The 56,118-nt window shown below is 68.2% G+C and carries 58 protein-coding genes and 1 pseudogene (3 of these 59 only partly in view); 23 read left to right on the top strand and 36 right to left on the bottom strand.

The features are described 5' to 3' along the window. A protein-coding gene (locus AC069I_RS07600; protein ID WP_478224186.1) for a flavin-containing monooxygenase crosses the window boundary here: on the top strand, position 1 shows a 1-nt sliver of it. 1,469 nt of this gene lie to the left of the window's left edge; a 1-nt sliver of its 1,470-nt coding sequence is all that appears in the window; its start codon lies beyond the left edge, outside the window; only part of the stop codon is in view: it crosses the left edge, with 1 base visible at position 1. Next, positions 1-864: the 3' portion of a metal-dependent hydrolase gene (locus tag AC069I_RS07595; RefSeq protein WP_465371132.1), read on the top strand. Its footprint begins 3 nt before the window's first position; only the last 864 of its 867 coding nucleotides appear in the window; the start codon falls outside the window, past its left edge; the stop codon is at positions 862-864. Before AC069I_RS07600 ends, AC069I_RS07595 begins: the two co-directional genes overlap by 4 nt. Continuing rightward, positions 861-1,856 (top strand): PDR/VanB family oxidoreductase, encoded by a 996-nt coding sequence (locus AC069I_RS07590; RefSeq protein WP_478265028.1) that lies wholly within the window; start codon positions 861-863, stop codon positions 1,854-1,856. The genes AC069I_RS07595 and AC069I_RS07590 overlap by 4 nt, the downstream gene beginning before the upstream one ends. A 4-nt stretch (positions 1,857-1,860) precedes the next feature. Here the strand turns inward: AC069I_RS07590 and AC069I_RS07585 are convergent, their stop codons facing one another. Next, positions 1,861-2,136 carry a YciI family protein gene (locus AC069I_RS07585; RefSeq protein WP_340686204.1) on the bottom strand — a complete coding sequence of 92 codons (276 nt, stop codon included), beginning with the start codon at positions 2,134-2,136 and terminating at the stop codon, positions 1,861-1,863. Positions 2,137-2,276: 140 nt separating this feature from the next. On the opposite strand from AC069I_RS07585, the gene AC069I_RS07580 reads away from it, so the two are divergent. From AC069I_RS07580 to AC069I_RS07565, 4 genes are all read left to right on the top strand, one after another. After that, complete coding sequence (locus tag AC069I_RS07580; protein ID WP_007032484.1) at positions 2,277-2,852, top strand: SigE family RNA polymerase sigma factor; 576 nt, start codon at positions 2,277-2,279, stop codon at positions 2,850-2,852. A gap of 91 nt (positions 2,853-2,943) precedes the next feature. Then, the gene (gene nagA / locus AC069I_RS07575; RefSeq protein ID WP_478265170.1) at positions 2,944-4,146 is read left to right on the top strand and encodes an N-acetylglucosamine-6-phosphate deacetylase; all 1,203 of its coding nucleotides are present in this window, start codon (positions 2,944-2,946) and stop codon (positions 4,144-4,146) included. Between the two features lie 18 nt (positions 4,147-4,164). Continuing rightward, positions 4,165-4,545 carry a hypothetical protein gene (locus AC069I_RS07570; protein WP_478265027.1) on the top strand — a complete coding sequence of 127 codons (381 nt, stop codon included), beginning with the start codon at positions 4,165-4,167 and terminating at the stop codon, positions 4,543-4,545. A 54-nt stretch (positions 4,546-4,599) separates the two neighbouring features. Beyond that, positions 4,600-5,322, top strand: a complete 723-nt coding sequence (locus tag AC069I_RS07565) for a DedA family protein (protein WP_478224183.1) — start codon at positions 4,600-4,602, stop codon at positions 5,320-5,322. Positions 5,323-5,565: 243 nt separating this feature from the next. Here AC069I_RS07565 and AC069I_RS07560 read toward each other — a convergent pair whose 3' ends face one another. Both AC069I_RS07560 and AC069I_RS07555 read right to left on the bottom strand, forming a co-directional pair. Further along, a complete protein-coding gene (locus tag AC069I_RS07560; protein ID WP_478265026.1) occupies positions 5,566-6,954 on the bottom strand; it encodes an FAD-binding oxidoreductase in 1,389 nt (462 codons plus the stop codon). Between the two features lie 19 nt (positions 6,955-6,973). Further along, positions 6,974-8,458, bottom strand: a complete 1,485-nt coding sequence (locus AC069I_RS07555; RefSeq protein WP_478265025.1) for an MFS transporter — start codon at positions 8,456-8,458, stop codon at positions 6,974-6,976. A gap of 88 nt (positions 8,459-8,546) precedes the next feature. Here AC069I_RS07555 and AC069I_RS07550 point away from each other — a divergent pair, with 88 nt between their 5' ends. Beyond that, positions 8,547-9,074 carry a TetR/AcrR family transcriptional regulator gene (locus AC069I_RS07550; protein WP_478224180.1) on the top strand — a complete coding sequence of 176 codons (528 nt, stop codon included), beginning with the start codon at positions 8,547-8,549 and terminating at the stop codon, positions 9,072-9,074. A 70-nt stretch (positions 9,075-9,144) separates the two neighbouring features. Here the strand turns inward: AC069I_RS07550 and AC069I_RS07545 are convergent, their stop codons facing one another. After that, complete coding sequence (locus tag AC069I_RS07545) at positions 9,145-9,567, bottom strand: PPOX class F420-dependent oxidoreductase (protein ID WP_478224179.1); 423 nt, start codon at positions 9,565-9,567, stop codon at positions 9,145-9,147. A gap of 192 nt (positions 9,568-9,759) precedes the next feature. Between AC069I_RS07545 and AC069I_RS07540 the strand changes: the two genes are divergently transcribed. The 3 genes from AC069I_RS07540 to AC069I_RS07530 all read left to right on the top strand — a co-directional run bounded on the left by AC069I_RS07540 (position 9,760) and on the right by AC069I_RS07530 (position 13,363). Continuing rightward, positions 9,760-10,278, top strand: a complete 519-nt coding sequence (locus AC069I_RS07540; protein ID WP_125784806.1) for a MarR family winged helix-turn-helix transcriptional regulator — start codon at positions 9,760-9,762, stop codon at positions 10,276-10,278. A 4-nt stretch (positions 10,279-10,282) separates the two neighbouring features. Then, positions 10,283-12,544, top strand: coding sequence for an MFS transporter (locus AC069I_RS07535; RefSeq protein WP_478224177.1), 2,262 nt, complete (start codon positions 10,283-10,285; stop codon positions 12,542-12,544). 150 nt (positions 12,545-12,694) lie between these two features. Beyond that, entirely contained in the window at positions 12,695-13,363 is a 669-nt protein-coding gene (locus AC069I_RS07530; RefSeq protein ID WP_125679558.1) for a DedA family protein, read from the top strand. A 51-nt stretch (positions 13,364-13,414) separates the two neighbouring features. Here AC069I_RS07530 and AC069I_RS07525 read toward each other — a convergent pair whose 3' ends face one another. The 7 genes from AC069I_RS07525 to AC069I_RS07495 form a co-directional block, all read right to left on the bottom strand. Next, a complete protein-coding gene (locus tag AC069I_RS07525; protein WP_478224175.1) occupies positions 13,415-13,828 on the bottom strand; it encodes a VOC family protein in 414 nt (137 codons plus the stop codon). A 184-nt stretch (positions 13,829-14,012) separates the two neighbouring features. Then, a complete protein-coding gene (locus tag AC069I_RS07520) occupies positions 14,013-14,759 on the bottom strand; it encodes an SDR family oxidoreductase (protein ID WP_478265024.1) in 747 nt (248 codons plus the stop codon). After that, complete coding sequence (locus AC069I_RS07515; protein ID WP_125679555.1) at positions 14,756-15,403, bottom strand: nucleoside/nucleotide kinase family protein; 648 nt, start codon at positions 15,401-15,403, stop codon at positions 14,756-14,758. The genes AC069I_RS07520 and AC069I_RS07515 overlap by 4 nt, the downstream gene beginning before the upstream one ends. Beyond that, positions 15,400-16,269, bottom strand: coding sequence for a PfkB family carbohydrate kinase (locus tag AC069I_RS07510; protein WP_478265169.1), 870 nt, complete (start codon positions 16,267-16,269; stop codon positions 15,400-15,402). The genes AC069I_RS07515 and AC069I_RS07510 overlap by 4 nt, the downstream gene beginning before the upstream one ends. A gap of 5 nt (positions 16,270-16,274) precedes the next feature. Beyond that, the gene (locus tag AC069I_RS07505; RefSeq protein ID WP_478224171.1) at positions 16,275-17,081 is read right to left on the bottom strand and encodes an ATP-binding cassette domain-containing protein; all 807 of its coding nucleotides are present in this window, start codon (positions 17,079-17,081) and stop codon (positions 16,275-16,277) included. After that, the gene (locus tag AC069I_RS07500) at positions 17,078-18,067 is read right to left on the bottom strand and encodes an ABC transporter permease (protein ID WP_034312398.1); all 990 of its coding nucleotides are present in this window, start codon (positions 18,065-18,067) and stop codon (positions 17,078-17,080) included. Before AC069I_RS07500 ends, AC069I_RS07505 begins: the two co-directional genes overlap by 4 nt. Beyond that, the gene (locus tag AC069I_RS07495; protein WP_378444919.1) at positions 18,064-19,080 is read right to left on the bottom strand and encodes a substrate-binding domain-containing protein; all 1,017 of its coding nucleotides are present in this window, start codon (positions 19,078-19,080) and stop codon (positions 18,064-18,066) included. Before AC069I_RS07495 ends, AC069I_RS07500 begins: the two co-directional genes overlap by 4 nt. A 113-nt stretch (positions 19,081-19,193) precedes the next feature. Between AC069I_RS07495 and AC069I_RS07490 the strand changes: the two genes are divergently transcribed. From AC069I_RS07490 to AC069I_RS07480, 3 genes are all read left to right on the top strand, one after another. Continuing rightward, the gene (locus AC069I_RS07490) at positions 19,194-20,228 is read left to right on the top strand and encodes a LacI family DNA-binding transcriptional regulator (RefSeq protein ID WP_126736104.1); all 1,035 of its coding nucleotides are present in this window, start codon (positions 19,194-19,196) and stop codon (positions 20,226-20,228) included. A gap of 88 nt (positions 20,229-20,316) precedes the next feature. Then, positions 20,317-21,186 carry a LacI family DNA-binding transcriptional regulator gene (locus AC069I_RS07485; protein WP_034312391.1) on the top strand — a complete coding sequence of 290 codons (870 nt, stop codon included), beginning with the start codon at positions 20,317-20,319 and terminating at the stop codon, positions 21,184-21,186. 47 nt (positions 21,187-21,233) lie between these two features. Further along, entirely contained in the window at positions 21,234-21,767 is a 534-nt protein-coding gene (locus AC069I_RS07480; protein WP_478265023.1) for a GNAT family N-acetyltransferase, read from the top strand. 17 nt (positions 21,768-21,784) lie between these two features. Here AC069I_RS07480 and AC069I_RS07475 read toward each other — a convergent pair whose 3' ends face one another. Then, positions 21,785-22,801: a glycoside hydrolase family 76 protein gene (locus tag AC069I_RS07475; RefSeq protein WP_478230952.1), complete on the bottom strand. Its 1,017-nt coding sequence runs from the start codon at positions 22,799-22,801 to the stop codon at positions 21,785-21,787. Positions 22,802-22,874: 73 nt separating this feature from the next. Here AC069I_RS07475 and AC069I_RS07470 point away from each other — a divergent pair, with 73 nt between their 5' ends. Then, on the top strand, positions 22,875-25,010 hold the full coding sequence (locus AC069I_RS07470) for a molybdopterin-dependent oxidoreductase (RefSeq protein WP_478265022.1): 2,136 nt from the start codon (positions 22,875-22,877) through the stop codon (positions 25,008-25,010). A gap of 28 nt (positions 25,011-25,038) precedes the next feature. On the opposite strand, the gene AC069I_RS07465 is transcribed toward AC069I_RS07470, so the two are convergent. From AC069I_RS07465 to AC069I_RS07440, 6 genes are all read right to left on the bottom strand, one after another. Continuing rightward, positions 25,039-25,692, bottom strand: a complete 654-nt coding sequence (locus tag AC069I_RS07465; protein ID WP_478224159.1) for a TrmH family RNA methyltransferase — start codon at positions 25,690-25,692, stop codon at positions 25,039-25,041. A 14-nt stretch (positions 25,693-25,706) separates the two neighbouring features. After that, on the bottom strand, positions 25,707-26,099 hold the full coding sequence (locus tag AC069I_RS07460; protein ID WP_478224157.1) for a DUF2784 domain-containing protein: 393 nt from the start codon (positions 26,097-26,099) through the stop codon (positions 25,707-25,709). Positions 26,100-26,217: 118 nt separating this feature from the next. After that, positions 26,218-26,781: an orotate phosphoribosyltransferase gene (gene pyrE, locus AC069I_RS07455; RefSeq protein ID WP_016338130.1), complete on the bottom strand. Its 564-nt coding sequence runs from the start codon at positions 26,779-26,781 to the stop codon at positions 26,218-26,220. 46 nt (positions 26,782-26,827) lie between these two features. Next, the gene (locus AC069I_RS07450) at positions 26,828-29,362 is read right to left on the bottom strand and encodes an FtsX-like permease family protein (RefSeq protein WP_478265021.1); all 2,535 of its coding nucleotides are present in this window, start codon (positions 29,360-29,362) and stop codon (positions 26,828-26,830) included. Beyond that, positions 29,362-30,120 (bottom strand): ABC transporter ATP-binding protein, encoded by a 759-nt coding sequence (locus AC069I_RS07445; RefSeq protein ID WP_478265020.1) that lies wholly within the window; start codon positions 30,118-30,120, stop codon positions 29,362-29,364. The genes AC069I_RS07450 and AC069I_RS07445 overlap by 1 nt, the downstream gene beginning before the upstream one ends. Before the next feature lie 70 nt (positions 30,121-30,190). Then, on the bottom strand, positions 30,191-30,673 hold the full coding sequence (locus AC069I_RS07440) for a PepSY domain-containing protein (RefSeq protein ID WP_478265019.1): 483 nt from the start codon (positions 30,671-30,673) through the stop codon (positions 30,191-30,193). A 60-nt stretch (positions 30,674-30,733) separates the two neighbouring features. On the opposite strand from AC069I_RS07440, the gene AC069I_RS07435 reads away from it, so the two are divergent. Continuing rightward, on the top strand, positions 30,734-31,414 hold the full coding sequence (locus AC069I_RS07435) for an MgtC/SapB family protein (RefSeq protein ID WP_478265018.1): 681 nt from the start codon (positions 30,734-30,736) through the stop codon (positions 31,412-31,414). On the opposite strand, the gene AC069I_RS07430 is transcribed toward AC069I_RS07435, so the two are convergent. Further along, positions 31,411-32,178, bottom strand: coding sequence for an SDR family NAD(P)-dependent oxidoreductase (locus AC069I_RS07430; protein WP_478224150.1), 768 nt, complete (start codon positions 32,176-32,178; stop codon positions 31,411-31,413). The genes AC069I_RS07435 and AC069I_RS07430 overlap by 4 nt on opposite strands. A 120-nt stretch (positions 32,179-32,298) precedes the next feature. Between AC069I_RS07430 and AC069I_RS07425 the strand changes: the two genes are divergently transcribed. Beyond that, the gene (locus AC069I_RS07425; protein WP_478224148.1) at positions 32,299-33,432 is read left to right on the top strand and encodes a hypothetical protein; all 1,134 of its coding nucleotides are present in this window, start codon (positions 32,299-32,301) and stop codon (positions 33,430-33,432) included. Here AC069I_RS07425 and AC069I_RS07420 read toward each other — a convergent pair whose 3' ends face one another. The 4 genes from AC069I_RS07420 to AC069I_RS07405 all read right to left on the bottom strand — a co-directional run bounded on the left by AC069I_RS07420 (position 33,433) and on the right by AC069I_RS07405 (position 38,765). After that, the gene (locus AC069I_RS07420) at positions 33,433-34,143 is read right to left on the bottom strand and encodes a hypothetical protein (RefSeq protein ID WP_478224146.1); all 711 of its coding nucleotides are present in this window, start codon (positions 34,141-34,143) and stop codon (positions 33,433-33,435) included. A gap of 210 nt (positions 34,144-34,353) precedes the next feature. Next, complete coding sequence (clpB, locus tag AC069I_RS07415; RefSeq protein ID WP_478224144.1) at positions 34,354-36,951, bottom strand: ATP-dependent chaperone ClpB; 2,598 nt, start codon at positions 36,949-36,951, stop codon at positions 34,354-34,356. A gap of 89 nt (positions 36,952-37,040) precedes the next feature. Beyond that, a complete protein-coding gene (locus AC069I_RS07410) occupies positions 37,041-38,225 on the bottom strand; it encodes an MFS transporter (RefSeq protein ID WP_478265017.1) in 1,185 nt (394 codons plus the stop codon). Positions 38,226-38,300: 75 nt separating this feature from the next. Further along, a complete protein-coding gene (locus AC069I_RS07405; protein WP_478224140.1) occupies positions 38,301-38,765 on the bottom strand; it encodes a MarR family winged helix-turn-helix transcriptional regulator in 465 nt (154 codons plus the stop codon). A 270-nt stretch (positions 38,766-39,035) separates the two neighbouring features. Here AC069I_RS07405 and AC069I_RS07400 point away from each other — a divergent pair, with 270 nt between their 5' ends. From AC069I_RS07400 to AC069I_RS07385, 4 genes are all read left to right on the top strand, one after another. Further along, positions 39,036-40,241 carry a globin domain-containing protein gene (locus AC069I_RS07400; RefSeq protein WP_340686177.1) on the top strand — a complete coding sequence of 402 codons (1,206 nt, stop codon included), beginning with the start codon at positions 39,036-39,038 and terminating at the stop codon, positions 40,239-40,241. A 457-nt stretch (positions 40,242-40,698) separates the two neighbouring features. Further along, positions 40,699-41,799 (top strand): globin domain-containing protein, encoded by a 1,101-nt coding sequence (locus AC069I_RS07395; protein WP_478224457.1) that lies wholly within the window; start codon positions 40,699-40,701, stop codon positions 41,797-41,799. A gap of 160 nt (positions 41,800-41,959) precedes the next feature. Next, positions 41,960-42,712 (top strand): lytic polysaccharide monooxygenase, encoded by a 753-nt coding sequence (locus AC069I_RS07390; RefSeq protein ID WP_478224138.1) that lies wholly within the window; start codon positions 41,960-41,962, stop codon positions 42,710-42,712. Beyond that, positions 42,697-43,305 carry a DUF305 domain-containing protein gene (locus AC069I_RS07385; protein ID WP_478265016.1) on the top strand — a complete coding sequence of 203 codons (609 nt, stop codon included), beginning with the start codon at positions 42,697-42,699 and terminating at the stop codon, positions 43,303-43,305. Before AC069I_RS07390 ends, AC069I_RS07385 begins: the two co-directional genes overlap by 16 nt. A gap of 213 nt (positions 43,306-43,518) precedes the next feature. On the opposite strand, the gene AC069I_RS07380 is transcribed toward AC069I_RS07385, so the two are convergent. From AC069I_RS07380 to AC069I_RS07350, 7 genes are all read right to left on the bottom strand, one after another. Further along, positions 43,519-43,947 carry a heat shock protein transcriptional repressor HspR gene (locus AC069I_RS07380; protein ID WP_340688519.1) on the bottom strand — a complete coding sequence of 143 codons (429 nt, stop codon included), beginning with the start codon at positions 43,945-43,947 and terminating at the stop codon, positions 43,519-43,521. Positions 43,948-43,952: 5 nt separating this feature from the next. Continuing rightward, entirely contained in the window at positions 43,953-45,128 is a 1,176-nt protein-coding gene (gene dnaJ, locus AC069I_RS07375; RefSeq protein WP_478224135.1) for a molecular chaperone DnaJ, read from the bottom strand. A gap of 33 nt (positions 45,129-45,161) precedes the next feature. Next, a complete protein-coding gene (gene grpE / locus AC069I_RS07370) occupies positions 45,162-45,932 on the bottom strand; it encodes a nucleotide exchange factor GrpE (RefSeq protein ID WP_478265015.1) in 771 nt (256 codons plus the stop codon). Next, positions 45,929-47,800, bottom strand: a complete 1,872-nt coding sequence (dnaK, locus tag AC069I_RS07365) for a molecular chaperone DnaK (protein WP_478224133.1) — start codon at positions 47,798-47,800, stop codon at positions 45,929-45,931. The genes grpE and dnaK overlap by 4 nt, the downstream gene beginning before the upstream one ends. 355 nt (positions 47,801-48,155) lie before the next feature. After that, positions 48,156-49,334: an alpha/beta fold hydrolase gene (locus AC069I_RS07360; RefSeq protein ID WP_478265014.1), complete on the bottom strand. Its 1,179-nt coding sequence runs from the start codon at positions 49,332-49,334 to the stop codon at positions 48,156-48,158. Continuing rightward, complete coding sequence (locus tag AC069I_RS07355; RefSeq protein ID WP_478224130.1) at positions 49,331-50,002, bottom strand: DUF4097 family beta strand repeat-containing protein; 672 nt, start codon at positions 50,000-50,002, stop codon at positions 49,331-49,333. Before AC069I_RS07355 ends, AC069I_RS07360 begins: the two co-directional genes overlap by 4 nt. A gap of 27 nt (positions 50,003-50,029) precedes the next feature. Further along, positions 50,030-50,797, bottom strand: coding sequence for a DUF4097 family beta strand repeat-containing protein (locus AC069I_RS07350; RefSeq protein ID WP_478265013.1), 768 nt, complete (start codon positions 50,795-50,797; stop codon positions 50,030-50,032). Between the two features lie 161 nt (positions 50,798-50,958). Here AC069I_RS07350 and AC069I_RS07345 point away from each other — a divergent pair, with 161 nt between their 5' ends. After that, the gene (locus AC069I_RS07345) at positions 50,959-51,498 is read left to right on the top strand and encodes a YbhB/YbcL family Raf kinase inhibitor-like protein (RefSeq protein WP_478224127.1); all 540 of its coding nucleotides are present in this window, start codon (positions 50,959-50,961) and stop codon (positions 51,496-51,498) included. Positions 51,499-51,574: 76 nt separating this feature from the next. Here the strand turns inward: AC069I_RS07345 and AC069I_RS07340 are convergent, their stop codons facing one another. From AC069I_RS07340 to AC069I_RS07315, 6 genes and pseudogenes are all read right to left on the bottom strand, one after another. Continuing rightward, positions 51,575-52,009, bottom strand: coding sequence for a GNAT family N-acetyltransferase (locus AC069I_RS07340; RefSeq protein WP_478224125.1), 435 nt, complete (start codon positions 52,007-52,009; stop codon positions 51,575-51,577). 22 nt (positions 52,010-52,031) lie between these two features. After that, positions 52,032-52,409: pseudogene (locus AC069I_RS07335) on the bottom strand (TetR/AcrR family transcriptional regulator); the annotation flags it as partial. Positions 52,410-52,619: 210 nt separating this feature from the next. After that, entirely contained in the window at positions 52,620-53,633 is a 1,014-nt protein-coding gene (locus AC069I_RS07330) for a bacteriocin fulvocin C-related protein (protein WP_478265012.1), read from the bottom strand. A 96-nt stretch (positions 53,634-53,729) separates the two neighbouring features. Further along, positions 53,730-54,233, bottom strand: a complete 504-nt coding sequence (locus tag AC069I_RS07325) for a GtrA family protein (protein WP_478265011.1) — start codon at positions 54,231-54,233, stop codon at positions 53,730-53,732. 100 nt (positions 54,234-54,333) lie between these two features. Then, positions 54,334-54,894, bottom strand: a complete 561-nt coding sequence (locus tag AC069I_RS07320) for a TetR/AcrR family transcriptional regulator (RefSeq protein ID WP_126736128.1) — start codon at positions 54,892-54,894, stop codon at positions 54,334-54,336. After that, a complete protein-coding gene (locus AC069I_RS07315; RefSeq protein WP_125679527.1) occupies positions 54,895-55,221 on the bottom strand; it encodes a DMT family transporter in 327 nt (108 codons plus the stop codon). A 152-nt stretch (positions 55,222-55,373) separates the two neighbouring features. Here AC069I_RS07315 and AC069I_RS07310 point away from each other — a divergent pair, with 152 nt between their 5' ends. Continuing rightward, on the top strand, positions 55,374-56,118 hold the 5' portion of the coding sequence (locus AC069I_RS07310; RefSeq protein WP_478265010.1) for a (Fe-S)-binding protein. It continues 1,550 nt past the right edge of the window; the window shows 745 of its 2,295 coding nt (coding positions 1-745); it begins with the start codon at positions 55,374-55,376; its stop codon lies off the right edge, out of view.

Below are 56,118 nucleotides of genomic sequence, written 5' to 3'. Positions count from 1 at the left end.
ACGGACCACGAGCAGATCGTCCTGCACGCTCGCGACGTCGAATTCGACTGGGCGTCGCTGCCGATGCACTGGATTCCCGGCGAACCGCAGGCGACGCACACCATCAACGTGCTGCATCTGGCGCTGCCGGAGGGCGAACGCTGGTTCGTCGAGGTGTTCAAGCAGGCCGTGCCGCTGATCCGCGACGAGCGCCTCAAAGAAGACGTCCTCGGCTTCATCGGCCAGGAAGCCATGCACGCCGAGGCGCACGACGGCGCCGCCGAACACCTCGAAGCGGCGGGCGTCCACGTCCGGCCGTACATCGCGCAGATGGAGTGGATGTTCCGCCGCCTGCTCGGCGACCGCGAGCTTTCCGCCAAGCGGCGCGAGGAATGGCTGATCGAACGGCTCGCCGTCATCGCCGCGATCGAGCACTACACCGCTTTCCTCGGCCAGTGGATCCTCGACGCCGAAGCGCTCGACAAAGCGGGCGCCGACCCGACGATGCTGGACCTCCTGCGCTGGCACGGTGCCGAAGAGGTCGAGCACCGCTCGGTCGCCTTCGATCTGTTCATGCACCTCGACGGCCGCTACACCCGCCGCGTGCGCAGCATGCTCGTGGTAACGCCGGTGCTCGCCTGGGTTTTCCTGCGGGGCACCAGGTTCCTCATGAAGAACGACCCGACGCGGCCGGGCAAGACGAGTTTCCGGACCTATCTGCGCGTGGCGAAGCTCGGGCTCCTGCCGTCGGGCAAGCAGTTGCGGCGCGAGATCCGGCCGTACTTCCGGAAGTCCTATCACCCGACGGAAACGGGCAATACCGATCAGGCCGTCGCGTACCTCGCGAGTTCGCCGGCCGCGCTGGCCGCCGACGAACCACGATGACCCGGCCGCTGCGGCTCGACGGCAGCGGGCGGACCGACCGCGCGATGGCGGCCCTGACCGGTGTCGTCGCGCTGTACCGCAGGCTCAGCGGGGTGAGCGGCCGCCGTCGTCCGCCGGTGGTCGCCGTCGACCGTGATCTCCCGCTGGTCGTCGACGAGGTCCGTACCGAAGCCGACGGCGTCGCCGGCCTGCGGCTGGTGCACGAACACGGCGAACCGCTGCCGCGATGGCGGCCCGGCGCGCACATCGACCTTTCGCCACGGCCGGGGCTGGTCCGTCAGTACTCCCTGTGCGGCGATCCGGACGACCGCTCGGCCTACCGCGTCGGTGTCCGCCTGCTCGGCGAGGGATCGACGGCGGTGCACGCGTTGAAGAAGGGCGCCCGGATCACGGCGCGCGGCCCGCGCAACGCGTTCCCGTTCGTCGCGAGCCCGGCGTACCTGTTCATCGCGGGCGGTATCGGGATCACGCCGATCCTGCCGATGGTGCGGCAAGCCGCCGCGGCGGGCGCGGACTGGCGATTGGTCTACACCGGGCGCGACGAAGCCTCGATGCCATTCCTGGAGGAATTGTCCGAATTCTCCGACCGTGTCTGGATTCGTCCGGACACGGACTACGGGATCCCCGCTTCGGGCGCCGAACTTCTCGACGGCGCCCCGGAAGGCGCGCCGATCTACTGCTGCGGCCCGGTTCCGATGATCGTCGGCGTCCGCACGGACGCGGCACTGCGTGCTTCGGGACCGGTGTTCTTCGAACGGTTCTCGACGCCGCCGATCGTCGGCGGCAAGCCGTTCCGCGTCGAACTGGCCCGCAGCGGCAGGATTTTGGACGTGCCCGCCGACCGGACGACGCTCGACGTCCTGCGCGAAACCGTGCCCGGTATCGCGTATTCGTGCCGTCAGGGGTTCTGCGGGACGTGCGAACTGCCGACGGTGACCGGCGACCGCGTCCGGGTCTGCGTCGAACGCGAGCCGGTCACCCTCGATCTCTGAGCCGTCAGGGGATCCAGGCGCCGATCACGGGTTTGAACTCGCGCACCGTCCGCTCCGCGACGACACCTTCGAGGTGGTACGGGTCCTGGTCGATGATCTCCATCAGCGCCGCCTCGTCCGCCGCCTGGTACATCGAGATCCCGCCGGAGCCGTCGCCCAGCGGACCACCGAGCGCGACGACGCCCTGGTCGGCGAGGCGGGAAAGGAATTCCCGGTGCCGGGGGCGCACGTCCGCCAGCTTCTCCTGCACGTACGTGATCTCCACCAGGAACCAGGCCATCGACATCTCCAAGGTCGCTCCAACAGACGCCCCCAGCTTCTCAGGATCCGATCAGGCAGGACTCCCGCCCCACCCGATACGCTGATCGAGCGCCACGCACAGGTTGTGCTTCAAAGGGGTAAATGAACAGGTAGGGGTACATGCTCGAGGGCAACGCGGAACGCAGTGTCGAGGCGACCCTCGGCCACTTGCGCACCATGGACGGACCGGTCACGCCACCGCCGCCTGCGGCACCGCTGACCCTTGAGGATCTCTATCGCCAGCACCGGATGCGGCTCGTCCGGCTGGCCATCCTGCTCGTGGACGAACCCGCGACCGCCGAGGACGTCGTCCAGGAGGCCTTCACCGGGCTGCACCGCAACTGGGGACGCCTGCGTGACGCCGCCGCGGCCGTCGGATACCTGCGCACCGCCGTGGTCAACGGATCACGCAGTGTGCTGCGCCGCCGCAAGACCGCACGCGAGTACGTCGCACCGCACGCCGTCAACGCGCGTTCGGCCGAAAGTCTCGCCATGCTGTCGAGTGAACATCAGGCCGTGGTGAGCGCTTTGTCCAAACTGCCCCCTCGCCAGCGCGAGGTTTTGGTCCTCCGTTACTACGGTGGGCTGAGTGAGGCCGAAATCTCCGAGGCCGCGGGGATCTCGAAAGGTACCGTTAAGTCAACCGCCAGCCGGGCGCTGGAGGCACTGCAGAAAGCGATGCAGTCACCGAACTGATGCCCGGCCTTCATCTCGACCGCTGGGTTGTGCCGCCATGCTTGGTCCAGACCAATATATGCTGGGGGGCGTGAGAGGCGCCGGAGATTTCGTGATCGTGGGCGGCCGGGTCGTCGCCCCGGACCGTGTACTCGACGACGGCTGGCTGGCTATCGCCGGCGGCAAGATCGTCCAAATCGGTTCCGGGACACCCCCGGACATCGACCGCGTGGACGTCGACGGGTGCCTGGTCGTGCCCGGCTTCGTCGACACCCACTGCCACGGCGGCGGGGGCGGGTCGTTCTCCAGCGCGAACCCCGAGGAGCTGCTCCGCGCGGTCCGCGCGCATCGGCGGCACGGGACCACGACCATGCTCGGCAGTCTGGTCTCGGATCCCGTCCCCGTGCTCAGGGACCAGATCGCGGCCCTGCGTGAGCTGGTCCAAGAGGGTGAACTTGCCGGAATTCACCTTGAAGGACCCTTCATCTCGAAGGCGCGGTGCGGAGCGCACGACCCGGCGACGCTGATCGAGCCGGACACGGCGACGGTCAACGCGCTACTCGGCGCCGGCCGCGGCGACATCCGGATGGTCACCCTCGCCCCCGAACTGCACGGCGGGATCAAGGCGGTCCGGCAACTGGCCGAATCGGGCGTCATCGCCGCCATCGGGCACACCGACGGCGTCGAGGACCAGATCATCCCCGCGATCGACGCGGGCGCCTCCGTCGCGACGCACCTCTTCAACGCCATGCGGCCTCTCCACCACCGCGAACCCGGCCCGATCGGCGCGCTCCTCGACGACGAGCGCATCACCGTCGAGCTGATCTGCGACCTCGTCCACGTGCACCCGACCGTGCTGCGGCTGGCCGCGCACCACGCGGGCAAGGGCCGGACCGTGCTCATCACCGACGCCATGTCGGCCACCGACGCCGCCGACGGCAGCTACATCCTCGGCCGCCTCGAGGTCGACGTCCGTGACGGTGTCGCCACCCTGGCGGGCAACGGTTCGCTGGCGGGCAGCACGCTGACCATGGACGCGGCCTTCCGCAACATGGTCCGCGGGGCGGGCATCGACCTGCTCGACGCCGTCCGTGCGACCTCCGGACGCCCCGCGGAACTGCTCGGCATCGCCGACCGGACCGGCTCGCTGCGCGCCGGGCTCGCGGCCGACGTCGTCGTGCTCGACCGCGACCTGCGGCCGGTCAGGGTGCTTCGTCAGGGCGAGTGGGTCAAGGACGACGCTGCGGCTACATTGAGCGCCACGGCCCCGCTGAGCGGGGCGGTCGAAGGCGGCGTGTCGGTCAGCGACGGGTAGCGGCGAAAGGAGTCCCGGATGAGCGAGCCCAAGGACCCGGAGAAGCTCCTAGCCGACGCCCTGCGCGCTCAAGCCGTCTTCGCCCCTTCGGCGGAGCGGGTCTCCGAGACGACTGCGGACAAACCGGCCGAAACGGACACCGAGAGTAACCCCGGGGCTCCCGGAGAACACGAACTGCCGCTTCAGTACGGCCTGCTGTCCGGTGCCGGTGCCGGCTCGCTCGAACGGGAGCGCGTCGCGCTGGAGGATGCGGAAACGGCCAGGCTGGCAGAGCGTCCGACCCCGCCTCGGGCACCTTCGCCGAGCAGCCCGCCTCTGCCCGCGTACTGGGTGTTGTTGCTGGCTGTCCTGCTGGGGCTCGCAGCCGGCTCCGTGATCGGGCTGCTCACGCTGATCTGAGCCGCCCTCTCCCGCCGGGTCAAGGCACTCAGCGTCACCCTGTACCGTTTTGGTGTGATCCTGGCGCAGAACACCGTGACGACGATGGGCCTCCTGCCGGAGTGGCTGGACCCGCAGCACCTGCTCAGCGGACTGACCGTTCCGGTCATCACCGTGCTTTGCCTGATCATCTTCATCGAGAGCAGCATCTTCCCGGTGCTGCCCGGTGACTCCCTGCTCTTCACCGCGGGCCTGTTCATCGCGAACGGCTCGATCGAGGCACCGCTGTGGCTGGTGTGCGTGCTGGTCACGGTCGCCGCGCTGGTCGGCAACCTGCTCGGCTACGGCCTCGGCTGGAAGGTCGGGCCCTGGCTGTTCCGCAAACCGGACTCGAAGTTCTTCAACAAGAAGTACGTCGACCAGACCCACGCCTTCCTGGAGAAGCACGGGCCGAAGGCGGTCGTGCTGGCGCGGTTCGTGCCGTTCGTGCGGACGTTCATCACGTGGATCGCCGGCATCGGCAAGATGGACCCGAAGAAGTACTTCACCTACACCGTCATCGGCGGCATCCTGTGGGCCGCCGGGATCACCGCGCTCGGTCACCTGCTCGGCGGCGTCGCGTTCATCCGCGACAACGTGGACGCGATCTTCATCCTGATCGTGCTGGTCTCGGTGGTGCCGATCGTGATCGAGTACCTGAAGGCGCGCCGCGAGAAGAAGCACGCGAACACCGCGACCGGCCTCGTCGTCGACACCGCCGAGGACGTCACTCAGCAGATCCCGCGCATCCGGGACTGACCCCTTACGAAGTGCCGTGAACGGTCCGTTACTTGCAAATTTTGCAAGTAACGGACCGTTCATGGCGTTCAGCGGTGTTCGGGCGAGCGGCTGTCCTGGGTGACCCGGCACCGCACTCGCGTGCTCAGACACGGAACTCGCGTGCTCGGAGACCGCACACACGAGTGCGGCCTTCAAGCACGTGAGTTCCGTGCCCAAGCACGCGAGTCACGCCGAGCGGACGATTCCCACAGACCTCGGCGTTCAGAGAGAGAACATCGAGCCCGGGTTGAAGAGGTTCCCCGGGTCCAAAGCCTGCTTGATCTGCCGGTGCACGCGGATGCCGACCTCGCCGATCTCCTTCGCGAGCCACTCGCGTTTGATCCGGCCGATGCCGTGCTCACCGGTGACCGTCCCGCCCAGCGACAGGCTGACGTCGAGGATCGCGTCGAAGGCCGTCCGCGCGCGGGCGAACTCCTCCTCGGAGTCGGGCGCGTAGACGATCGTCGGGTGCATGTTGCCGTCACCGGCGTGGCCGACGACGGCGATCCGCAACCCGACCTCTTCGCTGATCCGCTCGCAGCCGGCGATCAGCTCGGCGATGCGCGTCCGTGGCACGCAGACGTCGTCGGTCAGCCAGACGCCGTACATCTCCAGCGCGGTGAGCACGACCCGCCGCGCCTGCAGCAGCATCTTGCCCTCTTCGAGATCTTCGGTGGCGTAGGCCAGATCCGCGCCGCAGTCGACACAGATCTGTTCCAGCGCCGCGAGTTCCCGGCGAGCGACCTCGCCGCCGGAGTCGGATTGCGCGAGCAGCAAGGCTTTGCAGTCCGAACTCGTGCCGAGGTCGGTCTTGAGGTAGGCCTCGGCCGCCTTGATGGACGTCGCGTCCATGATCTCCATGAGCGACGGCACCAGCCCCTCACGCACGACTCGCGCGACGGCCTCGCCCGCGGCCTCCGTGCTGTTGAAAGCGGCGACGAGTGTGGCGGGCAGCTGCGGCAACGGTTTCAGCGCGACGGTCGCCTGTGTGATCACGCCGAGCGTGCCCTCACTGCCGACGAAGAGCCGTGCGAGGTCGTAGCCCGCGACCCCCTTCACCGTGCGGCGCCCGGTCTTCAGCACGGAGCCGTCGGCGAGCACGACTTCCAGCCCCAGCACGGAATCCGTGGTGACGCCGTACTTCACACAGCACAGGCCACCGGCGTTGGTGGACAGGTTCCCGCCGATGGTGCACCAGTCGTAGCTGGACGGGTCCGGCGGATAGAACAGGCCGTGCTTCTCCACCGCGTTGCGGAAATCGAGGTTCACCACGCCGGGCTGCACGACGGCGAGCCGGTTGCCTTCGTCGATCTCGACGATCCGGTCGAGTTTGGTCAGCACCAGCACGACACAGCCGTCGATCGCGTTCGCGGCACCGGACAGACCACTGCCGGCGCCGCGGGGCACGATGGGCACCTCGAACTCCGCACAGGCCTTGACCACGGCCTGCACACCCTCCGCATCGGACGGCAGCACCACCGCGAGGGGTTTGCCGCTGGCGGCCAGCGGCATCATGTCGCGCGAGTAGGCGTCCGTGACGTCGGTGTCGGTGAGCACCGCGGCGTCGCCGAGACGCTCGCGGAGCCGGGTGACCAGGGCATGGTTGCTCATGCCCCCATCGTAAGCTCGATTAGATCCGCACTGCGGAAATTTTTTTCCGATCGAGCAGAATGAAGGCCTGGACGCCTGTATAGATGAGCACGGCCACACCCGCCCATGCGGTAACGTGCACCCCCTGGGTGAAGGCTTCGCGAGCCGATTCCAGGAGCGCCTGCCCCGCGGCAGGGTCGAGCTGCTGCGCCGTCGCGACGGCGCCGCCGAGCGTGTCCCGGGCGGATTCGGCCGTCCCCTCCGGCAGGCCGGACCGGTAGACCGCGGTCGCGACGCTGCCGAGGATGGCCGTGCCGAGCGCCCCGCCCAGCTCGAACCCGGTCTCGGAGATCGCCGAAGCGGCTCCGGCGCGTTCGGCCGGGGCGGCCGAGATGACCAGGTCGTTCGTCAGCGTCTCCGAGAGGGCGACACCGCCGCCGAGCAGCGTGAACGACACCACCACGTACGCGAGCCCGCCGCCGGACGACACCTGGGTCAGCGCGAGGAAGCCGACCGCCGCGACCAGGAGACCACCGCTGACCAGCAGCGATACCCGGATCCGCTTCGCGAGCCACGCCGCGAGGAGCGCTCCGGCGACACCGGCGACCGTCGCCGGGAGCATCCACAGCGCGGCGACGACCGGAGTCAGCCCGAGCACCAGCTGCAGGTACTGCGGCACCAGGAACAGCAGGCCGACCATGGCGAACACGCCGAGCATGTTCGTCACGACGGAGCCGCTGAAGGCCCGGTTCGAGAACAGCTTCAGGTCGAGCATCGGCTCGTCGAGGCTGTTCTGCCTGCGGACGAACACGACACCGAGCGCGAGCCCGATCACGACGCTGACCGCGGCCTTCCAGGTGAAGCCGTGTTCGGCGACCAGCTTGATGCCGTAGACCACCGGCAGCATCGCGGCCAGCGACAGCAGCGCCGACAGCGGGTCGAAGCGGCCCGGCTTCGGGTCACGCGCCTCCGGCAGCACGAACGGTCCGACGATCAGCAGCACCACCATCACGGGGACGTTGATGAGGAAGACCGAACCCCACCAGAAGTGCTCCAGCAGCCAGCCGCCGAGCACCGGCCCGACCGCCATCCCGCCGGAGAACCCGGCACTCCACACGGCGATCGCGATCCGGCGCTGTTTCGGGTCGACGAAGATACTGCGGATCAGCGACAGCGTCGACGGCATCAGCGTCGCGCCACCCACGCCGAGCAGCGCCCTGGCGATGATCAGCATGAACGCGCTGGTCGAAAAGGCCGCGAGCACCGATGCGGCGCCGAAGGCCGCGGCACCCATGAGCAGCAGCTTGCGACGGCCGATGCGGTCACCGAGCGTGCCCATCAGGACCAGCAGGCCGGCCAGCATGAACGAGTAGATGTCGACGATCCACAACTGCTCCGCACCGGTGGGCGCCAGATCCTCGGACAGGAACGGCAGCGCGAACCCGAGCACCGTCATGTCCACGCTGATCAGCAGCACCGGAAGCACCAGTACCGCCAACGCCCACCACTGCTTGCGCCTCGCCATGGCGCACTCTCCTTTAGCTAAACCGTCTGGACGGTACAGTTACCGCCTCGTCCGAAGGTAAACCGTCCAGACGGTATAGTCAACTGATATGGCGAAGCCCACCGCGAAGGAACGCATCCTCGACTCCTACGAGGAGATCCTCATCGAGCAAGGCCCCGGCGGGGTCACCCTCGACGCCGTCGCCGCGCACGCGGGCGTCTCGAAGGGTGGCCTGCTTTACCACTTCGGCTCGAAGGAAGCCCTGGTGGACGGCCTGATGGAGCGTCTCGCCACCTTGTCGGACGAAGACCTCGAACAGGCACAGAAGGCGCCGGAAGGCGTCGTTTCCTGGTACCTGCGCACCGCCATCACCGACGTGACCCAGCGCAAGCCGCTGCACCGCACGACCATGGCGACGATCCGGATCATGCTCAACGAACCGCGGGTCGCCGAGGTCGTCCAGGTCTACAACCAGAAGATCCACGACCTGATCAGCGAGCACGTCGACGACCCGCTGACCGCCGAGCTGATCATCCTGGTGGGCGACGGCCTCTACCTGCGGGCGGCGCTCGGCCGGGACGACGCGAGCCCCCTGCTCGACCGGATCGACGAGATCAAGGCCCGCATCCAGCGCTGACGCGTTTCGTCCTCTGAATGCGGTCCTTGCGCGTGCAACCACCGCATTCAGAGGACTAAACGCAGGGGGCCTACATCCGCAGGCCGTAGACGCGCTCGATCGGGATGGTGAGCAGAACGCGCCGGTCGGCGACCATGGCGTCACGGAACTCGTCCCAGTCCGGATGCTCACCCCTGGCCCGCCGGTAGTGGTCCACCAGCGCGTCGACGGTCGCGTCGTCGCGCGAAGCGGCGGTCGGCGTGAGCACCGCCGGCCCCTCGACGACGACGTAGCCGTCGCCGCTCTCGGTCGACACGTGGAACGTCGCCCGCGGATCGCGCTGAAGGTTCTTCGTCTTGGCACGCGGTGCGGTGATCGAGATCAGGATCGCGCCGGCGTCCGCGTCGTAGAGGTAATTGACGGTCGACAGCTGAGGCCTGCCGTCCCGCTTGATGGTGGCGAGGGTGCCGAAGTCGCGGGCGGCGAGGATCGCGAAGAGCGCGGAGTCGGTCATGACTCCATCAAAGCAAAAGTGCAGCTCAGGGCGAACCGGACAAACATGCACGAATAAATGTGCTTGCATGCGGCAACTAAAGTGTCATCCGACACACAACGTCACTTTCTCCTTGCGAAGCATCCTTGGGAGGAACATCCTTGCTCTAGGCAACTAGTTGCAGTGACCAAGCAACCGGCGAGAGAGACCACCATGACACCCACGACACCCGGCACCAGGTCGAAGGCCGACCTCGATCTGGCCGACACCCTCGGGCATGAGCTCGTGCGGCTCGTGCGCCTGGTCAACCGGGCGAAGTCCCAGGTGTCCAAGCAGGGACCGGACGGTATCGAGCGGGCCGCGTACGCGATCCTCTTCTGCCTCATCCACGTCGGGCCCCAGCGGACCAGCAAACTCGCCGAGTTCCTGCACTCCGAGATCTCGACCATCAGCAGGCAGTCGAGCTCTCTCGTCCAGCACGGGCTGGTCGAGCGCCTGGCCGACCCCGAAGACGGCCGCGCCTGCCTGCTCGCACCGACCGCCGAAGGGCATCGGGTGTTCGAGGAGAACCGCAAGCAGCGGAACCAGTGGCTCGCCGAGGTGCTCGGCGACTGGTCCGACGACGACCGGAAAACCCTCAACTCGCTGTTCCACCGGCTGAACGACGACCTCGAAAAAACATCTCCACAGTTCGCCGACCCCGCGTCGGCGTCGAAGGCCAAGGGGGCCTGAAGCAATGAGTTCCGCAGTAGAAAGTCCACCAGCCGTCGAAGAAGACGGTCCCCGGCTCAGTCACCGTCAGATCGTCACGATCCTGATCGGCCTGATGTCGGGCATGTTCCTCGCCGCGCTCGACCAGACGATCGTGGGCACCTCGATCGTCCGCATCGCGAACGACCTCAACGGGTTCGACCTGCAGGCCTGGATCACCACGGCCTACCTGATCACCTCGACGATCGTCACGCCGATCTACGGCAAACTGTCCGACATCTACGGGCGCAAGCCGTTCTACATCGCCGCGATCTCGATCTTCCTGATCGGCTCGGTCGCCTCGGCCTTCGCGACGTCGATGTACGAGCTCGCCGCGTTCCGCGCGATCCAGGGCCTCGGTGCCGGCGGCCTGATGTCGCTGGCGATGACGATCATGGGCGACATCGTTCCGCCGCGGGAACGTGCCCGCTACCAGGGTTACTTCCTCGCCGTGTTCGGTATCTCCACCGTGCTCGGCCCGGTGCTCGGCGGGTTCTTCGCCGACTTCGACACGCTCGGCACCGTCTTCGGCTACCAGATCGACGGCTGGCGCTGGGTCTTCCTGATCAACGTGCCGATCGCGATCGTCGCGCTGTTCGTCGTCGCCCGCGTGCTCAACGTGCCGCACCAGCGCCACGACCACAAGATCGACTGGTGGGGCGGACTCGCGCTCATCGTCGCCGTCGTCCCGTTCCTGATCGTCGCCGAGCAGGGCAACAAGTGGGGCTGGGGCTCGCAGAACGCGATCATCTGCTACGTCATCGGCGCCATCGGCGTGGTCGCCTTCATCTTCATCGAGAAGCTGATGAAGGACGCGGCGCTGATCCCGCTGCGGCTGTTCAAGAACTCGACCTTCACGGTCGCGATCATCGGCGGCGTCATCGTCGGTGTCGCGATGTTCGGCGCGATCATGATGATCCCGCAGTACATGCAGGTGGTGCAGGAGTTCTCGCCGACCGAGTCGGGGCTGCTGATGATCCCGCTGATGGCGGGCATCATGAGCGGTTCGATCATCTCGGGCCAGATCACCAGCAAGACCGGCCGCTACAAGGTGTTCCCGGTGGTCGGCACGCTGCTGATCGCAGGAGGCGCGTTCTTCTTCGCGCAGGTCGAGTACAACAGCGCGCTGTGGCACCCGCTGGTCGCGGCCGCGATCATCGGGCTCGGCCTCGGTGCCTGCATGCAGACGCTGATCATCGCGGTGCAGAACGCGGGCCCGCGCAGCGACATGGGCGTCTCGACCGCTTCGGCGACGTTCTTCCGGCAGATCGGTGGTACCGCGGGTGTCGCGGTGTTCCTGACGATCCTGTTCAACGTCCTGCCGGGCAACATCACCAAGGCGTTCGGCGGCAACGCGCCGACCGGTGAAGGCGCCGCGGCACTGGGCGACCTCACCACGAACACGAGCGGTATCGCGAACCTGCCCGAGGCCATCAAGACCCCGGTTCTGATCGGCTTCACCGAGTCGATCACCACGGTGTTCTACGTGGCGGGCGCGGTCGCGCTGCTGGCGACGCTGGTCCTGATGTTCATGAAGGAGATCCCGCTTCTCGGCGGCTCGGCTCCTTCGGCGGCTTCGGCTCTCGAAGGCGGCGAAGCGCTCCTCGAAGAGGACGACGCGCCTGTCGAAACGGCGTCCGAGAAGACGGTCGTGACCGCGCCCGTCGAGGCGGGCAAGCACGCGATGACCAACGGGAACGGGGCATACCGGGCCGGATCCGCTCAGATCAGCGGGCATGTCCGCCGGGACGACGCCACGAACGTCGCGGGTGCGGCGCTGACCCTGATCGACCACAACGGCAATCAGGTGGCCAGGACGCACACGAACGAGAACGGCGTCTACTCGTTCGCCGGCATCGTGGGCGGGCGGTACACGCTCGTCGCCAGCGGCCGCTGGTTCCGGCCGGTCGCGGCGACGCTGACCGCCACCGGAGCCGGGGTGCTGCGTCACGACTTCGAGCTGGTCAGCACGATCCTGCTGAGCGGTGTCGCCCGCACCGACGGTGACCGGGTGGTGCCGGACGCGCGGATCACCGTGCTCGACTCCTCGGGTGGCGTCGCCGCCGTGGCGAGGACCGACGCGGAGGGCAACTACACGGTCAGTGACCTGCCCGCCGGGACCTACACGGTGATCGCCAGCGGCTACCCGCCCGCGACCAGCCGGGTGGAGCTGTTGGGCGGCGACCAGGCCGAACATGACGTCCGGCTGAGCTACGACCAGGCGCTCGACGAGCTTGTCGAGCACTAGTCCGGCTTGCAATGAAGGGGCCTTTCATCGCGAATTTTGCGATGAAAGGCCCCTTCATCGCACGTGCGGAGCGCATGACCGGACCTTTCGGACACCCCGATTCCACGGTTCGGCCGCATGCGGTTCGCGAAGTACACGTAGGCTCGCGTCGTGAGTGAGGTGTACACCGAGGCCGCGGGCATCGGCGTGAGCTGGCTCGACACCGCCGGGCCGGTGCTCGTCTGGGTGATCGTGCTGAGCTTCATCTTCGTGGAGTGCGCGCTGATCATCGGGCTTTTCCTGCCCGGCGACTCCCTGCTGTTCGCGGCCGGGGTCGTCCTCGCGCAGCACGGCTCCGACCTGAACGCGTGGCTGCTGTCGGCCGCCGCACTGCTGGTCGCGATCCTCGGCAACCAGGTGGGGTACTACATCGGGCGGTCGACGGGCACGAAACTGATCGCGCGCCGCGGCGGCAAGGTACTGAACCGGCACAACCTGGACCGCGCCAGGGCCTTCCTGGATCGCAAGGGTTTCTTCGCCATCGTCGCCGCGCGCTGGATCCCGTGGATCCGCACGCTGGCGCCGCTGATCGCGGGGACCGCGCGGATGGATCCGCGCCGGTTCGCGCTCGCGACCGCGCTCGGCGGGCTGCTCTGGGTACCGACGCTGGTGCTGCTCGGCTACTACGGCGCCGGCCTGCTGGACCAGCTTCCGTGGGTGAAGACGGTCGCGCTCTGGGTGAGCGTCGCGTTCTTCGTGGTGGGCACGGCCTACGGCGTGATCCGCTACCGCCAGGAGATGCGGCGTCCCGCCGAGGAGACCGAAGAGAGCACTGCCTAATCCATCCATGCCCCCGCCGCCGCCCTCAACGGAGGAGCTGCGCTCCCACGCCTACAACTCTGGATCGGCCCAGATCTCCAACTGGATGCCGTCGGGGTCACGGAACACGATGACCGACGAGCCTTCCAACGTCCGGGAACCCTTCGACGGCGAGTAGACGACGCCGTATTCCGAAAGCCGCGCTTCCCATTCGGCCAGCTCCGAACGCGAAGAGACCTTGAACGCCACGTGGTCCAAACCTGTCCGCCGTTCGTCGAACCGCGGCCGCTCGGTGTCCTGGTGCTCGACGAGTACCACCGCGAAACCCTCGCTGGGCGACCTGAGCACGACCTTCCGCAGACCCGTTTCGGGGTCCTCACGACGCGTGAACTCTTCGAGTTCGAGCACTCGGGCGTACCAGGGCACGCTCCGGTCCACATCGGTCACGGTGAGTGCCAGGTGGTGCACAGACATGAGCTTGGACATCGGGGATGACCGTCCTGATCAAGAGCTTGGGGGCGCCACCAGGGTGACACAGGCGCCTCGGGCCACGAGGTGATCCGCCGACTTCCCACATGAATCGTGATATCCGCCGGGAAACAGTGTTAAAAAGTGGCTGAACCGCACGCGGAGCCGATATCGCCCCGTGACCGCGCCGTGGCCCTGGGTCTCAACGCCCTCCGCCGACGGTCAGCACCGTCCCGGTGGTGTACGACGCGGCCGGGGAAAGCAGCCACAGCACGGCTTCCGCGACTTCGCCGGGTTCGCCCGCCCGTCCCATCGGAATGGTCGGCGCGATCCGCTCCATGCGATCGGGCATTCCCGCCGCGGCGTGCAGTCCGGTGTGGATCATGCCCGGTGCGACGGCGTTGACCCGGATGGATTCTTTCGCGACTTCTTGCGCCACGCCGTAGGTCATCGTTTCGACGGCCGCCTTGGTGCCCGCGTAGTGGACCCATTCCCCTGGCGAACCGGTCCGCGCGGCGGTGGAGGACAGCGTCACGATCGCGCCGCCGTCACCGCCGTACCGAGTCGACATCCGGCGGATGCCCTCGCGGACGCACAGGAAGACCCCCGTGATGTTGACCTCGACGACACGACGGACGACATCGACGTCGTACTCGTCGAAGCGGCCCGGTGTGTTGCCGGTGATGGCCGCGTTCGCGACCAGCCCGGCGAGCGGGCCGAACTCGATGGCGGCGTCGAACAGGGCCACCACGTCGTCTTCGGACGCCACGTCGCCGCGCTGGGTGATCGCCCGGACACCGTGTTTCCGGACGTGCGAGGCGACATCCTCGGCCGCTTCGGCGTCGCCCGCGTAGTTGACGACGACGTCGTAACCGCGCGCGGCGGCCAGTTCACAGACCGCCGCGCCGATGCCCTTGCTGCCGCCGGTGACGACGAGAACACCACTCATATGGCGAAGTTAACCAGCGGGAGGTTCTCGAGAACCAGGTCGGCCCGGCTGCTGGTGGACGCGATCAGATCGGCGTTGCGCTGGTCGGAACCGAGCGCGCGGCGACGCGCTTCGACCAGCGAACGGCCGTAACGGCGGTGCCGCGAGACGAGCCGCTCGATGCGCTCGGGCTCGTCCGGCGCGAGGAACCACGACTCGGCGAGGATGGGCTTCACGCCGCTCCACGGGTCGTCCTGCATGAGCAGGTAGTTCCCCTCGGTGATGACCAGCGGGACGTCCGGCGTGACCGCGACGGCGCCGGCGATCGGCTCCTCGATCTCCCGGCGGAACTCGGGCGCGTAGACCGTCTCGCGGCCTTCGGCGAGCCTGCGCAGCAGGTGCACGTACCCGGCGGCGTCGAAGGTGTCCGGGGCGCCCTTGCGCTCCACCCGCCCGAGCCGCTGCAGTTCCACCTGCGCCAGGTGGAAGCCGTCCATCCCGACCACCGCCGCCCTCGTGCCCAGCGCCTTGGCCAGGCCCCAGGCCAGCGTCGTCTTGCCGGACGCGGGGGCGCCGACGATGCCGAGCACACTGCGCTGTCCCGGCTTCGCCAGCGTCTGAGCCCTGCTCAACAGGTCCTCGAACACCGGAGGCATGGCTGTCATGGCTGTCCCTCTCCCATCTTCGCGACCGCGGCCGTCCACGACCTCGGTCCTTCATGCCGCACCCGTTCGGCGGCCACCTCGTTGGCGAACGCGATCCAGCCCGGAACGTCCCCCTGGTCCCGGGCGACCGCGTACGCGAAAGCTCCGTGCCAGACGTCGCCCGCGCCCAGCGTGTCACGCGCCTGGGTGACAGGGACGGGGACGGCACCGGATCCGTCCGCCGTCGACCAGCGCACCGGATCGGGGCCCGCGGTCGTGATCACCACGGGCACGCCGTGCTCGCGCGGGTCGTCCCCGCGGTACAGCGACGAGCACGCGGCGACGTCGACGAGCGGCAGGAGTTCGGGGAAGACCGGCTTCCAGCTCCCGGCGTCGAGTACCACCGGCACCTTCCGCTCCCGCGCCCAGCGCGCGACCGCCAACGCGACCTCCGGATGGTGCCCGTCCAGGAGCACACACCCGGGCATTTCGTCCTCTGAATGCGGTAGTTGCGCGTGCAAGGACCGCATCGAGAGGACTGAATGCGTGGAGGCGTGGGCGTTGCGCGAGACGACGGTGCGTTCCCCGTCGGAGTCACGGACGACGATGGCGCTGATCGCGGGCGGATCGGGCCGTTCGGGATCGAGGTCGACCAGGTCGACGCCGTGCGCTTCGAGGTCCGTTCGGGCGAGTGCCGCCAGCGGGTGCGCACCGGCGACCGTCAGCAGCGTCGCTTCGGCGCCGAGCGCGGCCACGGTCACCGCCGCGTTCGTCGCCGGCCCCCCGGCGGCGACGTCCATCGACAGCGAACGCACCTTCTCGCCCGGCGCCGGGATCTCGGCGACGCGCTGAACCTGGTCGACGGTGCACAGGCCCGCCAGCAGCACCCGCACTACAGCCCCGTGTGGACGGCCGACGCGACCTCTTCGACCTCGCCGTTCTCACCGATCTTCAGTGCACCCGTGAGCAGGCCGACGACCTGATTCATGGTGTGCGTCTTCGGCGAGACCACCGCGACGCGCTTGCCGAGGCGGTGCACGTGGATGCGGTCGGCGATGTCGAACACATGCGGCATGTTGTGGCTGATCAGCACCACCGGCAGGCCGCGTTCGCGGATACGGTTGATCAGGTCGAGCACCTTGCCGGATTCGGCGACGCCGAGCGCGGCGGTGGGCTCGTCCATGATCACCGCCTTGGTGCCGAACGCCGCCGCCCGCGCGACCGCGACACCCTGGCGCTGCCCGCCGGACAACGTCTCCACCGGCTGCGTGATGGACTTGATGTTGATGCCGAGCTCGTCGAGGATCCGCTGCGCGTCGGCCCGCATGGCCGCCGTGTCCAGCTTCCGGAACAGCTGCCCGAAGAGATCCTTACGCCGCTTTTCCCGGCCGAGGAACATGTTCGACGCGATGTCGAGCGCGGGTGCGACGGCGAGATCCTGGTACACCGTCTCGATCCCGTAGTGGCGAGCGTCCAAAGGGGACTTGAAGTGGACGGTCTGACCGTCCACTTTGATCTCACCGGAATCCGGGATCACCGCGCCCGAAAGGGCTTTGATGAGGCTCGACTTCCCGGCGCCGTTGTCGCCGACGACGGCGAGCACCTCGCCGGGGAACAGCTCGAAATCGGCACCGTCGATGGCGGTGACCCGGCCGTAGCGTTTGACCAGGCCCTGCGCGGACAACGTGGGTGTCGTCATGACTGCCGCCTCCTCGCGAAACGGTCGACGCAGACAGCGCCGATGAGCAGGGCACCGGTGGCGACGTCCTGGTAGAGCGCGTCCACGCCGAGCTGGGTCAGCCCGGACCGCAGGACCGCGACGACCAGCGCGCCCATCATCGTGCCGAGTACGGAACCCCGGCCGCCGAACAGGCTCGCGCCGCCGAGCACCACCGCGGTGATGGAGTCGAGGTTGCCGAGCTGGAAGGCGTTCGGGTCGGCGTTCGGCACGCGGCCGAGCGCCTGCCAGGCGGCGATCCCGACGATCACGCCGGCGACGATGTACACCGAAAGGATCGTGCGGTTGACCTTGATCCCGGACAGCCGCGCGGATTCCGGCGCGTTGCCGACCGCGTAGACGTGCTTGCCCCACGGCGTCCGCGTGAGCGCGTACCAAAGTCCCAGGTACATCAGCAAAGCGAGCGTCATGCCGTAGGTGATCGGGATGCCGCCGAACAGGTACCGGCGGGTGCCGAGCCATTTGAGCAGTTCGTCGGCGACCGGGACGGCCTGCCCGCTCGCGAACAGTTTGGCGGCCGCGGTGAGCACGGTCAGCAGACCGAGCGTGACGATGAACGGCGGCAGTTTGATCCGGGTGACCAGCGAGCCGGTGACCATGCCGATCACCACCGTCGCCACGATTCCCAGCAGCAGCGCCCAGATCCCGGAGACGCCGCCGACCACGAGTTTCGCCATGATCAGCGTCGCGAGCACCATCGCGGCCGCGTTGGCCAGGTCGATACCCGCGGTCAGGATGATCAGCGTCTGCCCGAGGGCGAGTGTGCCGACCACCAGGGACTGTTGCACCACAAGGGAAAGGTTGTCGAGATCGAGGAAGGTGTCCGTCGAAAGGGAGAACACCACGATCGCGACGAGCAGGGCCAGGGCGGGCCCGACGGCGGGCGCGCGCAGGAAGAACTCACCGATGGACGGGCGTTCGTTGCCTTTCAGGGTTGCGGTAGTCACTTCGTCCCCCAGCAGTTCTCGAGGCCCCACTTGGTGTCCTGGCTTTCCACGCCGGGGATCGGCTTGTCGGTGATCACCGCGGATCCGGTGTCGACGAACCCGCTCGGCTTCTTGCCGGTCTTGGCGTACTCGACGGCGGCGAGGACACCCTGCTCGGCCATCTTCTTGGGGAACTGCATGACCGTGGCGGCGTACTGGCCGTCGCGCACGTTCTTGACGCCTTCGCAGCCGCCGTCGATCGAGCCCATCACGATCTGGTTCACCAGGCCGCGGGCCTGGAGCGCGGCGTAGGTGCCGCGGCCCATCGGCTCGTTCATCGTGTAGACGGCGTTGATGTCGGTGGTGCGCTGCAGCAGGTTCTCCACGCCCTGCTGCGCGAGGCTCTGGTCGCCGTTCGCGGGCGTCTTGCCCTTGATCTCCGGCGACGCGTCGGTCAGCCCGATGCCCTTGAGGAACCCGGTGTGCCGCTGGGTGTCCACTGTGGACCCGGCGGTGCCGTCCACCATGAACAGCTTCGGCGGCTTGCCGGCCAGCGCCGCCTTGACGTAGGCACCTTGCTGCCGTCCGGCCTCGAAGTTGTCCGTGGCGAAGGTGGCGTCGACGGCGGTGTCCGGTTCGGTCGCCGTGTCGAGCGCGATGACCAGCACCCCGGCCTTGCGGGCGCGGTCGATGGCGTCGAGGACGCCGGTCGAGGAACTCGGCGTGATCAGGATGGTGTTCGCACCCTGCTGCATGAGGTTCTCGATGGCCCGGACCTGGCCGTCGTTGTCGCCGTCGAACTGGCCGGCGAGCGCGCTGAACTCCGCGCCGTTCGCCTCGGCGGCGGCCTTGGCGGCCGCTCTCAGTTCCACGAAGTAGGGGTTGGTGTCGGTCTTGGTGACCAGGCCGACCTTGGCCTTGCCACCGCCGCCCGCGTTCGAACCGCCACCCCAATGGCGTTCGACGGTGCACCCGGCCGAGGTCACCGCGAGTGCGGCGGCCATGGCGAGCGCGGCGAGACTGCGCTGTCTCATGGGGATGCCCTCCGATTCAAGGCTGTCCGTGATGGACCGGAAGGTAGACAGGGTTATGCTCACTCGCAAGCGTTTGCGCAAACGCTTGCCAGCTGACTTTCCGAGGATAGGTAATGCCGCCGTCTCGCTCGTCCCGTCCCACCCAACGCGACATCGCCGAGCTGGCGGGAGTCTCGATCACCACCGTTTCCCACGTGGTCAACGGGACGAGGGCGGTGGCCGAGGACACCAAACTGGCCGTCCTCCGCGCGATCGAGCAGACCGGCTACACCGGCGACGCCATCGCCCGCTCGCTGGTGACCGGCGGGACGCGGTCGATCGGCGTCGCGATCTCCCTCATCGCGAACCCGTACTTCGCCGTCCTGATCCAGGCGATCGAACGCGAAGCCGCGCTGGCCGGGTACACGGTCCTGCTCGCGGACACGCACGACACCGTCGACACCGAACGTGAGACCGTGCGGACCCTGCGTTCGCGCCGGGTCGACGGGCTGCTGATCACGCCGTCGCCGGGCGACGGATCGGTGATCGGCGAACTCGTCTCGCTCGACGTCCCGACCGTACTCATCGACCGGCTCTCCACCCGCACCGACGTCGACCAGGTCGGCGCGGAGAACATCCAATCGACGTCCGCGCTGACCGCGCATCTGGCGTCGCTCGGGCATCAGCGGATCGGCATGATCAGCGGCACCGCGGGCCTGAGCACCAGCGAGGAGCGCATCCTCGGCTATCGCCTCGGGCTCGGCCGCTCGGGTTTGACCTGGTCGGAGGAGCTGGTCGCGTGCGGCCAGTCCTCGCAGGCGGGCGGGGCACTCGCGCTGAGCACGCTGCTCGCGCTGCCGGAGCCGCCGACGGCGCTGGTGGTCGCCAATGACACCATGATGGTCGGGGTGCTGCACGAGCTTCGGCGCCGCGGCCTGCGGGCGGGCGTCGACCTCCCGGTGGTGGTCTACGACGACGTCGAATGGGCCGATCTGGTCGATCCGCCGCTGACCACGATGGCGCAGCCGATCGAGGAGATAGGCACACAGGCGGTACGCCTGCTGCTGGCCCGGATCAACGATCCGGCACGCAAGGCCCAGACGATGCGGATTCCGCCTACGCTCCGCCATCGCGCGTCCTGCGGATGCGCTCTCGTTCACTCACATTGATGATTGTTGGGAGACTTTCCGGTCTCGCCGCCGAGCGACGCTCCGTCAGCCGTTACCGTCGTTCAAGCTCGAATGAAGGCGTGGAGCGATGACCGCACTGTCCCCGGCGTTACCCCTGTGGGAGGACACCCCTGTCACCCACCGGTTCGGGGTGGCCATGGCGATGCACGCGAACCCGTATTCGGGTGAACTCGTCCGCGCCATCCGCCGCGCCGCACGCCGTCACGGCTGCGAAATCACCCTCGCCGACACCGGCGACAGCGTCGCCGAAGAAGCCGCGGTCATCCGCGCGCTGCGGGCTGACCGCGTCGACGGTGTCCTGCTCGTCCCGGCGGCAGGCGACGAAGCGGTGATCAACGGACTGGTCCGGATGGGCGTGCCGACCGTGCTCGTCGACCGGATGGCCGGCCGCAACGACGTCGACCAGGTCGGCTCAGAGAACATCCAGGCCGTGTGCGCGCTCGTGCGGCACCTCGCCGGGCTGCGGCACCGCAAGATCGGCTTCATCTCGGGCGAAGAGGACATGACCACCTACGAGGAGCGGGCGCTGGGCTACCGGCTCGGCCTCGGCCGCTCCGGCCTCCGATGGACGTCGCAGCTGGTCGCGTGCGGGCAGTCGACCCCGGGCGGAGCCGCCGCCGCGACGGCGAAACTGCTCGACAGCTGGCCCTCGCCGACCGCGCTCGTGGTGGCGAGCGAGGCGATGATGATCGGCGTCCAGTACGAGGCGCACCGGCTCGGCATCCGGATCGGGCGTGACCTCGCGATCGTCGGCTACGGCGACATGGAGTGGGCGGGCCAGGTGACCCCGGCGGTCACCACGATGGCGCAGCCGATCGAGGAGATCGGGCGCAAGGCCGTCGAGCTCCTGCTGGCCCGGATCACCGACCCTGAGCGACGACCCGAATCCGTACGGCTCGCGCCGCGCTTCATACACCGTCAGTCGTGCGGCTGCTGAGTCACAACTCGCTGGTCAGAACGCCGCCGCCGGGTGAAGATGGCGGAATGACCGACCTGTGGACCGTGCACACCGCCGACCTCGAAGCAGGCGTGCTGAAGGCGGCACGCGCTCTGCTGGACGACGCGTTCGACGGCGATTTCAGTGACCACGACTGGGAGAACGCGCTCGGCGGCATGCACACGCTGGTGTGGGAGAGCGGTGAGCTGATCGGGCACGCGTCACTGGTGCAGCGGCGGCTCGTGCACGACGGACGGGTCCTCCGGACGGGTTATGTCGAGGCGGTCGCCATCCGGTCGGATCACCGGCGGCGCGGCCACGGCGCCGCGATGATGGACGCCCTGGAGCGGGTCCTGCGGAAGGCGTACGACCTCGGGGCCCTTTCGGCGTCCGACGAGGCACTGGAGTTCTACGCGTCGCGGGGCTGGCTGCTGTGGCGCGGTATTTCGTCGGCCATGACACCTTCGGGTATCGAGGCGACGAAGGAGGACGACGGGTCGATCCACGTCCTGCCGGTGGGGGTCACTCTCGATCTGGACGGGGAGATCACCTGCGATTGGCGGGCGGGCGACGTCTGGTAGCTACCGCATTTAGTCCTCTAAATGCGGTGTTCCAGGGTCGCCGCGGCTTCGAGCAGCATCCACGCGCTCACCTGGACGGACAGGTCGCGTTCGGGAGCGTCAGCGGCCAGGGGCAGCGAAGGCGCCGGAGTCGCCCAGTCGGCGCTGAAGAGCGGCCCGTGCGGTGTCTCGGTGGCACCGGACCAGCAGGCGTCAGCCGACCGGATGACCAGTTCGCGCGCGATCCCGCTCGGCAGCAGCGGTGCCGCGAGCGCCAGATACCGGGCCAGGATCCCGGCGAACAGGCCGCCGTCACCACCTTCCTGCCCCCGGATCACCCCGTTCGGCGCGACATGTTCCGCAACGGCCTGGATCGTGCGCCCCACCCTGTCCACTTCGGACAGTTCGAGGCAGGCGCCGAGGTAAACACCTTGGCAGTACGTGAAAATATGCCTGACTAGTTCCCCGCTGCCGACCCGCAGGCCGTCCCACACCAGTCCGGAATCCGGGTCGACGAGCCGCTCGGTCATCCAGTCGGTCAGACCACGAGCGTGCTGCGTGGCGCCTTCGCGGGCGTGGAAGATCGCGGCCGGGCCGTTCGCGGGCGCGTTCTTGAAGTCGTCGCCGACGCGCCACCAGATCCCGCCGCCCGCGTCGTCGGTCCAGCCTTCGCGCAGCCGTGAGCTGATCGCCTCCAGTCCGCCGCGGACGTCCAGCCCGAGATGTCCGACGCGTTGCAGCGCGAGACCGAGCCAGGCGATGTCGTCGTAGTAGTCGTTGATCCACTTGCCGAAGTTGCGCAGCCGCACGGACACCACGAATCGGTCGATCAGCTTCAGCCGATGCGGTGAAGGGTCCCGCAGCTGGGCGTCGACGAGAGTGTCCAGCAGGTGTGCCTGCCACCAGTAGTTCCAGTGCCAGTGGACGCGCTGCCCCGCCGACGGCGGCCAGCCGCTCCGGCCGAGCACGGTCCCGGGCAGCGCCCACACGCGGCGCAGATGCCGGTCGCGGATCGCGCGCTCGGCGATCGCGGCTCGGTCGGCGAGAGCAGTCATCGCGCCATCATCCCTTGCCCGCCGACATACCGCTCAGTATGTTGGGAGGACTCCCGAACCCGCGAGGTGCTTCATGACCACGGCGCACGTGACCTGCCCGCTCTGCGAAGCCACCTGCGGGCTGGAGGTGACGATCGACGAGAAGAGCCTGGTCACCCGCGTGCAGGGGGACCGCGAGGATGTCTTCTCGCAGGGCTACATCTGTCCGAAGGGCGCTTCGCTCGGCGCGCTGCACCATGACCCGGACAGGCTCACCGCGCCGCTGGTGAAACGCGACGGCGAATTCGTCGAGGTCACCTGGGACGAGGCGTTCGCCGAGATCGACCGGCGGCTCCGGCCGATCATCGACGAGCACGGCAGGAACGCCGTCGCCGTCTACTCCGGCAACCCGACGGTGCACAACGCGGCGTTGGTGCTCTACGGCCGCGTGTTCTTCAAAGCCTTGGGCACCAGGAACTTCTACACCGCGACCACCGTCGACCAGATGCCGAAGCACTTCTCCTCCGGCTACCTCTTCGGCGACCCGCAGACCATTCCCGTCGCCGATCTGGACCGCACCGAACACCTGCTCATCCTGGGCGCGAACCCGTTGGTGTCCAACGGAAGCCTGATGACCGCCCCGGACACCCGTGGGAAGCTGCGCGGGATCCAGAAGCGCGGCGGCAAGATCGTCGTCCTCGATCCGCGCCGCACCCGGACCGCGCAGCTCGCCGACGAGCACCACGCGATCCGGCCCGGCACCGACGCGCTGTTCCTGTTCGCGCTGGTCAACGTCCTGTTCGCGGAGAACCGCGTCCGTCCCAGTGAGCACGTGAACGGTGTCGACGAAGTCCGTGCCCTGGCGGAACCCTTCACCCCGGAGGCGGTCGCGCCCGCGACCGGGATCGACGCCGCCGAGATCCGCCGCATCGCGCTCGAACTCGCGGACGCCGGGCGCGCCGCGGTGTACGGCCGGATGGGGACGACGACGCAGTCGTTCGGCACCGTCGCGAGCTGGCTGGTCGACGTCGTCAACACGCTCACCGGCAACCTCGATCGCGAAGGTGGCGTGATGTTCCCGCTGCCCGCCCTCTGGCGGCCGCGCCGGTCCTCGCCGTTCACCAGCGGCCGCTGGACGAGCCGGGTGCGCGGGTATCCCGAGGTGCTCGGCGAGCTGCCGGTGGCCACGCTCGCGGACGAGATCGAGACACCCGGCGAAGGCCAGGTGCGGGCGCTGGTGACCATCAGCGGCAACCCCGCGCTGAGCACGCCCAACTCCGCGCGGCTCACGGAAGCGTTGCGGCAGCTGGACTTCATGGTCTCGCTGGACGTATACCTCAACGAGACCACGCGGCACGCCGACGTCATCCTGCCCGGGCCGTCACCGCTGGAGCGGCCGCACTACGACGTCGCGTTGTACGCGCTCGCCGTGCGCAACGTCGCGAACTGGACACCCCGGACGCTGGAAACCGAGATGCCGCAGGAATGGGTGACCCTGCTGCGGATGGCGGGAATCGCCGCCGGCCAGGGCCCGGACGTCGACGTCGCGGCCTTCGACGCGATGGTCGCGGGCGAAACGGCGCGGCGCACCGGCGTCGACCTCGCGCTCGCCGAAGGCCGCACAGGGCCGGCGCGGATGATCGACCTGATGCTGCGCGGCGGACCGTACGGCCTGAGCCTGGCCGATCTCGAAGCCGCCCCGCACGGCGTCGACCTCGGCGCGCTGAAACCGCGGTTGCCGGAGGCGCTCGCCACCGCGAGCGGGAAGGTCGAGCTGGCGCCGGACGCGATCACGAAGGACGTCCGCCGCCTGCGCGCGGAGCTGGACAAGGCGCCGGACGGCGGGCTGCTGCTGATCGGACGGCGACACCTGAGCTCGAACAACTCGTGGATGCACAACCTGACGCCGCTGGTGCGCGGCGGGAACCGGTGCACCGTCCAGGTGCATCCGGACGACGCCTCTCGCCTCGGGCTGACCGACGGCGGACTCGCGGCGGTGACGTCGCGGGCGGGGAAGCTCGAAGCGCCGGTGGAGGTCACGGCCGACGTCCGGCCCGGTGTGGTGAGCATGCCGCACGGCTGGGGCCACGACCTCGACGGCACGCGCACGCGGGTCGCGGCCGCGCACGCCGGGGTCAACTCGAATCTGGTCGCCGACGAGACCCTGCTCGACGTCCCGTCCGGGAACGCCGTGCTGAACGGCATCCCGGTGGAGGTCACCCCCGTCTAGCCGCATTCAGAGGACGAAATGCGGGAGATCACCAGGCCTGGGACAGGTCGGCGTGCTGCCGGATCCAGGCGTGCATGACGATCCCGGCGGCGACGCCGGCGTTGATCGAGCGGGTCGTGCCGAACTGCGCGATCGAGACGACCAGCGCCGCCGTCTTCTGCGCCTCGGCCGAAAGACCCGGCCCTTCCTGGCCGAACAGCAGGACACACTCGCGCGGCAGTTCGGCGGTCTCGACGGGTTGCGAGCCGGGGGTGTTGTCGACGGCGACCACGGCGAGCCCCTCCGTCGCGGCGAAGGTCAGCAGCCCGTCGACGTCCTCATGGTGGAGAAGGTGCTGGTAACGGTCGGTCACCATGGCGCCGCGCCGGTTCCAGCGCCGCCGTCCGACGATGTGCACCGCGGCCGCGGCGAACGCGTTCGCCGTCCGGACCACGGTGCCGATGTTGTGGTCGTGCTGGAAGTTCTCGATCGCCACGTGGAACGGATGCCGGCGGCTGTCCACATCGGACACGATGGCCTCGCGCCGCCAGTACCGGTACGGGTCGACGACGTTGCGGCGGTCGCCGTTGGCCAGGAGTTCGGGGTCGTAGCGCTCGTCCGAAGGCCAGTCGCCCTCCCATGGACCGACGCCGACCTCTTCCTTCGCCACCCATTCGGTGGGACCGGCTTCTTCCGAGTTCACCCGAGGATTGTCACTCAGCCCATGCTGACGCGGTGCGCCGGTGCGTCCCCGTCGTGGTGGCGGTGACGCCGGCGCTGGTACGCGCCGATGTAGGAGATGATCACCGTCGCCATCGCGATCACGACGACGAACGGCAGCGACGAACGCGGGAACACGGTGTCGTAGAGGTAGTAGGCGTTGAAGCCGCCGGGTAGGTCGCCGAGGCCCTGCTGATGCCGGAAGTAGTTCTCGGCGGCCGTCAGCGGGCACGGCCAGGGGAAGACGTTGACGAGGACACCCCATGCGGCGAAGAACACATGCACGAAGATCACCTTCGGCCACCGCCACGCGAGGAAACCACCGAATCCGATGAACAACAGCGCGAAAATATGCACCGCGACTGTCACGTTCGCCAGGAAACCCGCCACCTCAAGCCCCCTTTCACACCCCTACCTGCGACGTTACCCCTTTCGGATTGAGAAACGCTCACGAAAAAACGGGGCATCCTCCGTTCGCACGGAGGATGCCCCGTTCGGGACGCTTTACTCAGGACAGACCGAGATCGTCCTTGTTCAGAATGTAACGGTATTCGAGGCCTTCCTTCTCGATGGCCTCGCGCGCTCCGGTGTCCCTGTCGACGACGGTCGCGACGCCGACCACGTTGGCTCCAGCCTCGCGCAGAGCCTCGACGGCGGTGAGCACGCTGCCACCGGTGGTCGAGGTGTCCTCGACGGCGAGCACGCGCTGTCCCAGCACCTCGACGCCTTCGATCCGGCGCTGCATGCCGTGTTCCTTGACGGCCTTCCGGACGACGAACGCGTCGAGCACGACACCGTCGGTCGCCGCTGAGTGCAGCATCGCCAGCGCCACCGGGTCCGCGCCGAGGGTCAGACCGCCGGCGGCGACGTAGTCCCAGTCGTGCGTGAGCTGGCGAAGCAGCTTCCCGATGAGCGGAGCGGCCGCGTGATGCAGCGTCGCCCGCCGGAGGTCGATGTAGTAGTCGGCCTCCTTGCCCGAGGACAAGGTCACCTTGCCGTGCACGACGGCGAGTTCGCCGACCAGTCTCGCCAGTTCGAGTTTCGCCGCTTGATCAACACCGGGGTACGCCACGGCCGAGAGTCTTACACACGGCCCGCCGGGTCCTTCGACGGTAGCTCTAGTCATTGCCTGCCGTCGCCGCGTCGACGGCCTGGCCCCGCGTCGCCGCCCAGGCCGGGACCAGGGTCGCCACGAGCGCGAGCGCCGCGGCGGTCCCGATGATGGTCAGGTAGATCAGCGGGGAGCCCATCGGCAGCAGGGAATCGGTCGCCACCAGGCAGAACGGGACGATCGAGCCCGCCGCGACGACGGTGCCGAGCACGATCCCGACCAACGCGACGAGCCCGCCTTCGAAACCGGCCATCCGCAGCACCTGCGCCCTGGTCGAGCCGGTGAGCCGCTGGAGGCCGAACTCGCGGCGCCGCCGGACGGTCGCCATCACGAGCGTGTTCGCGACCGAAATCACCGTGTAGGCGATGATCATCCCGACCAGCAGATAGTTCACCCACGCGCCGACGGCCTGGTCCTTGTCGTGCGCCGCGACGAGCGCCGCCCGGTCGCCGACGGACACCGGCAGCCCGGCCGTCGCCTCGCGAAGCCGCTCGGTGAGCGCCGCCGGATCGACGTCCGGAGCGGCGCGGACCAGCATCTGCGGGGCGAGCCCGGCGGTGGTGTGCGGGGCCAGCAGACCGGCCGGGAGCAGCAGGCTCTCGAAACCGGGCCGCTGGCTGGTCACCGCGACGACCTCGACGTCGACCGGGGTGCCGTCCCCGAGCCTCAGGCTGAGCGTGTCCCCGACGCCGCGGCCGAAGTCCTTCGCGAAGACCTCGGGCAGCGCGATGGTGTTGCCGGTCAGCGCCTTCAGGTCACCCTGAGTCACCTTGGTGTCAGTCGTCGCGCCCGCGCCGGAAGCGGTGAGGCCGACCGCAGGACGGCCCTCGTCGGAGGAGTCGTACGGGTTCTCGAGGAACACGCTGCTGGTGACGTACTCGGACGCTCCGGCGACCCCGGGCACGGCCTGGATCCGCTGGACGAGGTCCGGGGACAGCCCGCCCGTCGCGGAGGCGATCACGGCGTCGGCGCGGACGTCTTCGGTGAACGCCTGGTTCGCCAGCTCCTGCTGGGTGGTCTGCAGGTAGATGTTCGCGGTCGCGATCCCGACGGCGAGCATGATCGGGGTGACCGCGCCCGCCGCCCGGACGATGCCCGCGCGGGTGTTGAGCACGGCGAGCCGGGCGTCGATGCCGCCGAGCAGGCGCATCGGCCACTGCAGGATCGCCGTCATCACCTTGGCGACACCGGGGGTGATCATCGCGACGCCGAGCGCCCAGAGGATCACCGCGGGTCCGGCGGTGCTGGCCGCGATCGGGCCGGTCATCACCGCGACGGTCACGATGGCCAGCGCGGTGCCGCCGCCGAAGCAGAGCACGGCGACGATGACGCGTGTCGGGGTCAGCCAGCGGCGGGTGACCGCGGCCTCGGCGAGCGCCTCGGTCGGCCGGATCTTCCCGGCGCGGCGGCCCGCGAAGAAGGCGGCGATGAACACCGCGAGCATCGCGGCCCCCGCGCCGACGACGGCGGGCAACCAGCCCTGGTAGAACCGCAGCACCGCGGGCACCACCCCGTTCTCGGCGAGCTGCCCGAACAGCCACTCGCCAAGGAACGGGCCGAGTACCGCGGCGAGCGCGGTGGCGAGCAGGCCGACGGCCAGCGCTTCGCCGAGCACCATGCGCCGGAGCTGGCGCGGGGTCGTGCCGATCGCCCGCATCAACGCGAGTTCGCGCGAACGCTGCTGGGTGGACAGGCTCAGTGTGCTGGCTACGACGAACATCGCGACCATCACCGAGAGCCCGCCGGACACCGCGGCGATGACGATCAGGTTGGAGCCGCTCGAATCGGCCTCGGGGAATTCCGCGACACCGCGGTCGATGCCGGTCAGGACGTTCGCCCCGGTCGCGACCTCGGCGACTTTCGCCCGCACCGCCTCGACGTCCGCATCCGGCGCGGTGAAGACGCCGATCGCGTCGGCCTTGCCGGGGTGACCCGAGAGCCGGGCGGCGTCGGCGGCGGAGAAGAACACGGCGGCCTGGGTGATCGAACGCGGCGCTCCGGCCACTCCGGCGACGCGGAACGATTCGGTCTTGCCGCGCGCGGCGACCTCGACGAGGTCACCGGGCTTCGCTCCCGAGGCGGATTCGACGACCACCTCGCCCGCCGCGGGCGCGGCACCCGCGGCCAGCGCGTACGGGGTCAGGACGGCGGAGTCCCAAGCGTGGCCGAGGGCGGGCTTCCCGCCCGCCGCGAGCGGGAAGCTCACTTCGCCGACGACGTCCGAGACCCCGGGGACGGACCGCAGCTGGGACACCAGTCCGCTGTCGAGCCGGACGCGTTCGGGAAGCCGCGCGTCCTCGAACTTGCGCTTGTCATCGGGTTCGAGAGCTGCCGGATCTTCCTTGGGCAGTGCGAAGGTCTGGCCGCCGGTGACGAGGATCGGCGCGGCCGCGAGCCGCTGCGGCTCCGCGTTGCTGCGGATCCCGGTCTCCATCAGGCCGCCGCAGGAGGCGACGATCAGCGCGCCGAAGAAGACGGCGATGAAGGTGCCGATGAAGCCACCCTTGCGCAGGCGCAGGGTCCGGAAGGCGAGTCGCAGCATCACGCACCCGCCCTGACCGAGCTGCCCCAGGCACCCAGGTGGGTCATGCGCTCGGCGACGACGTCCGCCGTCGGCGCGTGCAGCTCGTCCGCGATCCGGCCGTCGGCGAGGAAGATGACGCGGTCCGCGTACGAGGCGGCCATCGGGTCGTGGGTCACCATGATCACCGTCTGGCCGGTCGTCCGGACGGAATGGCGCAGCAGCGCGAGAACCTCGGCGGCGGTGCGGGTGTCGAGAGCGCCGGTCGGCTCGTCGGCGAAGACCACCGCGGGCCGGGTGACCAGCGCCCGCGCGATCGCGACGCGCTGCGCCTGCCCACCGGACAGTTCGCCGGGAAGGTGCTTGCGACGGCCGGAAAGCCCCACGCGGCCCAGCATCTCTTCGACCACACGGCGGTCCGGCTTGGCGCCGGCGAGCTGCTGCGGGAGCGTGACGTTCTGCTCGACGGTCAGCGCCGGAAGCAGGTTGAAGGCCTGGAAGATGAAGCCGACCCGGTCGCGGCGCAGCTTCGTCAGCTTCGTCTCGCTCATCCCGGCCAGCTCCTGCCCGTCGAGCACGACGGACCCCGACGTCGGCCGGTCCAGCCCGGCCGCGCAGTGCAGGAAGGTGCTCTTACCCGAGCCCGAAGGTCCCATCACCGCGGTGAAACCGCCACGCGGGAACGCCAGCGTCACCCCGTCCAGAGCGACGACGCCCTTGCCGTATTCCTTGCGGACGCCGTCGAGCCGGACCGCGTCACCGTTCCACCCAGTGTTCATGGGAAAACACTAGGAATCCCAGGTCGGAAGCACCCTGGGGCGAGCGTGCGTCTCCTTGGTAGGGCGGGCCCTACCTCACCGCGCCGGTCCTGGCATCGACGTCGACGTCGTGCTCGATCCCCTTGCCGTCGCGGAGCCCGACCTCCCAGACGAGGGTGCCGTCGGCGGCGTGGTCGACCTCCATCTCGTCGAGCTCACCCGGCCGGCGTTGCTGCGCGGCCTGGAGTGCCTTGACCGCGTCGACACCCGCCTGCCCGACCTTCGCCAGGTCGTCGCTCGGCTTGGCGGTCTGCTGCTTGCCGAGGACCTGGCCGCCGTCCGGGCTCACGCGCACCTTGTGTTCCTGCCCGTGTGACGCGACCTTGATCGCCCACCCGTCGTTCGCGGGCTCCACGTCGAACACCCGCCCGTCGGGCAAAGCGCCTGCCGCCGCTTGGATCGCCTTCACCGGCTGGGCTTCGACCGGTCCCGGTACCGCCGGGGCGGGCGCCTGTTCGGTGGAACAGGCGGCCAGCGTCAGCACCACCGCGATGACAAGAAGTGATGACTTCATGATCCACGCGTACCCGCCCCGCACGGGCTCGAACCGTCGTCCGGCCGATGGCACCGTGGGGTGATGGTCTCGAACGGACAGGGCTGGCTCCAGATCGGTGAGCTGACGACGGCGTTCGCGCTGTCGGCGGCGATCGGGCTGGAACGGCAGCTCAGGGGCAAGAGCGCCGGACTGCGGACCCAGACCATCGTGGGCACCGCGTCCGCACTGATCCTTTTGGTCAGTAAGTACGGTTTCGGCGACATCCTCGCGACCGGGCAGGTCGTACTCGACCCGTCCCGGATCGCGGCACAGATCGTCTCCGGTGTCGGCTTCCTCGGCGCCGGGCTGATCATCACCAGGCAGGGCGCGATCCACGGGCTCACCACGGCCGCCGCCGTCTGGGAGACCGCGGCCATCGGCATGGCGGCGGGCGCCGGTCTGCTGGTGCTGGCGGTCGTTGTCACGGCCCTGCATTTCGTGGTGGTCCTCGGTTTCACCTGGCTGAGCGCGTATCTGCCCGGCGGCACGGGCATGACCAGGCTTCGCGTGAGTTACGTGGACGGGCAAGGTGTCCTGCGCGAGCTGCTGGCGCTGTGCACGAGCCGTCGATGGTCGATCACGTCACTGCGGATCACCGACGACCGTGACGGTGAGGTGACGGTCTCACTCGACCTCACCGGACCCGATCACGCCGCCGCGCCCACCGTGCTCGCCGCGACCGACGGCGTGCGCTCGATCGAAACCACCGATGACGATTAAGTTCGGCCCTTGCCGCCGAAACCGCCGCCGAGCTTCCGCAGCACCGCCCTGGGAAGCAGCCCGCCGACCGCGACGAGCACCTTGTACTGCAGGCTCGGCACCGAGATCACCTTGCCGCGGCGCAGATCCGCCAGGGCCTCGTCCACGACCTGCTCGACGCCGAGCCAGAACGCCTTCGGACCGGGCTTGTCCAGACCGGCCCGCTCGTGGAACTCCGTGGTGGTGAACCCAGGGCAGAGCGCCATCATGCGGATGTTCTCCGGCAGCGAGGCGGCAATGCCCTCGGTGAACGAAGTGACCCAGTTCTTGCTGGCCGTGTACGTCGAACCGCGGCCGCTGAAGAAGCCGGCGACCGAGCTGACGTTGATGATCGCGCCCTCGCCGCGGTCGATCATCCCCGGCAGCGCCGCACGGGTCAGCCGCAGGACGGCGGTGACGTTGACGTCCAGCTGACGCTGCAGCGCGTCCGGCGGGATGGTCCAGAAGTCGCCGTTGAGCCCGAAGCCCGCGTTGTTCACCAGGAGGTCCACCGGCGCTTCGGCCAGGCGGTCCTCGACCAGCGCGCGTCCGTCCACTTCGGACAGATCGGCGGGCAGGACCACGACGTCGACGCCGTGCGCCTCGACCAGTTCCGCGGCGAAGCCCTCCAACCTGTCGACGTCGCGGGCGACGAGTACGAGGTCGTACCCCTCGGCGGCGAGCCTGCGCGCGAACTGCGCGCCGATGCCGGCGGTGGCGCCGGTGATCAGGGCGGTCTGTGTCATATCGGGAACCTACTCCTCGGTCGGGTTCCGGGAACACGCTCGGATGGGGCAGGCGTGGGGGTCACCCACCGTGGGGATTTGACGTGCAACTGCCGAAGTCGGGAAGTATCGTCCGGCCCCATGGGGAAGCACAGCAGGCGCAAGCCGAGCTACCTGCCCAAAGTCGCGGCCGGCGCGGCGCCGCTGGCGCTGTTGCTCGCCGGTCCGGCCACCGCGCTCGCCACCCAGACCGACCCGTCGATCCCGCTTCCACTCGATCACCAGCGCGAAGGCAGCCTCGATCGCGGAGTCGGCTTCACCAGCGAAGGCGACACGACCGTCTTTCGCGGTTTCCTGACCAACACCGAGCGGAACGTCTTCAGCAAGGACCTCGGTGACGCGAAGACCGTCGCTGACGTCCGCCGCTCGGTGAGCGAGACCATCGAGACCCGCGACGGTGTCACGGCCCGTCCGGACAAGGTCGGCGCGCTCGCGGCGGCGAAGACTTCCGAGGCCGTCAAGCAGGGCCAGCGGGAAGCGCTGAAGGTCGATCGCTATGGAAGCGTCGTCGCCGGGAACGAGACCGAACTCGAACGGACCGGCGCACGGCTGACCGAGGTCGCGCTCGACCCGCGCACCGGCGTCCCCACCTTCGTCTCCGAGGACAGCCGCGCCCTTCGCGTGGCCGAGGGGACCTATCACGCCGTCCGCCCGCTGCCCGGGGTCGGCGTCATCAACGAGACGGAACAGCACACCGGCGGCACCCTCGACCGGGCCTTCCGGCTCGACGGCGGTTTCTCCGGCGACCTCGGCGGCGTGCTGGAGGCCGGGCGGTCGTCCGGGCACGCGGTCGACGTCGGCGACCTCGCCGCCGTCGGGTCGACCTCGGCGCAGCACGGCAACGGCCGGTTCAGCGGTGTCCTGCCGCTCGACGTCGGCTCGGGCGCGGGTTACGGCCAGGAGCACGCTCTCGGCGGCACCATCGGTCCGTCGTCCGGGCTGGTCACCACCGGGCAGAACGTGAATCTGGCGCAGCACGATGCCGGGCTCACCGGATCCGGTTCGCACACGATCAGCGGCGACCTCGGCATCGGGGAAGTCGCGTCCGTCCGCGGCACCTCGACGTCGTCCGTGCGCGGGGTACAGCCGACCACAGATCCCGCACAGGCAGGGCATCTGACGCAGTCCGGGACACTCGACCTGACCCTGCTCGGTCAGCCGGCGCACACCGGATTCATCGCCGGGGCGCTCCCGCTGGAGCTCAAGCGGTCCTGATCAGGCCTGGGGCTCGATGTCGTCGGCGGCCTCGGCCTGCCAGTGACGGCCAGGGGTCGAGGCGTTGTCGTACTCCTCGTCGAACGGGTCCACGATGTCGGCGATCTCGCCGAGGTCGCGCAGCAGCCGCTCGAGCCGCGACGGCCCGGCGTTCGGGGCGACGCTCGCGAGCACCCACTCGTTCTCCAGCCACGCCACGCCGACATCGCCGCCGAGCGAGTCCGCCGCGTCGACGAGATCCTGCGTGATCACCTTGCGCGCGCCCTCGGCGTCGTCCGCGAAGGCGTAGCGCTGACCGATCGGGCCGAGCATCTCGGGCATGTCCTGGCGCTGGAACGGCACACTGGACAGCCACATCTCCAGCGGCACCTCGTGCACGCGGTTGCACCGCACGGCGACCACGACCGCCGGGATCTGGCCCTCGGTCTCGATGTCGAAGATGAAGACGGGACGCCGCCCGTCGGAGGTGAAGGTGGACCCGGCGACGACGTTGACCGCCAGCTGGGCACCGAAGTACCCGATCGCGCCGTTGGACCACTGCCGCGGCAACCGTTCGTCCTCTTCGACGAACTGCCAGCCGCGCAGCTCGGCCCAGCGCATGCGCTCGCGATTGCGCGAGCCCTCCTTCGCCCGGTCGGCCGCGAGCAGCGCCAGCCCCGCCACCAAGGCGACGGCGGCGATGACGAACCAGATCCACGCCGGAATACCCACGACGGTCAGGGTATCCCCCTGCCCTCACCGGATGTGACCGCCGGGCGCCGTGTCGCGCCACCCCTTTCGGTGCCGCACCCGGGAAGGACCACGAAAGACGCGGCGAAAGGTCGACAAATCGCTGTGTCGCCAAGGCAATGAAGGGGTCTTTCATCGCAAATTCTGCGATGAAAGACCCCTTCATCTCATTCGGCGGGTGACCGACCGGCCTCAGTCCACCCGGGTGACCGTCAGCGCCTCCGACGCCTCCTGGGCCGGGATGTCCACCCGCACCGTGTCGCCGTCCCGGATCTCACCGGCCAGCAGCTGTTTCGCCAGCTTGTCGCCGATCGCCGACTGCACCAGCCGCCGCAGCGGCCGCGCGCCGTAGATCGGGTCGAAGCCGTTCAGCGCGAGCCACTCGCGTGCCCCGTCGGTGACCTCCAGCGTCAGGCGGCGCCGCGACAGCCGCGTGGCGAGCCGTTCGATCTGGATGTCCACAATGGACGTCAGCTCGTCGGTGCCCAGCGCGTGGAAGACCACGATGTCGTCCAACCGGTTCAGGAACTCCGGTTTGAACTGCCGCTGCACCACCGACATCACCGCGTCGTTGCGCTGACGCTCGTCGAGCGACGGGTCGGCGATGGCCTGCGAGCCGAGGTTCGACGTCAGCACCAGGATCGTGTTGCGGAAGTCCACCGTGCGGCCCTGGCCGTCGGTGAGGCGTCCGTCGTCGAGCACCTGCAGGAGCACGTCGAACACGTCCGGATGCGCCTTCTCGACCTCGTCGAGCAGCACCACCGAATACGGCCGCCTGCGCACCGACTCGGTCAGCTGGCCGCCCTGGTCGTAGCCGACGTAACCCGGAGGCGCCCCGACCAGGCGCGCCACCGAATGCTTCTCGGCGTACTCGCTCATGTCGATCCGCAGCATCGCGCGCTCGTCGTCGAACAGGAACTCGGCGAGGGCCTTCGCCAGCTCGGTCTTGCCGACACCGGTCGGGCCGAGGAACAGGAACGAACCGGTCGGCCGGTCGGGGTCGGCGACGCCCGCCCTGGTGCGGCGCACCGCGTCCGAGACGACCTGCACGGCCTCCTTCTGCCCGATGACGCGCTTGCCGAGCTCCTCCTCCATCCGGAGCAGCTTGCCCGTCTCACCCTCCAGCAGCCGTCCGGCCGGGATGCCGGTCCACGCGCTGACCACGTCGGCGACGTCGTCCGCGCTGACCTCTTCCTTGAGCATGACGTTCTGCTGGCTGACTTCGCTGGCCGCGGTCGCGGCCTCGAACTCCTTCTCCAGCGCGGGAATCCGGCCGTAGCGGAGCTCGGCGGCCTTGCCGAGGTCGCCGTCGCGTTCGGCGCGTTCGGACTCGCCGCGCAGCTGCTCCAGCTGCTCCTTGAGTTCGCGGACGCGTTCGATCGAGCCCTTCTCGTTCTGCCAGCGCGCGGTCAGCGCGGTCAGCGTCTCCCGCTTCTCGGCCAGCTCCGAGCGCAGCGCGGCGAGCCGTTCCTTGGAGGCGGCGTCGTCCTCTTTGGACAGAGCCATCTCCTCGATCTCCATCCGCCGCACGGCGCGCTCGACCTCGTCGATCTCGACGGGCCGCGAGTCGATCTCCATGCGGAGCTTCGACGCGGCCTCGTCGACCAGGTCGATCGCCTTGTCCGGCAGGAACCGGGCGGTGATGTAGCGGTCGGACAGGGTCGCGGCGGCGACCAGCGCGGCGTCGGTGATGCGCACACCGTGATGCACCTCGTACCGTTCCTTGAGCCCGCGCAGGATGCCGATGGTGTCCTCAGTGGACGGTTCGCCGACCAGCACCTGCTGGAAGCGCCGTTCCAGCGCGGCGTCCTTCTCGATGTGCTGCCGGTACTCGTCGAGCGTGGTCGCGCCGACCATCCGCAGCTCACCGCGGGCGAGCATCGGCTTGATCATGTTGCCCGCGTCCATCGCTCCCTCGCCGGTCGCGCCGGCGCCGACGATGGTGTGCAGCTCGTCGATGAACGTGACGACCTCGCCCGCGGAGTCGGTGATCTCCTTGAGCACGGCCTTCAGCCGCTCCTCGAACTCACCGCGGAACTTGGCACCCGCGACCATCGAGCCGAGGTCCAGCGCCACCACGCGCTTGCCGCGCAGCGACTCCGGCACGTCACCGGCGACGATGCGCTGGGCGAGCCCTTCGACGATGGCCGTCTTGCCGACACCGGGTTCACCGATCAGCACCGGGTTGTTCTTGGTGCGGCGCGAGAGCACCTGCACCACGCGGCGGATCTCGGTGTCGCGGCCGATCACCGGGTCCAGCTCGCCGGCGCGGGCGCGTTCGGTCAGGTCGACGCCGTACTTCTCCAGCGCCTTGAACGTGCTTTCCGGATCCGCGCTGGTGATCCGCGCGGAGCCGCGCACCTTGGCGAACGCCTCGCGCAGCGCGTCCGGGGTGGCGCCGTGCCGCTTGAGCAGCTCGGCCACCGGCCCGCCTTCGGTGGCGAGGCCGACGAGGAGGTGCTCGGTCGAGACGTACTCGTCGCCGAGTTCGGTCGCGAGCTTCTGCGCGTGCGTCAGCGCTTTGACGGCGTTCGTGTCGAACTGCGGGCTCGACACGGTGGCGCCCGTCGCCGACGGCAGCGCCGCGATCAGCGGCTCCAGCTCCTTGTGCACCTGCGCCGGATCGGCCCCGACCGCGGTCAGCAGCGGTGCGGTGAGCCCCTCACCCTGCGCCAGCAGGGCGCCGAGCAGGTGCGCGGCCGCCACGTGCGGGTTTCCCGCCATCGTGGCCGCCTGCGCCGCCGACGAGATCGCCTGCTGGGTCTTCGTGGTCGGGTTGAAAGCGTCCATCCCTCACCTCGTACTAGGTCCTGCGAAGTTCTTGTCGACAGGTACAACGTCAGCAAAGTTGAGTCTGTTCCGCTCAACCCTGAAAAGTTTCAGCCTCCGGTCGGGGAGACCGCCTCCACGGGCAGGCGGGGACCCACCCGGCCGAGGCCGACCACGGCCGTACAGGCGCACGCGGCCACGAGCACCCACGGGATCCAGACTGCCACGGAGAACAACGCCACGACGGCCGGAGCGATCACCGCCGCGAGCGTGAACGCGTACTGGAAGGCCGCCAGGTACCGGCCTCGCGCCTCCGGCGGCGCCGCGGCTTCGGCCAGCGCCCCGGACCGGGGGCCGAACGCGAGATCGCCCGCGGCCAGCACGAGGGTCGCACCGAGCAGGTAAACCGGCTGGAAGACCTTCGGCACGAACACCACCAGGAGGCACGCCAGGCACCACACCGCGAACAACGCCGAACCCGCACGCATCGCGGCGATCCGGGTCATCCTCCTGGTGAGCCGCAACGCGATGACTCCACCCAGACTGGTGACGACGGTGAGGAGCGCGATGATGGCCCCGGGAAGCCATCGAGGGCCTTGCAAGGCGTTGAACACGTACACGGGCATCCCGATGAGGAAGAAGTCCATCGTGAGCGCGAACAGCCCGCTGAACACGATGAGCGCCAGGTACGGGCGGTTCCGCCAGACCCGCGCGGGCCCCGAGCAGCGCGGCGAAGGCCGCGGGGCGGGCGTGACCAGCGTCGACAGGATGGCCGCGGCGATGACGAAGGTCGCGACGTCGACCATCACGGCGACGTACAGGCCCTCACGCCCGATCCACACCAGCAGTCCGGCCGCCGCGAGCCCGCCCAGCCCGAAGCCCGCGGAGCGCACCATCGCGGCTTCGGCGAACGGCCGGTCCTTCGGCCCTTCGCCCGCGACGTCGGCGATGAGCGAGAACTGCGAGCTGTAGAACAGCTGCTGCCCGGCCGCGAGCATGACGGACGCGCCGACGACGCCGGCGAACCCGTCGGCCAGCAGGAAAGCGCTTGCTCCGGCGGCCTGGAGAACGTGGGAACAGATCATCACCGTCCGCGGGCCGATCAGGTCGACGAGGCGGCCGGCGAGCGCGGGAACGAGCAGCCCGGCGAACGCGCCGAGCGTGACCGCACCTCCCGCCTGGGCGAGCGGCAAACCCACCACGCGGATGACGAAGACGAGGCCCAGCGGAAGGAAGAGTCCCGAGCCGAAGTTGTCGATACCCAACGCGACCAGCAACGCGACCCTGCTTCGCACACCTTCGACGCTACCGGCGTGACGGCGTCGCGAAAGGTCCGTTCAGTCAAGACCGGTGGGTAAGAACGGCCGCCGTCAAACGTCGCATGTCCGGGCGGACAGGGCCGCTCGGACGTCCGCGTTCATCTCCGCCAGCCGCGTGGTCAGCTCGAGGACCTTTTCGTCGTCCCAGTCACCGAGCGCACGCTCCATGAACTCCAGATACCCGGCCCGCCTGCGCCCCAGTTCCGCACGCCCGCGCTCGGAGATGCTGATGATCGACGCGCGGCCGTCCTCGGGCGCGGGACGGCGGTCCACCATCCCCGCCGCGGACAGCTGGGAAATTTGACGACTTATGACCGAAAGGTCCACAAAGCGTCGTTTTGCCAATTCCGAAGGGCGCGCCTCGCCGTGCTTCGCCAGGTCCGACAGCAGCATCGCGGCCGCCGGATGCAGGCCGGGGTCGTCCTGCCAGGCCTGCATTATCCAGGCGTGCTGCAGCTGGGAGGCGGCCTTCAACTCACGCATCAGTTCGACCCTGGCGTCGTCGGCGGAGCTCATCGGTGCCTCCTGGCTACTTGTACAGTACAACTTTATTGGGTGACACTTGCGTAAGACAACTATTTACCTCGTGAGATCCCCCACTGCCGACCGGTTTCGAGTACACCCGTCCGGAGCAACGATGCGGGCAAAAGGGCTCTCGGCAGCTAGTCTCGCGAGCGAGCCGGAACCAGCCGACCGGCCCGACAGCCACTGACCGGAGAGGTGAATGATCCGTGAATTCTTCTCCAGTGGACCCTCGTTCGTGAACCTGGGGAACCGTCTTCCGGCATGCGCTACCCGATCAGCGACTCCCAGCCCGTGACGGCCGACGCGGTCAGCCCGGTCCCGCGGTCCTCGGCGCCGCGCGAAGCCCCGCCCGCGGTCACCGCGATGGTGCGCCTCATCCGGGACACCTGGGCGAAGTCGGAGCCCTTCATCCCGGAGATATCCCAGTTCTTCTACGGGATGCTGTTCACCCTCGCGCCGGCGACCCGCGACTTCTTCCCGATCAACATGGAGGTCCAGCGCGGCAGGCTGGTCCGCGCGCTGGTCCACATCGTGCAGATGGTCGACCGGCCCGACGACCTCGTGCCGTTCCTGACCCAGCTCGGCCGCGACCACCGCAAGTTCGGCGTCATCCCGCGGCATTACGAGGCCGTCGGCACCGCGCTGCTCGCCTCGCTGAAGAACCACCTCGGTCCGGACTGGACACCGGAGGTCGAACGGGCCTGGGCGGAGGCGTTCACCATCGTCGCCCGCGCGATGCAGGAGGCAGCGGCGGCCGACGTCAACCCGGCGTCGTGGTCGGCCACCGTGCTCGAACACCGGCGGCTCACCTGGGATCTCGCCCTGGTCCGCGTCCAGCCCGAGTTCCCGGTGCCGTACCAGCCCGGTCAGTACATGAGCGTCGAAGTACCGCAGCGGCCACGGCTCTGGCGCTACCTGTCGCCGGCGAACGCGCCGCGCGAGGACGGCGGCATCGAGTTCCACGTGCGCGCCGTCGACGGCGGCTGGGTGTCGCGCGCCATCGTCAGCCACACGCAGCCCGGCGACGTCTGGCGGCTGGGACCGCCGCTCGGCAGGCTGTCCATCGACCGGACCGACGGCCGCGACGTCCTGATGATCGCCGGCGGCACCGGCATCGCGCCGCTGCGCGCCATCCTGGACGACCTCGCGCAGTGGGGCGAGAACCCGAAGGTCCAGTTGTTCTACGGCGGACCGTCGCGTGAGGACCTTTACGACCTCGACGAGTTGCGCGCTCTCGCGGCCACGAACCCGTGGCTCACCGTGACGCCGGTGGTCGAACACGGTGAAGAGGCCCCCGGCTGCGTGCAGGGCACGCTCGCGGAAGCCGTTACCCAGCAAGGATCCTGGCCGGGGCACCGGATCCTCGTCGCCGGCTCGCCCGCGATGATCCGCGCGACGGTGTCCCGGATGCTGGTCGCGGGCAGCGCGCTCGACCAGATCGCGTACGACCCCTTCACCATCGACTAGGCACTGTCCGAATGCGATTCCATAATGGGGATCAGTCACCGGACGCATACCGTTACGTGACCCGGTAATCACGGAGAAAAACCCACCCGATCGGCGGATCACGCTTTCCGGCCCCAGTGGCGAAAAACACTGGTTAGCAAGGAAAATCCCGCCTGCTTGATCACCTTTACTTAGTGCCAGACGGTGTTGACGGCGCGTATATCGTTTGCTCCGTTCGAGCGGGAAACAACCATTCGTGGATCCTTTCGCGACGTTCGGGCATACAGTCGGGACCCCTCGGGGGAACACGAGCACGATGACATCGGGTCTGGAGAATATGCCCGATCCAACTGGAGAAAATCGTTCACCCATGACTGCCGAAACAGTGAAGTACGAGCATCCACCGAGTCCGTCGAGATCTTCACCGATTCCCGTTCCACCCTTGATCGAAACACCGTCGGCGGACAAGACCGTCGCGATGGCCAAGCTCATCAGGGAGAGTTTCGCCGCCGTCGAAACGAAGGCCGAGGAGCTGTCCCAGTACTTCTACGGCGTGCTCTTCTCCGTTTCGCCGGATGTCAGGGCGTTGTTCCCGATCAACATGGCCACGCAGCGAAATCGTTTGCTGCGCGCACTCGTCTACGTCGTCCAGATGGTGGACCGGCCCGACGAGCTGGCCACGTTCCTCGGTCAGCTCGGCCGTGACCACCGGAAGTTCGACGTCGTCGGCCGCCATTACGACGCCGTCGGCGTCGCGCTGATCGCCGCGTTGAAAAGGTTCCTGAAGGACGACTGGACACCGGAACTGGAAGACGCCTGGGTCACCGCGTACGGCGTCATTTCGAAGCACATGCGCGAGGCCGCGAGCAAGCAGACCGGGCCCGCGTGGTGGAAGGCGACCGTCATCGAGCACCGCCTCGCCTCCCGCGACGTCGCCGTGGTCAAGGTGCGCACCGACCAGCCGCTCCCGTATCGGGCCGGCGGCTACGTCAGCGTCGAAGTCCCGCAGCGGCCGCGCATGTGGCGATACTTCTCGCCCGCCACCGCGCCGCACCAAGACGGAACGATGGAGTTCCACGTGCACGCCGTGCGCGGCGGCTGGGTCTCGCGCGCGATCGTCCACCACACCCGGTTCGGCGACGTCTGGCGCCTCGGTCCGTCGCTCGGCGCGCTTTCGGTGAACCACACGGAAAGACGTCCGCTGCTGATGATCGGCGGCGGCACCGGCGTCGCGCCGCTGCTCGCCCTGCTCGACGACATGTCGCGCTGGAAGAACAACCCTCCGGTGCACCTGTTCTTCGGCGGCCGCCGTCCGGAAGACCTCTACGCACTCGACGAACTCCGCGGGCTCACCGTCACCTGCCCTTGGCTGACGGTAACCCCGGTGACCGAGGAAGGCACCATCGCCGGTGGCGACCGCGGCACGCTGGCCACGGCGGTCACCCAGCGCGGCGCTTGGAAGGAGCGCGACGTGTACGTCGCCGGGTCACCGCCGATGATCCGGGCGACGATCGCGAAACTGCTCGCCGCGGGCACCGACCTGGAGCGGATCAAGTACGACCCCTTCACCCTGGACTGAACCGATGCGTCCTTCGTATTAGGCCGATCGGCTGTTCCACCTGGGCTTGACGCAGCAGTAGGTCAGTGAATCATTGACCGCGGTCACCGGCGGATTTATGGTCTAGACCACATTGCTCCCCCTCACGGGAACACCGTCGTTCCATCCCCCAGGAGCCGGCATGACCGTCAAACGCAAGCTCGTGGCAGCCGCCGCCGGTGCGATCCTCGCCCCGATCGCCATCGTGGCCATCCCGCAGGTGGCCAGCGCCCATGGCTACGTACTGTCCCCGCCCAGCCGCCAGGCGAACTGCGCCCAAGGCAAGGTTTCCGGCTGCGGTGCCATCGTCTACGAACCGCAGAGCGTCGAAGGCCCCAAGGGGCTCCGCAGCTGCAACGGCGGCGTTCCCGGATTCGCCGAGCTCAACGACGAATCGAAGCCGTGGCCCGCCGCGTCGGTCGGCAACAGCGTGACCTTCAACTGGAAGTTCACCGCCTACCACCGGACCACGAACTACGAGTACTACATCGGTGGCACCAAGATCGCCGACATCAGCGGGAACAACTCCGCGCCGAAGGACCCGACGTCGCACACGGTGAGCCTGAACGGCTTCAGCGGCCGCCAGAAGGTGCTCGCCATCTGGAACATCGCGGACACGCCGATGGCCTTCTACAGCTGCATCGACCTGCAGATCGGCGGCGGCAATCCGCCCACGACGAGCAACCCGCCGACCACCAGCAACCCGCCCACGACGTCGAACCCGCCGACCAGCACCACCAACCCGCCCACCGGCGGCACCTGGGCGGCCGGGACGTCCTACGCGGTCGGCAACACGGTGACCTACGGCGGCGTCACTTACCGGTGCCAGATGACACATACGGCGATCCAAGGCTGGGAGCCGCCGAACACACCCGCGCTGTGGACACGGCAGTGAAGCTGGCCCTCGTTCTCGTCGCCGGCCTCGTGGCCCTCGCGGGCTGCGGGGCCGGCGACGGCTCACCGCCCAACGCCGGCGCCCCGATCTCCCCGGCCCCCCAGTCGGCGGAGGCGTCCGCGGCGTACAACGACGCCGACGTGATGTTCCTGCAGATGATGATCGCCCACAACAACCAGGGCGTGGAGATCGTCAAACTGGTGAAGGCCAAGCAGGGGCAGAAGCAGGAGCTGACGAATCTCGCGGCCGCCATCGAGGCGACGCAGCAGACCGAGACCACCGACATGCGGAACTGGCTGAAGGCCTGGGGCAAACCCGAGACGGGTTCGGCGGATCCGCACGCGCACCACCATCACGGTGGCGACGGACTCACCGACAAGGGCCTCCTCGAAGCACTGTCCAAAAAGGATGGTGCGGAGTTCGGCCTCGACTTCGCCGACATCTTCGTCGCGCACCAGCACAACGGGGTCGCGCTGGCGAGGACCGAGCTGAAGGACGGCAAGAACCCGGAGGCGAAGGCGCTGGCCCAGCGGATCATGGACTCGCGCACCGGCGAGGTCCAGCAGATCCGGACCCTGGTGCCCGGCCAATAACGCATTTAGTCCTCTGAATGCGGGGTAAGGCGACACGCGCGCTGGGCTCAGGCTCCGCCACCTCCGCCTTGCGAAGAAGTACATGAAGGCCCCCTTCCTGCACCTAGGCGCGAGGAAGGGGGCCTTCATGTACTTGGCAAGGTGCTGCCGCGGTGGCGTTCCGGACCCCACCCGCAGCAGGTACCTCAAAGGTGACCCGGAGCATTCAGAGGACTAATTGCGTTTTCTGGGCTTCCAGACCACGAGTGCCGTCTGCTGCCGCAAGGGAACGAGATCCTTGCGGTAGGAGGCGTGCACGGCCGCGGCCGTCTGTTCGGCGGCGACGTACGCCGCCGTGAGCTCTTCGGTCAGTTCGGCGATTCGCGCGCGGAGCGCGTCGACCTGGTTCTCCAGCTCGATGATCCGCTTGATGCCCGCGAGGTTGACACCGTCCTCTTGGGACAGTCGCTGCACTTCGCGCAGCAACGCGATGTCCCGCATCGAGTAACGCCGTCCACCGCCGGAGGTCCGGCCCGGCGACACGAGACCCTGGCGGTCGTAGGACCGCAGGGTCTGCGCGTGCAGGCCGGAAAGCTGCGCCGCCACCGAAATGACGAACACCGGGGTGTCCTCGTCCGCACCGTGCGGCAGCCCGCCGAACATCGTGCTCACCTGCCTTCGAGAAGTTCGGTGATCTCCGGTCGCGGATCGTGATCGGCCATGGCCTCCGCGTAGGCCTCCAGCGCTTCACGGGCCTTGTCGTCCAATTTGGCCGGGATGGCCGCCTGCAGGGTGACCAGCAGGTCGCCCTGCGAGCCGTCGCGTTTCGCGATTCCCTTGCCGCGCACCCGGAGCACGCGACCGCTCGCTGTGCCCTGCGGCACCTTCAGCGAGACCTTGCCCTCGAGCGTCGGCACGGTGATCGTGCCGCCGAGAGCCAGCTCCGTGAAGGACACCGGCACGGTGATCGTCAGGTCGAGGTCCTTGCGCCCGAACACCGCGTGCGGAGCGACGTGCACGCGGACGTACAGATCGCCCGGCTGCGCGCCGCCACGGCCCGGTTCACCCTGGCCTGCCAGCCGGATCCGCTGGTCGTCGGCGACGCCCGGCGGGATCCGCACGGTCAGCGTGCGGGTGCGGGTGCTGATGCCCTCGCCCGCGCATTCCGGGCAGGGGTCGTCGATGATCGTGCCGCGGCCGCGGCAGTCACGGCACGGCTCCGAGAACGCGAACGCGCCCTGGCTCCGGCTGACCAGCCCGCTGCCCTGGCAGGTCGCGCACGTCCTCGGGGAAGTACCCGGCTTCGCGCCGTTGCCGCCGCAGGTGGAACAGGTCGCCGGGCTCGACAGCCGCAGCGGCAGGGTCGCGCCCTTGACCGCCTCGGCGAAATCGATCCGGACGTCGGTCTCCACGTCCGCGCCGCGCTGCGGCCGGTTCGCCGTGGCACCGGCCGCGCCGCCGCGACGGCCGAAGAGCCCGCCGAGGATGTCGCCGAGACCGCCGAAGCCGCCCTGCTGCTGACCCGCCTGGCCGAAGATGTCGCCGACGTCGAAACCGCCGCCGCCACCGCCGGCCCCCGGGAAGCCGAAGCCGCCGGGACCGCCGGAGCCGAAGAGGCGCCGAGCCTCGTCGTACTCCTTGCGCTTGGACGTGTCGGAAAGAACGCCGTACGCCTCGGAGACCGCCTTGAACTTCTTCTCGGCCTCCGCGTTGCCCGCGTTGGCGTCGGGGTGGTTCTCCTTGGCCAGCTTGCGATAGGCCTTCTTGATCTCGTCCGCGGTGGCGTCGGAGGAGACGCCCAGCTCACGGTAGAAGTCCTTACCGATCCATTCCCGTGCACTCACCGAACGTCTCCTCCTTTCACGCCGTATCGCCGATCAGCGGTTGTTCTCATCGAAAAGTTCGCCCTCGAGCGGCAGCTCGCCACCGACGGGCGGGTCCACCGGGGCGCCCTGCGCCGACGGCGCGGGAGCCGCACCCGGCTCGTGGTCGGTGACCCCGACCAGCGCCGCGCGCAGCACGCGTTCGCCGAAGCGGTATCCGCGGCGCATGACCGTGGTGACCGTCGGCCCGGTGACGTCCGGCGACGTGCTGTGCTGGACCGCCTCGTGGACGCTCGGGTCGAAGGGCTCGCCCTCGGCGCCGAACGGCTCGAGACCCGACCGCTGCAGGCTGCCGACCAGCTTCTCGCCGACCGCCTTGAAGGCGCCCGTCAGATCGCCGTGCTGCTCCGCGCGCTCGAGGTCGTCGAGCAGCGGGAGCAGATCGTTGACGACCGACGCCTTCGCGCCGGAGACGACCTGCTCGCGGTCACGGTCGACGCGCTTGCGGTAGTTGGCGTACTCCGCCTGAAGACGCTGGAGGTCGGCGGTGCGTTCCGCCAGCTCCTTCTCCAGTCCGGTGGCCACCGACACCGAGTCGTCCACAATGGACTCCCCGAGGCCGGGGCCCGCGTGTGCGGCGGGCTCCGGCTCCGTCGGGACAGCCGGCTCTTCGGTCGGAGCGGCGTGCTTCGGACCATCCTTGGGCTCGGTCGCCGGGGCGGCCGTGCGGACCTCACCGGTCAGCGGATCGATCCGCCTACGGTCCCGCACGACCACCGGTTCGTCCGGGCCCCGGCCCTCGGTTTCGTCGTAGCGTCCGGTCACTTCTTGTCCTTCTCGTCCTCTTCGACGATCTCGGCGTCGACGACGTCGTCCGCCTTGGCCTGCGAACCGGCACCCGCGCCCGCCGCACCGGCGGCACCATCACCGGCGGCACCTTCGGCGCCCGGGGTGGCGTTGGCGTAGAGCGCGGTGCCCAGCTCCTGGGAAGCCGTGTTCAGCTTCTCGATGGACTCGCGGATCTTCGCCGAGTCGGTGCCCTTGAGCGCCTCGTTGGCCTCGTCGATCGCGGACTTCACCTTGCCCTTGAGCTCGTCGGGCAGCTTGTCCTCGTTGTCCTTGACGAACTTCTCGGTCTGGTAGACCAGCGTCTCCGCCTGGTTGCGGGTCTCCGCCTCCTCGCGGCGCTGCTTGTCCTCCTCTGCGTGCGCCTCGGCGTCCTTGACCATGCGCTCGATGTCGTCCTTCGGCAGCGCGGAGCCACCGGTGATCGTCATCGACTGCTCCTTGTTCGTGCCGAGGTCCTTCGCGAGGACGTGCACGATGCCGTTGGCGTCGATGTCGAAGGTGACCTCGATCTGCGGCACGCCACGCGGGGCGGGCGGGAGACCGGTCAGCTCGAACATGCCGAGCTTCTTGTTGTGCGCCGCGATCTCGCGCTCACCCTGGAACACCTGGATCTGCACCGAGGGCTGGTTGTCGTCCGCGGTGGAGAAGATCTCCGAACGCTTGGTCGGGATCGTGGTGTTGCGCTCGATGAGCTTGGTGAACACGCCGCCCTTGGTCTCGATGCCCAGCGAAAGCGGGGTCACGTCGAGCAGGAGGACGTCCTTGACCTCGCCCTTGAGCACACCGGCCTGCAGCGCCGCGCCGACGGCGACGACCTCGTCCGGGTTGACGCCCTTGTTCGGCTCGCGGCCGCCGGTCAGCTCCTTGACCAGCTCGGACACGGCGGGCATGCGGGTGGAACCACCCACGAGCACGACGTGGTCGATGTCGCCGACGGCGACACCCGCGTCACGGATGACGTTGTTGAACGGCTTGCGGGTGCGCTCGAGCAGGTCCGAGGTGATCTTCTGGAACTCGGCGCGGGAGAGCTGCTCGTCGAGGAACAGCGGGTTCTTGTCCGCGTCCACCGTGATGTACGGCAGGTTGATGCTGGCCGAGTTCGAGCTGGAGAGCTCGATCTTCGCCTTCTCGGCGGCCTCACGGATGCGCTGGAGCGCCATCTTGTCCTTGGTGAGGTCGATGCCGTTGGACGACTTGAACTTGTCGACCAGCCAGGTGACGATGCGCTCGTCCCAGTCGTCACCGCCGAGGTGGTTGTCACCGGAGGTCGCGCGGACCTCGACGACACCCTCGCCGATCTCCAGCAGCGAGACGTCGAACGTACCGCCACCGAGGTCGAAGACCAGGATGGTCTGTTCCTTCTCGCCCTTGTCGAGGCCGTACGCCAGCGCCGCCGCGGTGGGCTCGTTGACGATGCGGAGCACGTTCAGGCCGGCGATCTGCCCGGCCTCCTTGGTGGCCTGCCGCTGCGCGTCCTCGAAGTAGGCGGGGACGGTGATGACCGCGTCGGTGATGGTCTCGCCCAGGTACGCCTCGGCGTCGCGCTTGAGCTTCATCAGCACGCGGGCGCTGATCTCCTGCGAGGTGTAGGCCTTGCCGTCGATCTCGGTCTTCCAGTCGGTACCGATGTGCCGCTTGACCGACCGGATGGTCCGGTCGACGTTCGTCACGGCCTGGTTCTTCGCCGGCTGGCCGGTCAGCACTTCGCCGTTCTTGGCGAAGGCGACGATGGACGGGGTGGTGCGTGAACCTTCCGAGTTGGCGATGACCGTCGGCTCGCCGCCCTCAAGGACAGCGACGACCGAGTTGGTCGTGCCGAGGTCGATGCCGACCGCTCGCGCCATGGTGTGATCCTCCTGCTAGTTCGTGACCTGCACGTTTCGGCCCACCTTGAGTGGGCTCAACGCAAGTTGTATCGGGATGGTGGGGCTTCCGTCAAGCCGGACTTGAGTCACCCTCACTCAACCTTGTATCCGGCTCAACGTGCGGCACGATCGTCTTGTTCCCGGACTACCGGCAGACCGTGCCCGGAGCGGGTGTGACGCCGCTCGCAGTGTTCTCTATCGCGCGACCGCGCTCGCGCTGCCAGGGCGCACACCGCATGCACGTCACCTCCCGTCGAAGGCGCCCTGCCATCCCGATCACGGGGCCTGACGGCCGAAACGCGCGACTCCAAAAGATCAAGGGCTTCCGGCCACCTCAAGCTCGGTCACCTGCCGAAGGCACCGGCCAGCCCGCGCACCCGCTCGCCATGTCCCAGAACTCCGAATACCGCCAGCCGTGCGGCGAGAGGGTCTTCACCAGTCCCTGCATCGCCAGCATGTCGGCGTAGGAGGTGAACGGCGAGCCGAAGTCGTGACAGCCGATCGCGCGATACGCGCCGTAGGACGGGTCGAGCTGGGAGTACGGCAGCAGTCCGTCCGCGTTCCCCGCCGTCGCGGCCTCGATCGCCTTCGCGAGGTCCGGCCAGAACGCGGGGAGGATGAGGCTGCCGTAGACGCCGGCCGCCATCTCCTCGGCGGTCACATTCCGCCCGAGCTGTTTCGACGGCACGCCGCCGGGCGTCCGCATCAGCGCGTCGTAAGCGGCGAGGACGTCCTTGCCGCGAAGCGCACAGTCGGCCGACGTCGTGCACCACTTCGCGAAGTCCTTGAGCGCGCTTTCGGTCGCGACGGCCTCTTCGAGGATCGCCTGCCTGGTCGGCCGCGAGTGGTCGACCGCGCCGTCGAGCACCATCGTCCGGACGCGCTTCGGGTACTTCTCCGCGTACACGGCACCGAGTTCGGAACCGTAGGAGACGCCGAGCCAGTTCACCTTCGGCTCGCCGAGGGCGACACGGATCGCTTCGATGTCGCCCGCGGCCCGCCAAGTGTCCACAGAGGACAATCCGGGACCGGTCCTGTTCAGACATTCGCCGCCCGAAGCGCGGTTGTGCGCGAGGAGCTTGTCGTAGTCCGCGCGGCTCCGCGGGAATCGGCTGATCGCCGGATCGTGCAGACCCGGCCCGCAGGTGATCGCGGGCCCGCTGTCGCCGACGCCGCGCGGGTCGAACCCGATGACGTCGAACCGCTGCCGCACTTCGGCCATTTCCGGCTGATCCAGCGCGAAACCGCGGCCGCCGTACTTCAGCACGGTGACACCGGCACCGCCCGGCCCGCCCGGATTGGTCAACAGCGAACCGACGCGCCGCGTGGGATCGGTCGCGGGCAGTTTCGCCAGCGCGATCGAAAAGCCATCGCTCACCGGCAGGCTCGCGCATTCCAGTGTCGGCGCGTACTCGGTCGCGCACGGCTTCCAGTCGATCCCTGGCGCGGCGGACGCGGGCAGCGCGGAAAGCGGCAGCAGGGTCAGCGCGATGATCGCGGCGAGCGTCTTCATACAGGCTTCACCGTGATCGAGCCGGTGCCGGCCTGGAGATCGAGGACGTTCGCCGAACCCTGGTCCTGCCGGACGCCGCCGGTCTCGACCTTGCCGACCTCCGCCTTCGCGCGGACCTGGTACGCGCCGTCGGGAACGGTGACGACGACCTTGCCGACCTCCGCGTTCGCGGTGACCGCGCCCGGCTTCGCGAGACCGACCTCGATGTCGCCGGTGCCGGTGCGCAGGTTGACCGGCCCGGACGTGTTCATCACCTTGAAGTCGCCGACGTCGCCCTTCAGATCGACCGAGGCGGCGCGGGCGAGGGTGATCTTGCCGGTGCCGATGGACCCGGAGATCGCCAGCTCGCGCGGCACCACGACGTCGTAGTCCACGCCGCACTGCTGACAGCCGCCGAGGACCAGCGTGCCGTTCTCGACGCTGTACGTCTTGCCGGGATTCTTGCCGTTATAAGTCACTTCGCGGCGCAGCGAGACGGGCGCGCCGTCCTCGACCCGCAGCGTGACCGCGCCGACCGGGACGTCCACCCGGATCGCGGTGACCTGCTCGGTGACGGGCGCGCCGTCACTCAGTTTCTGCTGGAATTCCCCTGTGCAGCCGACGATCCCGAAGGCGGTCAGCGCGCCGAGAGCGAGCGCGCCGAGGACGCGCTTTTCTTTGTTCCCCATGAGAAAGTGTTTCCCCCGATAAGTCCGTCAGGCCGCTTTGACCTTGACGCTTCCGCTGTCGGTGTTGAGATCGAGCTTGTGCTGTGCCGAACCGGACTGGTTCACGTCGATGTCGCGGTGGCCGCTGCCGGTGCCGCCGGTGACGTTGTATTCGCCTGCCGGGACGGTGACCTCGACCGAACCGCTGTCGGTCTGCGCGGTGACGTCGGCACCCTTGACCAGTTCGAGTTCGATGCGGCCGCTGTCGGTGTGGGCATCGACGTTGCCGCCTAGCCGTTCCCCCTTGATGGCACCGGAAGCCGCCCGCACGGTGACGGCCTGCCCGATATTCGCCAGTTCGACGCGGCCCGCGTCGGACCGGACCTTGACGGTGCCCGGCACGTCGGTGACGGACACGGCGCCGGAATCGACCGTGACGTCCACAGTGGACACTCCGGCGATGTCGAGCGCACCCGAGTCCAGCTTGCCCGAGACCGGGATTCCGGCCGGGACCACCACGTCGTAGCGGACCTCGCAGGTGGTGCCGCACCCGGCCAGGACCAGCGTGTCGCCTTCCACGCGGAAGGAGTCGCCCGGCTTGTTCCAGCGGTACTCGAACTCCTGGTGGATCCGGACCGGCCCCTCGCCGGTGCGGATCTTGACCCGGCCCTCGTCGTTGTCGATGCGCACGCTGCGGATCGGCTGGGTGACCTCCGAGGTGGCCTCCGCGTCGGACGGCCACCACCAGCCGAGGCCGGTGAGGACACCGACGCCGATCAACGCGATGCCTCCGATCGCGAGGAGTGGGCGCGCCATGGTCTTGAGTCCCTCCAGAGCAGGTTTTCGTGTAGCTCGACGCTAAGGGCAGCGCGGCGGGTTGGACATAGGGGTAACCCCCGGATTCATCCCTGAACCCGCACCGGGGTCCTCGGGGTCATAACCTGGCTCCGTCATCTGTTCGACGATCAGGAGGACGCATGCCGCAGGCACCCGATCCGTACGACTTCCTGCCCGATCTGCCTGCCTTCACCTTGAGCAGCACCGACATCGAGGAAGGCGGCTTCCTGCCGACGCCCCAGCTTTCCGGGATCTTCGGCGCGGGCGGCGAGGACCGTTCCCCGCAACTGTCGTGGGAGGGCTTCCCCGACGGGACCAAGAGCTTCGCCGTGACCTGCTACGACCCGGACGCCCCGACGGCGAGCGGGTTCTGGCACTGGGCGGTGTTCGACATCCCCGCGTCGGTCACGGCGCTGGCCGCGAACGCGGGTGACGAGACGGGCTCCGGTCTGCCGGAGGGCGCTGTCACCCTGAAGGGGGACGGTGGCGTGAAGCGGTTCCTCGGCGCCGCCCCGCCGCCCGGACACGGGCCGCACCGGTACATCTTCACGGTGCACGCCGTCGACGTCGAAAAGCTGGAAGTCGGCGAAGACGCCACGCCGGCTTTCCTTGGCTTCAACCTCTTCAGCCACGCCATCGCCCGGGCATCGCTCACGGCCCTGCACGAGAACAAGGGCTGAACCGGCTTTCCGTGAAGGCCTCCTTCCCTACTCTCAGGGTAGGGAAGGAGGCCTTCACGGACTTTGGCCGCTCTCGCTAGACCTGCCCGTTCGCCCGGTTCCGCTCCATGTACTGCCCCTCGGGCGGGTCGCCGAAGCCGAACCGCCGGTACAAACCGTGCGCGTCGGCGGTGTGCAGCATCCACCGGAACTCCGCACCCGGTCCGTTGTCGATCATCTCCCGGACCAGTTCCTTGCCGAGCCCCGCGCCGCGCGCCTCGTCGACGACGAAGACGTCCGCGAGGTACGCGCTGCCGATGGTGTCCGAGAACGCCCGCGCGAACCCGACCAGCCGGCCGCTCGAAGTCTCGTACGCGCCGACGACCCGCCACGCGTTCCGGAAGACCTTCTCGACCTGCTCGCGGTCTCGCCACTTGCCCCAGTAGACCTCGGTGGACAGGCACTTCCACACCACGTCGAGGTCCACCCGAGCCGGGTCGTCATCCAGTTCGTACGCGCCGACAGTCCTCATGATCCGAACGCTACCCAGCAGGTCAACGAGGTTTCAGCAGGTAGTCCACCACCGGCCGCAGCTCGTCGGCGGACGGCGGTTCGTCGTCGATGAGGCCCTGGATCAGCAGGCCGTCGATCCCGGCGAGGAACACCCGGAACGCGACCTCGTCGTCGTGCCGGACCATCGAGGTGAGCACGTCCAGCCAGCGCCGGGCGGCGGGCCGCAGTTCGGGTTTACGCGCAGCCAGCAGGTACAGCTCGTACTCCGCCATCGTCCGCCCGCGACGCGGGCCCAACGCCTCCGCGAGCAGACCGGCGACCTCCTCCGCGCCGCGGCTGCCCCGGGAGCGGGCGCGGTCGATCATCCAGTAAACCTCGGTCGCCATATCCCTCGCGCACGAGATAAGAGTCGCGATCAGCCAGCCTTAACTACACGGCCTTGGCCCTAGCGCTCCTCGGTGAACGTCAACTGCCACACTAAATCGAGGCCTACGCGCGCCGGATAATAGTCGAATTCGTAGACACCCCCAAATCCACATTCCCTGCAACGGTAAGGTTGCAGGCCCAGCCGAGGCCCTATATGCAGGGCACCAGGCTGGACCTGGCCTCTCGGCACTACCTCACATCACCTACACATCAACGCATTGACCGTTGCATTCACAACAATAGAATTCTCCACACCCCCAGCTCTTATTACACCAAGGCACGTCGGGATATGTCCAACACGCCCAACCCCAGCCACACCATGAATCCGGATTGTTACACTCACAGTCCGCCTGGATTGCCTCCGGAGATGTCGATCTAGTTTCAGCAGGAACAGGACCGAGCGTTGCAACTAACGATCGAGCCTCATCAAATCCAAATTCAGCGATCGCCTTCTCTCTAATGCTCAGCTTCGCTGCTTCAACTCGGTCCGCGGAACTCTTTTCGGCAGTCTTCAATGAATACAGTATGTGAGCATCCTCTCGAAGCAATCGAAGTGAATCCTCGATAACCTGAGCCTGCCCGGAAGTCAACTGTTCACGCGCACTAACATACCGATTGATTTGTTCAATCCACAAGGAGGCGCGCGTCTCGACAGGAAGTTCAGCAAATATCGCCTTCCGATATTCGAGCGAATACTCGATCACGTCATCATATCGAAACGGAATCCTCTCACGATTAGCTTCAACCCACTTCCTAGCTTTTAATTGCTCATCCGCGAAAGCCGGGAGCTGACCAGTCGCCATCAAGCCAACCGCAACAGCCGCACCAGCCCCCAAGCGAATGAAGTTCTTACGCCCCATCACCTGGCCACCAGCAGAGCTACCCGACTGTCGTTCACTCTCAGCCAGTTCGCCGAGCCCCCTCAAGACGCGGACCGTGGCTCGTACGCCAAGGCGTCGAAGCAACGGGATGGCCATGGCGCGGCCAGTCCAAGCCTTGACTCCTTCTCCGCCTCTCACCTCGAACAGAGCAGGAGCCCAGGGAGCGTCAGCGCCAAGGAGCCGCAGCCGCCATCCCTTGACATCCTCATGGTTTAGCGGCATTACGTCGAGGCGGCCATCGCTGACTTTCACCACAGACTGCGAAATACGCCGACATAGCTGACATCCACCATCAAAAGCCAACACAAACCGTGCATCGCTACGAATTTCGTTCAAGGCCCCTCCAGAGTACCGTTGCCGACGTATGATCTTCGGCGAAGATCAAGGCGCCGTGGTACCACCACATGAGTGAACCGGACTAGAGAAGATTAATTAGGGGCGCCGACGAGTACCCAACTCGTCGAGAAATACCCATTTCTTAAATCCATAGAACCGGAGCATCATCGCAAGGACGACACCGATTATTGATCCACTAACGAAATCCGCAAGCTCTTGAGTCAGTCTGCTAACATGGGGGACTTCGAGATCGAACAAGTATCGCGATACATACAACGGGATAAGGTTTACGACCAATGCGGATCCACTCACCGCAAAGAACAGCGTCGCTTCATGCGGCCTCTCCCTGCCAGCCCTCGTTCGAAATGACCACTCTCGATTAAGCACATAAGAGACGACCGTCGCCACAAGGATTCCAATTCCCTTTGCAGTCGTGGGATGGCCAGTCAAAATAGAAAGCTTGAGCAGGTACCACACGCCATTGTCAACCACAAAGGTCGTCGCGCCCACCACCGTGAACTTGATCAACTCGCGATGCTTGATCGCCACCTTCCGAAAAGGCTGCGGAAGCCGCGCCAGGACTGCATCAGCGATCGCCACAGTTGCACATCGTACAGAAGGCCAACTTCTACGATCAGGCCGACAACGAATCGCGCATCCACCACATGGCGAGTTCGTGTTCAGATACCTGAGGTGCCCGTCAACGGGGTTTCAGCAGGTAGTCCACCACCGGCCGCAGCTCGTCGGCGGACGGCGGTTCGTCGTCGATGAGGCCCTGGATCAGCAGGCCGTCGATCCCGGCGAGGAACACCCGGAACGCGACCTCGTCGTCGTGCCGGACCATCGAGGTGAGCACGTCCAGCCAGCGCCGGGCGGCGGGCCGCAGTTCGGGTTTGCGCGCGGCCAGCAGGTACAGCTCGTACTCCGCCATCGTCCGCCCGCGACGCGGGCCCAACGCCTCCGCGAGCAGACCGGCGACCTCCTCCGCGCCGCGGCTGCCCCGGGAGCGGGCGCGGTCGATCATCCAGTAAACCTCGGTCGCCATATCCCTCGCGCACGAGATGAGGGTGGCGATCAGCAGGTCGTCGAGGCTCGAGAAGTGATAGGTGGTCGAAGCCGTCGGCACGCCCGCCTCGGCGGCGACCGTCCGATGGGTGACACCGGCGACTCCGTCGCGTTCGATCACCCGCAGCGCGGCCGCGATGATCTCCTCGCGCCGCTTCTCGCCCCTGGCCTTCCGGCCGTCGACCTGGATCTTCACTTAGTGCGCGCCTCCTGCCTCGATCAACACGACACCGCCGATCACCAGCACCAGCCCGGCGATCACGGACAGGTTGACCGGCTCCTTGAAGAACACGATGCCGACGGCCGCCACCAGCGCGACCCCGGCCGCGGCCCAGATCGCGTAGGCGATGCTCACCGGAACGCCCGCCTTAAGCACGTACGCGAGCGCGACGAACGCGACGGCGTATCCGACGACCACGACGATCGACGGGCCCACCTTGCTGAAGCCCTCGGAAAGTTTCAACGACACCGTCGCGGACACCTCCGCGGCGATGGCCAAAGCGAGGAGAAGGTACGCACCCATGTCACAAAAACTACCTGGACGATCGTCTTAAAACAAAGAGAGGCGTACACCACATCGGTGGGACTTGGGCGCGGTCAGTGGGTTACCCATCAGTAAGAAGCATTAGTCTGCCTCCACCACCACAGCTTCACTCGGACGAAAGGCACCCGACGATGGGCGCTGTACAGCTGACGCTCGGCGGGATCGCGGTCCTGCTCGGCGTCGTCGCCTGGGGAATGTTCTTCGCGACCATCGCCCGCTTCGTGCGGGTGATCCGCCTCGGTCAGCCGGACTCGACCCGCAACGGCCCGTTCATCCCGCGCATGAAGACCCTGATCAAGGAATTCGCCGCGCACACCCGGATGAACAAGGTCAAGAGCGTCGGCCCGGCGCACTGGCTGGTCATGTGGGGCTTCCTGATCGGGTCGCTCGCCCTGTTCGAGGCGTACGGCGAGGTCTTCGTCCCGACCTGGGGCTGGCCCATCCTCGACGACTGGTCGCTGTTCCAGCTGCTCATGGAACTGCTCGGGGTCGGCACGATCGTCGGCATCCTGGTGTTGATCTGGGTCCGCCAGAAGAACCACCCGCGCCGCGCCGACCGGCAGTCCCGCTTCCAGGGCTCCAACTTCAAGTGGGCGTACTTCATCGAGGCCGTCGTGCTCATCGAGGGCATCGGCATCATCGGCGTCCGCGCCGCGAAGTCCGCGCTGAACGTCCACGAAACCCCGATCTGGGCCGCGTTCGTCTCGCACCCGATCGGTGAGCTGCTGCCCGCCAGCCCGAACCTGGTGTCGGTGTTCGCGTTCGTCAAGCTGATGAGCGCCACGATCTGGCTGATCGTCATCGCGCGCACGATGACCATGGGCATCGCCTGGCACCGGTTCAGCGCCTTCTTCAACATCTACTTCAAGCGCGAGG

It is taken from the genome of Amycolatopsis sp. NPDC043885 (assembly GCF_056435685.1).
This window is presented reverse-complemented; position numbering and strand designations above follow the sequence as displayed.

Excerpts from the sequence above, each read along its gene's own strand:
- AC069I_RS07590 (WP_478265028.1), top strand. The coding sequence starts at position 861 with ATGACCCGGCCGCTGCGGCTCGACGGCAGCGGGCGGACCGACCGCGCG.
- AC069I_RS07585 (WP_340686204.1), bottom strand. The coding sequence starts at position 2,136 with ATGGCCTGGTTCCTGGTGGAGATCACGTACGTGCAGGAGAAGCTGGCG.
- AC069I_RS07580 (WP_007032484.1), top strand. The coding sequence starts at position 2,277 with ATGCTCGAGGGCAACGCGGAACGCAGTGTCGAGGCGACCCTCGGCCAC.
- AC069I_RS07570 (WP_478265027.1), top strand. The coding sequence starts at position 4,165 with ATGAGCGAGCCCAAGGACCCGGAGAAGCTCCTAGCCGACGCCCTGCGC.
- AC069I_RS07560 (WP_478265026.1), bottom strand. The coding sequence starts at position 6,954 with ATGAGCAACCATGCCCTGGTCACCCGGCTCCGCGAGCGTCTCGGCGAC.
- AC069I_RS07555 (WP_478265025.1), bottom strand. The coding sequence starts at position 8,458 with ATGGCGAGGCGCAAGCAGTGGTGGGCGTTGGCGGTACTGGTGCTTCCG.
- AC069I_RS07550 (WP_478224180.1), top strand. The coding sequence starts at position 8,547 with ATGGCGAAGCCCACCGCGAAGGAACGCATCCTCGACTCCTACGAGGAG.
- AC069I_RS07545 (WP_478224179.1), bottom strand. The coding sequence starts at position 9,567 with ATGACCGACTCCGCGCTCTTCGCGATCCTCGCCGCCCGCGACTTCGGC.
- AC069I_RS07540 (WP_125784806.1), top strand. The coding sequence starts at position 9,760 with ATGACACCCACGACACCCGGCACCAGGTCGAAGGCCGACCTCGATCTG.
- AC069I_RS07535 (WP_478224177.1), top strand. The coding sequence starts at position 10,283 with ATGAGTTCCGCAGTAGAAAGTCCACCAGCCGTCGAAGAAGACGGTCCC.
- AC069I_RS07525 (WP_478224175.1), bottom strand. The coding sequence starts at position 13,828 with ATGTCCAAGCTCATGTCTGTGCACCACCTGGCACTCACCGTGACCGAT.
- AC069I_RS07520 (WP_478265024.1), bottom strand. The coding sequence starts at position 14,759 with ATGAGTGGTGTTCTCGTCGTCACCGGCGGCAGCAAGGGCATCGGCGCG.
- AC069I_RS07515 (WP_125679555.1), bottom strand. The coding sequence starts at position 15,403 with ATGACAGCCATGCCTCCGGTGTTCGAGGACCTGTTGAGCAGGGCTCAG.
- AC069I_RS07505 (WP_478224171.1), bottom strand. The coding sequence starts at position 17,081 with ATGACGACACCCACGTTGTCCGCGCAGGGCCTGGTCAAACGCTACGGC.
- AC069I_RS07495 (WP_378444919.1), bottom strand. The coding sequence starts at position 19,080 with ATGAGACAGCGCAGTCTCGCCGCGCTCGCCATGGCCGCCGCACTCGCG.
- AC069I_RS07490 (WP_126736104.1), top strand. The coding sequence starts at position 19,194 with ATGCCGCCGTCTCGCTCGTCCCGTCCCACCCAACGCGACATCGCCGAG.
- AC069I_RS07485 (WP_034312391.1), top strand. The coding sequence starts at position 20,317 with ATGACCGCACTGTCCCCGGCGTTACCCCTGTGGGAGGACACCCCTGTC.
- AC069I_RS07480 (WP_478265023.1), top strand. The coding sequence starts at position 21,234 with ATGACCGACCTGTGGACCGTGCACACCGCCGACCTCGAAGCAGGCGTG.
- AC069I_RS07475 (WP_478230952.1), bottom strand. The coding sequence starts at position 22,801 with ATGACTGCTCTCGCCGACCGAGCCGCGATCGCCGAGCGCGCGATCCGC.
- AC069I_RS07470 (WP_478265022.1), top strand. The coding sequence starts at position 22,875 with ATGACCACGGCGCACGTGACCTGCCCGCTCTGCGAAGCCACCTGCGGG.
- AC069I_RS07450 (WP_478265021.1), bottom strand. The coding sequence starts at position 29,362 with ATGCTGCGACTCGCCTTCCGGACCCTGCGCCTGCGCAAGGGTGGCTTC.
- AC069I_RS07445 (WP_478265020.1), bottom strand. The coding sequence starts at position 30,120 with ATGAACACTGGGTGGAACGGTGACGCGGTCCGGCTCGACGGCGTCCGC.
- AC069I_RS07440 (WP_478265019.1), bottom strand. The coding sequence starts at position 30,673 with ATGAAGTCATCACTTCTTGTCATCGCGGTGGTGCTGACGCTGGCCGCC.
- AC069I_RS07430 (WP_478224150.1), bottom strand. The coding sequence starts at position 32,178 with ATGACACAGACCGCCCTGATCACCGGCGCCACCGCCGGCATCGGCGCG.
- AC069I_RS07425 (WP_478224148.1), top strand. The coding sequence starts at position 32,299 with ATGGGGAAGCACAGCAGGCGCAAGCCGAGCTACCTGCCCAAAGTCGCG.
- clpB (WP_478224144.1), bottom strand. The coding sequence starts at position 36,951 with ATGGACGCTTTCAACCCGACCACGAAGACCCAGCAGGCGATCTCGTCG.
- AC069I_RS07405 (WP_478224140.1), bottom strand. The coding sequence starts at position 38,765 with ATGAGCTCCGCCGACGACGCCAGGGTCGAACTGATGCGTGAGTTGAAG.
- AC069I_RS07400 (WP_340686177.1), top strand. The coding sequence starts at position 39,036 with ATGCGCTACCCGATCAGCGACTCCCAGCCCGTGACGGCCGACGCGGTC.
- AC069I_RS07395 (WP_478224457.1), top strand. The coding sequence starts at position 40,699 with ATGGCCAAGCTCATCAGGGAGAGTTTCGCCGCCGTCGAAACGAAGGCC.
- AC069I_RS07390 (WP_478224138.1), top strand. The coding sequence starts at position 41,960 with ATGACCGTCAAACGCAAGCTCGTGGCAGCCGCCGCCGGTGCGATCCTC.
- AC069I_RS07380 (WP_340688519.1), bottom strand. The coding sequence starts at position 43,947 with ATGTTCGGCGGGCTGCCGCACGGTGCGGACGAGGACACCCCGGTGTTC.
- dnaK (WP_478224133.1), bottom strand. The coding sequence starts at position 47,800 with ATGGCGCGAGCGGTCGGCATCGACCTCGGCACGACCAACTCGGTCGTC.
- AC069I_RS07360 (WP_478265014.1), bottom strand. The coding sequence starts at position 49,334 with ATGAAGACGCTCGCCGCGATCATCGCGCTGACCCTGCTGCCGCTTTCC.
- AC069I_RS07355 (WP_478224130.1), bottom strand. The coding sequence starts at position 50,002 with ATGGGGAACAAAGAAAAGCGCGTCCTCGGCGCGCTCGCTCTCGGCGCG.
- AC069I_RS07350 (WP_478265013.1), bottom strand. The coding sequence starts at position 50,797 with ATGGCGCGCCCACTCCTCGCGATCGGAGGCATCGCGTTGATCGGCGTC.
- AC069I_RS07345 (WP_478224127.1), top strand. The coding sequence starts at position 50,959 with ATGCCGCAGGCACCCGATCCGTACGACTTCCTGCCCGATCTGCCTGCC.
- AC069I_RS07340 (WP_478224125.1), bottom strand. The coding sequence starts at position 52,009 with ATGAGGACTGTCGGCGCGTACGAACTGGATGACGACCCGGCTCGGGTG.
- AC069I_RS07315 (WP_125679527.1), bottom strand. The coding sequence starts at position 55,221 with ATGGGTGCGTACCTTCTCCTCGCTTTGGCCATCGCCGCGGAGGTGTCC.